This is a genomic window from Bacillus sp. FSL W8-0223, from assembly GCF_038006805.1.
Classification (GTDB): Bacteria; Bacillota; Bacilli; order Bacillales; family DSM-4216; genus Bacillus_O; species Bacillus_O smithii.
In genome coordinates, this window is record NZ_JBBOVX010000001.1 from 1,350,801 (window position 1) to 1,408,471 (window position 57,671).

A 57,671-nucleotide genomic window follows, 5' to 3' on the forward strand; every position below is an offset into this window, starting at 1 on the left:
TTTCACCCTTTTCCAACACATCTTCTTCCGAAAGATCATTTTGCACCATAAATAAAGCCATATCTCCCACTACTTTCGAAGAAGGAGTCACTTTCACAATATCGCCAAACATCATATTAACCCGATGGTACATTTCTTTCACTTCATCCCAGCGATCTCCAAGACCAACTGCTTTTGCTTGTTGTTGAAGGTTGCTGTACTGGCCTCCGGGCATTTCGTGCTGGTAAACTTCTGTATGCGGCGCCACCATGCCGCTTTCGAAGTCTTTGTAATATTTGCGTACGTCTTCCCAATATCGGGAAAGTTGTTCAAGCCCTTCCACATTCACAACGGGTTCTCTTTCCGTCCCTTTTAGCGCATAGTATAAGGTATTCGCGCTTGGCTGTGATGTCAAACCAGCCATAGAACTGAGCGCTACATCCACAATATCGACTCCTGCTTCTGTTGCCTTGGCGTACATATAAATGCCGTTTCCGCTCGTATCATGCGTATGCAAATGAATGGGAATATCCACCGTTTCCTTCAATTCAGAAATTAATCTGTAAGCGGATTGCGGTTTTAATAAGCCGGCCATATCTTTAATGCCGAGAATGTGAGCGCCTTGATTTTCAAGCTCTTTAGCAAGATGTTTGTAATATTGAATATCGTACTTCGTTCGAGTCGGATCATCTATATCCCCCGTATAACATATGGCTGCTTCCGCAATTTTCCCGGATTGTCGAACTGCATCAATGGCTACTTCCATCCCTTTAACCCAGTTGAGGCTATCAAAAATTCGGAAAACATCAATTCCTGCATCTGCAGATTTTGCTACAAATTCACGGATGACATTGTCAGGATAATTTTTATAACCGACTGCATTCGATGCTCTTAACAGCATTTGAAATAAAATATTGGGAATTTCTTTCCTCAATTGCAGCAATCGATCCCACGGGTCTTCTTTCAAAAACCGATAGGCGACATCAAAGGTAGCTCCTCCCCACATTTCCAATGAAAACAAATTAGGGAGCAGTCGTGCTGTTGGTTCGGCAATGCGAACAAGGTCATTCGTTCTTACCCGAGTTGCCAAAAGCGATTGATGAGCATCGCGGAAAGTGGTATCTGTCAACAACAAATTCTTTTGATTTTTTACCCATTTGACAAGTCCGTCCGGCCCTTCTTTGTCCAGAATTTGTTTTGTCCCTGACTGTATTTCCTCGTAATGCTTAATTTTAGGGATCCGAGGTTTGTCAAATACCGGTTTTTTCTTTTTTTCAATGCCCGGGAATCCGTTGACGGTGATCGTTCCGATGTAGTTTAACATTTTGGTGCCGCGGTCTTTTCTTTTTGGAAAAATAAATAATTCAGGTGTTGTATCTAAAAAAGACGTGTCGTAATTTCCCGACAGAAACTTTTCGTGTTTCATGACATTTTCCAAAAATGGAATATTTGTTTTGATTCCGCGAATTCTGAATTCTTGAAGGTTTCGAACCATTTTTGCAGCCGCTTGCTCAAATGTTAGAGCCCAAGTAGACACTTTCACTAATAGCGAGTCGTAATAAGGTGTAATGACTGCTCCTTGAAACCCATTTCCTGCATCTAATCGTACTCCAAACCCTCCACCGGATCGATAAGCCATGATTTTTCCTGTATCCGGCATAAAATTGTTCGTTGGATCTTCTGTTGTCACACGTGATTGAATGGCATATCCATTAAGATGAATGTTTTCTTGTTTTGGAATCCCTATTTTTTCACTATGTAACGAGTACCCTTTCGCAATCATAATTTGGGTTTGTACAATATCGATGCCCGTGATCAGTTCAGTGATGGTATGTTCTACTTGAATGCGCGGGTTTACTTCAATAAAGTAAAAATTTTCGCCCGAAACTAAAAATTCGACCGTACCTGCATTTTCGTATTGAACGTTTTTCATTAACTGCACAGCTGCTTCACAAATTTTTTCGCGAAGTTCATCCGATAAAGAAACGCAAGGAGCCACTTCGACTACTTTCTGATGCCGGCGCTGTACGGAGCAATCGCGTTCATACAGATGAATGATATTTCCTTCTTTATCTCCAAGAATTTGGACTTCGATATGTTTCGGATTTTGGACAAATTTTTCAACATAGACTTCACTGCTGCCAAATGCGGCTTTCGCTTCCGACGCAGCTCGTTCGTAAGCTTCTTTCACTTCTTCACTGCTATGAACAATTCGCATACCGCGTCCGCCGCCGCCTAATGCTGCTTTAATGATGATCGGGTAACCATATTTTTCCCCAAACGCTTCAATCTCTTCATAGCCGGAAACAGGTCCATCGCTTCCTGGAATAACAGGAATTCCTGCTCGCTGCGCTTGTTTTCTGGCTTTTACTTTGTCGCCAAACATATCCAAATGTTCGGTCCGCGGACCTATGAAAATAATTCCTTCTTCTTCGCATCTTCTTGCAAATTCAATATTTTCAGATAAAAAACCGTAGCCTGGATGAATGGCATCCACTTCTGCGTTCTTCGCAATTTCCAGTATCCCTTCTATATCTAAATAAGCGTCTATCGGCTTTTTTCCTTCACCGACTAAATAAGCTTCATCCGCTTTATAACGATGGTAAGAACCGGAGTCTTCTTTTGAATAGATGGCCACCGTTCGAATATTTAATTCTGTGCATGCCCGAAAGACGCGAATGGCAATTTCACCCCTATTGGCGACAAGCACTTTCTCAATCTTTTTCATCATTTCTCTCCCCCAATGCAATCAAAATATTTATATATATCGTCTTATGAAACCTGTAACAAAATGGCTGATCGGTTTTGACAAGAATCTCCATGGTCAGAACCATGCAACCATTTTGCTGAATTTGGCTTATTATTGCCCTGCACTAATGAAAGGACCGATCACCCCCTATTCTTTTGTGCAGGACAACCTTTTCTATGTAACAAAAGGCGCGTGAACCGCTTTCACGCGTAATAAGCCACATTATTCTAGCCTTATTTCTTAAAGTGTTTCTCATAATAGTTAAACATGGAAATATTGGCCAATATACCCATCGATAGGGCCAGCAAAATGAGGGAGGAGCCTCCATAGCTGATAAAAGGAAGGGGTACCCCAGTAATAGGAATCAATCCTAAAATACCACCGAGATTAATAAAAGATTGAATGGCAATCATGCTGGAAATGCCAACTGCCAACATGGATCCAAAAGGGTCGCGGCACTGTATGCCAGTATAAATTCCTCTCAATACCAGAAAGGCAATCCCTCCCAATACAATCACTACTCCGGCAAGCCCTAATTCTTCAGCGATAACCGCCATTATAAAATCGGTATGGGGCTCCGGCAAATAACCTAATTTTTGAACGCTTTGTCCCAAACCAAGCCCCTTAATTCCTCCCGATCCGATAGCCAAATAAGAGTTAACTAATTGGTACCCTTGGTCACTTTTCTGTTTAAACGGATCTAGAAAACCTTCCACACGCCCCATTTTTTCAGGAGTAAAAATCTTGTCTTTTTTCAACAAAACAACAGGTGATAAAAGAAGGCTAATCACCAGACCCAGAAGGATCAATTTACCGATATTCTTAAATTTCATTCCTGACGTCAAAATGACCGTTGCGCCGATCATAAAGATAATGAATGCCGTTCCAAAGTCAGGCTGTAAAGCAATCAACAAGCAAATAAAGATCAATAATATAATTGGTGGTATGACACCCTTGTCAAAAGAGTTGATGTATTTCTGCTTTTTGGCATATACAGCTGACATATAGATAATGACAGCAAGCTTGGCAAACTCAGCGGGCTGAAGGCTGTTTGACCCCACTCGAAACCAGCTTTGCGCGTTATTGGAAACATGCCCGAAAAAAAATATAAGGATAAGCCCCGCTGTAATGGTGGCAATCATAGAGAATAAAAACTTGCTATTTTTTAAGGCTTTATAAGGAAAAAAAGCCATAATAGCAAACAGCAGAAAAGCAACCATAATATGCAATTTTTGTTTGGAATAAAAATAGTCGCTTGGAACGCCATACCGTTGGACTGCAGTGACAGAACTAGCGCTGTAAACCATCACCAATCCAAACAGGCTGAGTATGATATAAACTATTATTAAGCTGTAATCAAAAGATTTCAAGATTTTCTTAAACATACTACTCTTCCATTCTATTATGTATTGTTCACAAATTCGACATGATATTGAAATTTCCTGCTTGTATCTACAAAAAAACTCAAACAAATACACTTCGTAATGTTTGAGTTCTTACTCATGTTTATTCCTTTGAGATCGCTTCATGAATGGCAGACAGCTCTTTTTCCAAAGAATCAAGCAGCTTTTTGCCGTCTGCTTCATTCACCAATCCTAATCGAACTGCAAAATCTATTTCACGGGATAAGCCAAACATTTGAGTATCCAACACTTCCTCATAAAGAGGGCATTGGGGCATCGTTAAGTTATCCATTTGTACTTTTATTAAACGCAAAATTTTCTCTGCGTCTGCTTTCAAAAGTGAGTAGGCCTTTTCCCGGTGATCCAAAGTCGTTTCCGACGCCATTACAATCCCCCCGTTTCCGAGCGATTCATCACTTATTATGAAATTTTATCGTTAAAATTCGTTTTTTGCAAGGGAAAGGAAGGAGGATGCTCTTTTCCGGGATGTTCAATGCTCCTATTTCTCTTTTCCCCTACTCTATAATAGGAGCTTTAAAAGAATGTGACAAGACTTCTTTGAAAGGATATACTTAAGTTGAAAAAGAAAAGGAGGAACATGGTATGAACACGATCATTCCATTTAAAGGAAAAGTGAAATATCCGGTTACGATGGATGCCGGTGTATGGATTTTCGATGATCGACGCATTGATTTAAATACATATTTTGATCAAGAAGATCAGCAAACAGAAGAAACGGAAGAAGATTATACGAAAAAAATGTCGAAATATTGGGAACGGGAAATTCGTGAAGGCGCCGTCTCTCCGCCTACTATTAAAACCGAAAAAAAATTTGAAAAGGAAAAATTATTAACGGGAACATTCGGTATCAAGCTGGCCCCATTTTTAAAAAATGCCGAACCGGAAAAAGATGCAACCACTTTGGTCATCGAAACAGCTGAAGGCGAAGAAGCTGTTCCATTGGAAAAAGCTTATGACTTAATCCTTTGTTTTTCCAAAAACGGCAAGCCATTACGTGAAGACGGTCCTGTGCACATCTATTTTGGAGACGGTTCCAATAAGAAAAACCCGATCAAACATGTCAGAGCACTTCGCGTAGAATAAACGGCTGTTCTTTTTCTCTAACAAACATTTTTTCAGTACAATCCGGCTGGACAGCAAAAGGGAACGATACACGCCGATCCGCGCAGTACTCCGTTGCATGCCCATACACCTTTACAACGGCTGAAATTCTAGTATTTTTACAACAAATGAGCAGCGGCCTATGATAGCCGTCCTTTTCTAACATATGCCGCTGCTAAGCTTTTCCAACCGAAAGATGTTATTTTTTTCAAAACGTTTGGAGCTCGAAAGACAAAAGTCGCGGACGAAGAATGGATGGCGAACGCTTTTTATAAAATATCCGCCGCTAATTGTGCAAGGTCAGAGCGCTCTCCTTTCATTAATTTAATATGTCCGGCCACTTTTTGATCTTTAAATTTTTCAACAACATAGGTTAAACCATTGTTATATTCGTCTAAATAGGGGTGATCAATCTGGGCGGTATCCCCCATTAGAACTATTTTGCTTCGTTCTCCAACTCTCGTTAATATGGTTTTGGCTTCATGTTTGGTTAAATTTTGCGCTTCATCGATAATAATAAACTGTTCTGGAATACTTCTGCCTCTTATATACGTCAGTGCTTCTACTTCAATGGAGTTCATTCCTGCCAGAATATTGTCAATTTCCCCCGGTTTTTTGGTATTGAATAAAAATTCTAAATTATCGAATATCGACTGTGTCCACGGTCTTAGTTTTTCCTGTTTCTCGCCAGGCAAATAGCCGATATCTTTCCCCATAGGGACAATCGGTCTTGCAACGAGCATCTTTTTATACAAATCCATATCTTCTGTCTGCAATAATCCGGCAGCCAGCGCCAGCAACGTTTTCCCTGTTCCTGCTTTTCCCACCAGCGTGACGAGCGGAATATCTTGCCTTAGCAAAAGTTCCAATCCCATTATTTGCTGTACATTTCTAGGCCGAATTCCCCAAACCGGCTCTTGATTGTATTTAAGTTTCCTTACATGTTTTCCGTCTTCAGCCACTATGCCAATAGCCGATTGGGAACTTCCCAACGCATCTTTTAAGATGAGAAATTGATGTGGATAAAATGGATGCTGGGTTAATTCTGAAAGAGAAAGTTCGCCTTTTACATAAAATTGGTTTAAAGCTTCGTTGGAGATATAACACTCTAAAAACCCCGTATAAAGATCATTGAACTCAATCACTCTGTCATTCAGAAAATCTTCTGCCTGCAACCCGATCACATCAGCTTTTACACGGACTAAAATATCTTTGCTGACTAATATAACCGGGCGCCCATTTTCTTTTGCTGCCTCTTCAAGTGATAAATTTTTGGCTACGGCCAAAATTCGATTATCATTCGTTTTTTCCACAAAGATTTCTTGAAGTTGCTGAAATGAACGATGATTTAATTCAATTCTGAGCGTTCCGCGGTTTGGAAGGCGAATTTTTTCATGGAGCTTTCCAGATTGTCGTAACCCATCAATTAATTTCGATACTTGTCTTGCGTTTCTTCCAATTTCATCCATATTCCTTTTTTTCGAATCCAGTTCTTCGAGGACAACAGCCGGTATCACCACTTCATTGTCTTCAAATGAAAAAATGGCGTATGGATCTTGCAACAAGACATTGGTATCTAAAACATAAATTTTCCCCAAATCCATGCCTCCTGCTCCATTTTCTTGATACAGCTTTGATTGCCGCAAATTTCGCAACTGCAGTTTTCTGGCGGCTGCAGCTACAGAGTCGCAACATCCTCCTCTTTGACTTCAAACGACTGCAACAACGCGATTCATGAAGCATCAACTCAAAACCTGATGTAGGCTTTAGCCGATTTTAAGATCGACATTCATATCCCTAATACGTAAAAAATTCAAGAATGTCGAGATAAACCCCCGCTAATTCAGTCGTTTTAGTTTGTTACTATTATATGAAGAATTTCTTGCTTCAGTTCAGAAAATTGGACTTCCTTTTCAAAAAATCACAGTCTTTTGAATAAAGTTGGAAGATCCCTGCAAAATAAAAACAGAACGAAAAAGATCAGAAAGATTTGAGGTGAAATCCATTGAAAACTTGGCTATTCCTTTTAGCCGTTCTATTATTGGCCTCTTGTTCCGGAAACAGAAATATAGCCGAAAACGCAAATCGTCCAAATCCAAATCCAAATCAAAACGCGCCACTCACGCAAGTGAAAAACAGCAATCCCCGTCCGCTGGACAGAGAAAGTGGGCAAAGAAAAGCGAATCACTTAGCTAATTTAGCGGACAGCGTACCAAATGTTGAAAACGCCCGAGCGGTTGTTCTCGGCCCCTATGCTGTTGTAGGAATAGATGTCAATCCTAATATTGACAGATCACAGGTTGGTTCCATCAAATATTCGGTAGCTGAAAGTTTAAAACACGATCCATACGGATCCAGAGCGGTTGTAGTAGCGGATCCCGACATGAACGCTCGTCTAAAAGAAATCCAAACGGATATTCGAAACGGTCGACCGGTTCAAGGGATTATGGAGGAATTATCCGATATTGTCGGCAGAGTCATGCCTGAAATTCCGAATCAAATTGTGGAACAAAAAAACCCCGACCGGGCAACCGAACATCCAAAAAGGAATTTACCTGATCGACAGGACCACAAGTTGGAAAAAGAACAGCAAGATCAATCGAATCAAATGAAAAACCGCTGACACAAAGGAGAATGTTTTCATCCAAACGAATTCACATGATGACAGTCCATTTTTCCAAACATAGTTTAAACAAAGTTGAAAAGGGTCTCTATTCCAAACGAACACCGACCAAAGTGTCTTACTTTCCAAAAGAGACCTTCTCATCCATAACGAATATACTTTCTTTCATCAAATGAGATCACCGCATTCAAAGATGTAGATCTTTTTTTTGACACATCATCAAACTAAATATAAACTAAAAATCGGCTCCTTCTTTTCTTCTTCCAAGGAGTTGATTTTTTTGCTGAAAAAAAACACATAAACATCGTTGAAGTGAAGTAAAGTCATACTCAAAATGGCTTTTTAATTGAATAAAACGTTCGTTGACTCTATCTATTTAATTCCCTTTTCTTTTTAAAAATCCTCTTGAAAAAATAAGATTTCATTTTGAATACCATAACCCTCACGGACTTATTGTTCCATGACGTGGGCACCATTTTTCCTCGTGATGATCATGAATTTATATTGATCATAAAGAGATGCGACTCTATTTTTATTTATATAAAACTCGCAGCCATAAAATATTTGAACACTTTTAAATAAACATTCTTGACTTCTTGATAATTAGATTTATAATCGAAACAGATTAAATGAATTTCCTCGTTAGGCGAGGCTCCTATACAAACAAAAGCCACTGCCCAGAAACATCGAAAGATGCCATTGGGTAGAACAGGTTTGGTCGGATTAAGGCTTAACCCAATGTGGCTGAGAGCATGACTCTCTACGTTGTATAGTGCTAAAGCTAAACTAGGGGGAAAAAGGTTCTTGAACGTTCCCCCCTCATCTATTCGTGAGGGGGGTTCAATTATTTAAAAAGGAGTTGAGCTTTTATGGGTAGTCAAAATTCCAATGAACCGGACCCACCGAAAACCGAGGAAGCCATAAACCAGCCCCTCTATGTACGATTGATTACTCATAAAAGTTATCAATCCTTAAATTGGGATGGTTTCTGACTTCCTCAATCAAACTGAGGGAGGAAGAAAGCATTATGATGAATATTTATTACACAAGCGAACATGGAAACCTTATTGAAATAAACGAAATAAAAAATGGCTGTTGGATAAAATTAGTCTCTCCAACAGAGGAAGAAATTCAAAATGTCGTCCAAAGACTTGAAATTCCTTTGGATTTTATTAAGGATGCTTTGGATGAAGAAGAGAGATCCAGAATTGAAAAGCATCGCAATCAATTGCTGATGATCATTGATATTCCGCTGAAGAGTTTCAATCATTCTAAACAGAAACCTTTTTATGAAACGATCCCAATGGGAATCATCGTCACGGAAAAATGTTTTGTAACGGTTTGTTTAAAAGAAAATTCCGTTTTCGATGATTTTATTCAAAACAAAGTAAAAGAATTTTATACTTACAAAAAGACAAGATTTTGTCTCCAAATGCTATATAAAATTTCCACTTATTATTTATTGTATTTAAAACCATTAGCATTGCATAAATATAGTTAGAATTTTCTGTTAATTATTTTTTGTGAATTTGTGCCAAAAAGACAAAACCTAAAGAAAGGTGGCACTGCCCATTTGGTAAATATATACAGTTAAACCAGAGCGACAACGACAAAAGGGAGATTATGGACTGGCTCGCCCATCAAATTTTCGCAACCAAACATAAGCTGGTTTCCACAGAGCTCTCTTTAACCAACGAGTAATTCGAAGTAGGGATTTCTTACTTTTCATCTCCAATTGAATGAGAACATGTAAGCAATACGTGATCAGGGCTAAGAAAATTTGATTTTGAATAGCTGTTTCACTCATTCCATAAAAGTGCTTAATTTCTACGTGTTGCTTGAGCCATTTGAAAAAGAGTTCAATAGCCCAGCGAGATCGGTAAATATCACTTATCTCTTCTGGTTTTAAATCAAATCGGTTGGTGATGAAACGAAGTAAGTTCCCTTTTGTGTCCATAACTTCTAGTAGACGAAAGACATTTTCAGTACGATTTTGTGTGGTACCAATGTAGACCATTTTATCGGATAGAACGTGACAATCATCAGGAAGTGAAAATGTATAGACTTCACGAATGACTGCGTTTTTCTTCAGTCTTGAAACGAAGAAATAGCCATCATCTGTCATCCGATCAAAACGTTCATAGTCCACATAACCGCGGTCAAACACATACATGGCTTCTTGATCATCCACTAGGACTTCGAGTTGATTTCGGTCATGTTCTTTTGCTGTCGTAATCACTGCTTTTTCAGGATAGACGGTGTCTTTATCCATGAAAACGAGCCGTAAGTGTAGCTTTACACCAGCTTTTGTTTTCCGGAATTTTGCCCATTTATAATGGGTCAAGTTCAACGGGAGTGTACTTGAATCAATGATTTTCAGTGGCATATTCTTTCCGTTTTTATAATGGTACCGTTGAATTTTCCAAACAAGATCCAAGAACAAATTTGCAAGAATTAGTGGGTGGATCTGATTGTTTTTTCGGGATAGCTGAGAGGCACTTATCGATTCAAATCCGAGTGCTTTTTGAAGATCTTCGTCTACAAGTGCATCACTCATTTCCTCTAAGCTCTTAAATTCGAGCAGCTGGGCTACCAATAAAAGTTTAATATAGGCTTCTGTTGTCAGCTTTTTTGTGTAATAGTCCTGTTTCAATTCTTTGACTTGTTCGCTAAGTTTTTGAATATTTATGGGTGAAACCCATTTACCAAATGATGAAATTAGTGTATTCTTGTCCATAATGGTTATCCTTTACGATTGGATTTGGGCAGGAACCACCTGTACTTCCATTGTAAAGGATTTTTTTGTTTCGAAATCAATAAAAAATTGAACATTCTTAGTATTTTGAATCATCAGATTTAATTACTGCAATGCTAGTGATTTAAAACAAATTAATAAAAAAACGGATTCAGTTGAAGCCGAATTGCATCAATCGATGAAAAACCAAGAATTATATACGTTGTTGGATTTGCAAAAAAGCCTAGTTTATTTCACCACTTCGTTAAAGTCCAATAATCTTGTTATGCAAAAATTGTTAAATGGGAATTTTTTAAAAATGTATGAGGACGACCAAGAACTTCTCGAAGATGTGATCATCGAGAATAAACAAGCGATTGAAATGGCGGAAACATACACTTCTATCCTTAGCGGAATGATGGACGCTTTCGCCTCTGTCATTTCGAACAATCTCAATATTGTGATGAAGTTTTTAACCTCCATCACCATTATCTTATCGTTGCCTACAATGGTAGCCAGCTTTTTTGGAATGAACGTCTCCATACCATTCCAGCATTATCCACATGCCTTTACAATTGCCATTATGATTTCCGCTTTTCTTTCTTGCTTTACGGCGATCATTTTTTGGAAAAAGCGATTCTTCTGAGGCGATCATAAGCAAGCATGTAAACTTTTTCGGAATTGAAAGTGTCGATCACGACAGGCCTTTTATAAAAATTTTGGTTTATTTTAAAAGATCGGTATGAACGGATGTAGATTCAAAACAACGGTTTATTTATTTAAAGTGTTGGAAAAAGGGCTAAGTCTTCATTACAGCATGATCATAAGATAAAGCATCAGTGTCGACGTAAACATGATGAGAAAAAGTGGTCGCAGACATCCACTCTTGGCCCTTACCTTTTACTTAAAAAAAATGTATACTTAAGAACAGTTGATTTGGTAATGAGGTGTTGAATTTGAGGGTAAAATGCATTTTATGCGACCGCGTTGACCATTTGGATGACGATTCTGTGTTAGCAAAACGGCTAAGGAACCGTCCGATCCACACCTATATGTGCCAAGAGTGTCATGATCGGATTACAGAACGAACAAAAGCAAGAATCGCCACCGGGAAATTCCGTTTATACCGATCAGGAAAAATGAGCAACCATTCATAGTCTATGAATGGCACAAAATAAAAAAGAAGTTCCGAATACAGGAACTTCTCAGACTGTCGACAAATCCGAAAAAACCGGATTTGCCGACAGTCTTTTTTTGTATAATTAAGATACCGTAATGAATTGAGGTGGATGAAGTGCTAACAAAAAATACACAGATGAATCGTGATCAAATAGAAATGATAGCTTTAGACCAACTTGTACCTGCAGATCATTTGGTTCGTAAAATCGACGCTGCTATTGATTTTTCATTTATCTATTCGCTTGTTCAAGACATGTATTCATCGGAAAGAGGTCGACCAAGTATTGATCCAGTTGTATTGATTAAAATGGCTTTCATCCAATATACCTTCGGTATTCGTTCCATGCGAAAAACTATAGAGGAAATCGAAACGAATCTGGCTTACCGTTGGTTTCTTGGATTTGGTTTTTATGATAAGGTACCTCACTTTTCAACGTTTGGGAAAAACTACGAGCGACGCTTTAAGGATACAGACTTATTTGAACAGATATTCTATCGCATTTTGAAAGAAGCTGCAGATAAGAAGCTGATAAGCAGTGAGCATGTCTTTATTGATTCTACTCATGTCAAAGCGAGTGCGAATAAGCATAAATTTGTGAAGAAAGTGGTTCGAAAAGAAACGAAAGCCTATCAAGCACGTCTACAAGATGAGATAAATGCTGATCGAGAAGCACATGGAAAAAAGCCATTTCCTCCAGATAAATTTGGGAAAGAAGAATATAAAGAAATAAAAGAAAGTACCACTGATCCGGAAAGTGGTTACTACGTAAAAGACGAGCGAACAAAACAGTTTGCTTACTCATTCCATGCTGCTGCGGATCGAAATGGCTTTGTTTTGGGGGCTATTGTAACGCCAGGGAATATTCATGACAGTTCCGTATTGGAGCCACTTCTTGAAAAAGTCATCGAAAAACATGGAAAACCGGCTGTGGTTGCTGCTGACGCTGGATATAAAACTCCCGCCGTTGCCCAATACATATTTGAAAATGATATGACCCCTGCTTTACCTTATACTCGCCCTCGTACAAAGGATGGTTATTTCAAAAAACATGAGTATGTTTACGATGAATACTACGATTGTTATCTTTGTCCGCAAGGACAAGTGTTAAAATATGCAACTACGACGAAGGAAGGCTATCGTCAATATTTTTCTGATCCAGTCCAGTGTAAAGATTGTCCATTCCTCTCGAAGTGCACCCAAAGTAAGGAGCATAAAAAACTGATTCAGCGACATGTATGGGAATTTTATTTAGAGGAAGCTGATCATCTTCGGCATACACAAGAGAATAAGAGCATTTATGCAAGACGGAAAGAAACCATTGAACGTGTTTTTGCTGATGCAAAGGAAAAGCATGGTATGCGTTGGACAACCTTAAGAGGTCTAAAAAAATTGTCCATGCAGGCGATGCTAACTTTTGCTGCAATGAATTTGAAAAAGATGGCTTGCTGGACATGGAAAAGTCCAGCAATAACATAAAATAGACCCCTGGAGGGGTCTATTCCAAACATTTGAAAGCATAAAAGTGACAAAAGGCATCCGAAAGCGCACATTCGGATGCCTTTTGTCTACACTCTGATAGACCCCTCTAGGGGTCTATTCCAAACATTTGAAAGCATAAAAGTGACAAAAGGCATCCGTATACACACATTCGGATGCCTTTTGTCTACACTCTGAGGCGGCAAACGAAATGGTTTGCCGCCTTTTTTATGTCGTTTCATTATGAAATAGTTGTTGGACGAGTAGTGGACATTTTTTCTTTTGCCGGTGATATACCTGGTTCTTTCACGTTGCTTCTTAATACTAACAATACTAAGTAACATAAAAGAGCAAATAAACAAGAAATAAATAAGGCATGCAAGAGCGCAATATAGAGATTTAAACGGGTATAAATACTTAAAGCGCCAGTAAACACTTGTAAGATCATCAAACTTAACGCAATGATTGAACCCCAATAAATCACCCGCTGATTCTTATAATGTTTTACTGCGATATACGTAATATAAGCAATCCACACGAAGAAGGCAGCAGCAGCGAGACGGTGCCCCATTTGTATCCATTCGTGCATATTGGCAGGAAGTGCGGGCTGCGAATTCACGCATAAGGGCCAATCTTTGCAAATGAGACTGGCGTTTGTGTGCCGGACAAGCGCTCCAGTGTACACAACGATGTAGCTGTATATGGTCACTCCGATAATATTCCACTTCATTTTTTTGCTGATTGTCAAAGTAGCGGCATCAAACTTTTTATCTACTTCAAATATCAATAATGTCAGCAAAAATATGGCTGCAAAAGAGATTAATGAAATACCGAAATGGAGTGCGAGAACGAAAGAAGACTGTCCCCAAACGACGGCGGCGGCACCAATTAATGCCTGCAGCACTAAGAACAAAACGGACATTATAACTAAAAATTTTGTTTCTCGCACATGGCCGATGGCGATCCAAGACCAAATCGATAAAGCCACTACAAAGATTGAGACTCCACCAGTAACAAATCTATGAGCCAACTCTATCACTGTGGCAACCGTAATGTGATCAGGTATCACCTGTCCCTTACACAGTGGCCATGAATGTCCGCATCCCATCCCGGAATGTGTTTTGGTTACCAGAGCTCCTCCTATTAGCACGAAAAGCATACCGAGCGAAGAAAGAACAGCCAACCATTTTAATCCTCGATGCAATGTTATTCACCTTCTTAAATCAGTATTAAAATGTTGTTTTGATGTTTATCACTGTAACGATCATACAGAACAATGAAAGAAAAAACAATGATTAAGGAAACTATCAAACTTTTTTGACCAAAAATCATGTGAAAATTTTCGCATTTTCGCATCATGATGGATCAAGAGGTATAGCTATTATTTTGTTTGAAATCCACCATCCCCGATCTTTATTATCTATCATTGTAATCATTACTATTTTCTTATAAATTTTGAAAGATGAAAATGTTTTAGATGTAGTAGTAACAAATTAGCCATATTTAGTTCATAATTTGTTCACAAAAGATCGACCGTTGTGTTTTAATATTATATTGACGGCTTTTTATCATTTATTAGGGTGGGAGTCATAATGAGATCGACCTATTTTGAAAGAGAATTTCCAAAATTTTAGAAGAATGGCTAGAAATAACATCTATAATCATTTATATTAAAAAATAAGAACATTTTTGTTCTTTGACAAGGAGGAAAAATCGGTGTCTAATACTCGAGCCATTACCACGACAGAAAAAAATGCTCCTGAAACAACTGCCTTGAAGGATTTCATGGCGTTGATCAAAATCGGCATTGTAAATTCCAATTTAATTACAACGTTTACCGGAATGTGGCTGGCGTTCCACTTCAATAACATCCATTTTTTGACCCAGCTCGATACCATCTTTTTTACGATGTTAGGAACTTCCTTGGTCATTGCCGGGGCGGCAAGTTTGAACAATTATATTGATCGTGATATCGATCCGTTCATGGAAAGAACGAAATCACGTCCAACCGTCACGGGTAAAATCAGCAGTGGAAAAGTCTTGGTCATGAGCTTTGCTTTTATTATTTTGGGAACGATTAGCCTTTTTATGACAACGTTTACTGCTGGAGTGCTGGGAATCATCGGCGTATTTAGCTATGTTGTTTTATATACACTCTGGACGAAAAGACGTTTTGTCAGCAATACGGTTGTAGGCAGCATTTCAGGAGCGATTCCGCCGTTAATCGGATGGACCGCTGTTGATCCCCATATGAATTTGATTGCCTTTATGTTATTTGTCGTTATGTTCATTTGGCAGCCCCCTCATTTTTATGCTTTGGCTATGAAGCGCTGCGAAGAATACCGTGCTGCCGGTATACCGATGCTTCCTGTTGTAAAGGGATTTGACGTAACGAAGCGTCATATTGTTTTGTGGGTTGCGGCCTTGTTGCCTCTGCCATTCTTCATGACGTCATTAGGTCATTTTTTTGTAATTTTTGCCACTATATTAAACTTGGGATGGTTAATTCTTGGCATTTATGGATATAAAATGAAAGACAGTTTGAAATGGGCACGTATCATGTTCATCTATTCCTTGAATTATTTAACGATTTTGTTTGTAACGATGGTGATTGTGACTGTCGTGTAAGACGAACTAAGGGGTTGGGAGTTCTTTCTTTTCACGAAGAAATCCAAATAGAGGACTAGTCAACTTGACTAGAATCCAATGAAAGAGGGGTATGATGAGGCTATGAAAGCAAGGCTAAAAAAATGGCGTCTGTTTGCTGTTTTAGCTGTTTTGGGGCTGATACTTTCCGGCTGTGGGGAGCCGTTTCTATCAGCTCTGGATCCAGCTGGCGAAGTTGCTCAAACGCAATTTGATTTGATGATTTTGAGCACTGCCATTATGGTATTGGTTATTTTAGTTGTTGTAGTGGTTTATGTAGTGGCCATTTTTCGCTTTCGAAGAAAAAAAGGGGATGAAGACAAAATTCCGAAGCAGGTGGAGGGGAGCCATAAACTCGAACTGCTTTGGACGATTATTCCGATTATTCTTCTTTTGATTTTGGCCGTACCGACGGTTTCCGCTACTTTTAAATTGGCCGATAATAAAGGTTTAAATGATAAGGATGGAAAAGGGAACCCAAAAGCGGTGGTCGTCAATGTGCGAGCCAATCTATATTGGTGGGAATTTGAGTATCCTAATCAAAAGATTATTACAAGCCAAGACTTGGTCGTTCCTACTGATGAAAAAGTGTATTTTCGCGTGAAAGCCAGCGACGTAAAGCATTCATTTTGGGTGCCGGCTGCTGGTGGAAAAATGGATGCGAATGTCGACAATGTCAATACGTTCTGGCTGGAGTTTGATGGTAAGAAAGCAAAAGAAGCAGGAAACCTCTTTTACGGAAAGTGTGCTGAACTTTGCGGACCTTCCCATGCTTTAATGGATTTCAAAGTGAAGGCTATTCCTAAGGATGAATTTAATCAATGGGTCAAAGATATGCAGGCAGCTAAAGTGACAACCCCTTCTGATCCAGTCGCTGCACAAGGTCAAGAGATTTTTAAACAAAAATGCCTCAGCTGTCACGCGGTCACGCCACAGGACAATCGGCCTGAGCAAGCCCGAACTGCTCCGAATCTCGCCAATTTTGGAGAGCGCTCTCGTATTGCCGGAGTCCTTGATCACAACAAAGAAGAGTTGAAAAATTGGATACGTGATCCCGAAAAATACAAACCCGGAAATAAAATGACGGGTGCGTATGGACAATTAACAGAAGATCAAATTGACAAGCTGGCGACATACTTAATGACGCTTAAAGTGCAAGATTAAATGGGTTATCAAAAAAGGAGGGTTAATCTTTGAGTACAATAGCTGCCAAGAAAAAAGGTTTCGGCGCTACTCTTTGGGATTATTTAACGACTGTGGATCATAAGAAGATTGCCATTCTATACTTAATGGCCGGCGGACTGTTCTTTCTGATAGGCGGTGTAGAGGCCCTTCTCATCCGCATTCAACTTGCTGTGCCGAATAACGATTTCGTCAGTGCTGGAACATACAATGAATTATTTACTATGCACGGCACAACGATGATTTTCTTAGCCGCCATGCCGCTGTTGTTTGCTTTTATGAATGCAGTGGTTCCGCTTCAAATCGGAGCTCGTGACGTAGCTTTCCCGTTTTTAAATGCGTTGGGATTTTGGCTGTTCTTTTTTGGAGGACTTTTTTTAAACCTATCGTGGTTTTTAGGAGGAACGCCTGACGCCGGATGGACTTCTTATGCTTCGCTTTCTCTTGCGTCAAAAGGCCATGGCATTGATTTCTATGTTCTTGGTTTGCAAGTATCAGGATTTGGTACGTTGATTTCTGGAATTAACTTTCTTGCCACCATCATTAATATGCGGGCACCAGGAATGACCTACATGAGAATGCCGCTGTTTACATGGACTACGTTTGTTGCCTCTGCTCTGATATTATTCGCCTTTCCGCCTTTAACCGTAGGAATCTTTTTATTGATGTTTGACCGCTTGTTTGGAACTAATTTCTTTGATGTTGCAGGCGGTGGAAATACGATTATTTGGGAACATCTTTTTTGGATTTTCGGACATCCTGAAGTATATATTTTAATATTGCCGTCCTTTGGTATATTTTCAGAAATATTTGCCACTTTTTCGAGGAAACGGCTTTTTGGCTATTCGTCAATGGTATTTGCAGTCGTTTTAATCGGTTTCTTGGGGTTCATGGTGTGGGCTCACCACATGTTTACGGTTGGGCTAGGCCCGATCGCTAATGCGATTTTTGCCGTTGCCACTATGGCGATTGCTGTTCCGACAGGAATCAAAATATTTAACTGGCTTTTGACAATGTGGGGAGGAAATATCCGTTTTTCGACTCCTATGTTGTATGCGATTGCATTTATTCCTTCATTTGTCATTGGCGGGGTTACAGGTGTTATGCAAGCTGCTGCACCGGCTGATTATCAATATCACGATTCCTACTTTATTGTCGCGCATTTTCATTATGTCATTGTTGGTGGCGTTGTATTTGCCTTGTTGGCTGCTGTTCACTTTTACTGGCCTAAAATGTTTGGCAAAATGTTAAATGAGACTCTTGGGAAAATTACATTTGTTCTCTTTTTTATCGGTTTCCATCTTACTTTCTTTATTCAACATTTCCTTGGTTTAATGGGAATGCCGCGCCGAGTATGGACGTATTTGCCTAATCAGGGCTTTGATACTCCAAACTTGGTCAGCTCAATTGGGGCCGGTTTGATGGGAATTGCCGTTTTCATCTTACTGTTCAACATCATCGCTTCCACAGCCAAAGGAGAGAGAGTCGGCAATGATCCGTGGGGAGATGGACGGACAATTGAATGGGCCGTTTCTTCGCCGGCGCCATATTATAATTTTAAACAAACACCACTGATTCGTGGATTGGATGCTTATTGGCTGGAAAAAATGGAAGGGCGCAATGAACTGACGCCCGCTGAACCGATCGGTGATATTCATATGCCGAATTCATCCATACTTCCGTTCTTCATCGCTTTTGGTTTATTTGTTGCTTCTTTCGGCGTAATGTATCATGCTGATTCACCGTTGGGAATTCCAGTGTTGTTCGTTGGCTTGGCCATCACATTCGGTTCCATGTTGATCCGTTCCGTGAAGGACGATCATGGCTACCATATTCACAAAGAAGAATTGTTGGAAGATTCGGAAAAGGGGGTTAAGGCATAATGGAAGCGGAACAAAAGTTTACGCCGCAAACATGGCCCGAATTGCCTGAAAAAGCGACCATTGAAGGGAAAAATAAATTTCTTGGCTTTTGGTTGTTTCTTGGAGGCGAGACCGTCATGTTTGCCTCCCTTTTTGCAACATATATCGCTTTAAAAGATAAAGTTCCAAATCCTAATCAAGCGCATGCAAAAGAATTATTTGAATTGCCGCTCGTATTTACGATGACGATGCTTCTTTTAACAAGTTCCCTTACCAGCGTCTATGCCATTTACCATATGAGGAATTACAATTTTAAGCGCATGCAGGCTTGGCTGTTCATCACTGTACTTCTTGGAATAGGCTTCTTGGTAGCGGAAATTTATGAATTTAATCATTATGTTCATGAATTTCATCATACTTTTACCAGCAGTGCGTTCGGTTCGGCTTTTTATACATTGACCGGATTTCACGGAGCCCATGTTACTTTTGGATTGTTATGGATTTTGACATTAATGATTCGCAATGCGAAACGCGGCTTAACTCTTTACAATGCACCGAAATTTTATGTAGCCAGCTTGTATTGGCATTTTATTGACGTCGTGTGGGTGTTTATCTTTACTGTCGTATATTTGATGGGAAAGGTGGGATGAATGATGACGGATCAACCTGTCAATCAAGAAAATTCAAGAATCGACTATAAGTTTCGAAGAAGAAGAAATGCGGAAGAAATGAGAATGCAGATTGTGTCCTTCACGCTGATGCTCTTTTTAACGCTGATAGCGTTTGTGGCCGTTGGGGCGGGTTTATCGAAATGGTTTGTGCTGCCATTTGTCTTGCTGCTGGCCTGCATACAAGTGTTGTTTCAAATATATTATTTTATGCACATGAGTCATAAAGGCCATGAAGCTCCTTCACTATTTTTCTGGTCCGCAGTCTTCGTCGCATTTTTAACTGTATTGACGTTTGCGACGATTGTTTGGATCTAAAAAGTGAAAATGACGGATAAGAATGACTATTTTATCCTGATGGCAGGACTTTGTATTGGCCTACTGTTTCACTCATCTTTTGATGGATGCGGTGTGGGAAAGATTGAAGAAACGAAAAGCCAGCCATAACGGTTGGCTTTTCGGCTCATTCGATAAAACGGTAAAACCATAACGCAAAGGCAGCGAAAAATCATAAACTTGTCAATTGTTGCATTGTTCCTGTTTGGCAGAGAAAGTATAATGATATTATGGGCAATTGACGGGAATGAGGGGATGAAGCAATGCCAATCACAATATTTGGGTTTCAAGCGTTGTGGAGCCCGTATTTTTTGATGGCCATACTTTTGATGACAGTCTTTTACCTTTTGCTGATGATCAAATGGAGAAATGTTTTTCCGAACAGTAAACCTTTGACCAAAAAAGAATTATTGCATTTTATTCTGGCCATGGTGATTTTGTATGGTATTAAAGGCTCTCCCGTTGATTTAATGAGCCATATTATGTTTTCATATCACATGGTTCAAATGGCCATTCTTTGCTTGGTTCTGCCTCCGATCCTCATAAAAGGAATTCCGGTATGGTTTTGGAAATACATAATTGAATTGCCAATCATCAAGCCGATTTTTTCGTTATTGACAAAACCATTAATGGCAGCGATTGCTTTCAACGGGCTTTTTTCCTTCTACCATATTCCAGCTATTCTTGATAAGATTAACAAGAACGGGATCTTTCATGGGCTTTTCACGGTTGTCTTATTTGAATTTGCCCTTTTTATGTGGTGGCCGCTGATGAATCATTTGCCCGAACATTCGAATTTGAGCGGATTACGCAAGGTCGGATATTTAATCGCTGATGCCGTACTTTTGACCCCTGCTTGCGGATTGATTATTTTTTCCGGCCATCCTCTATATAACACGTACAGCGATCCGTCTTCTTGGCTGCAATCGATGCAATTGTGCGTTCCAACCAACACTCTAAATGGTTTGGAACTTTCCGGCCCCGAGCTGTTTTCCAATTTGCCGGTAATCGAAGATCAACAGCTTGGTGGAGTGTTGATGAAAATTATACAAGAAGTTGTTTATGGTATTGTGCTGGCCCGAATTTTCTTTGATTGGTACCGAAAAGAACAGCTTGAAGCCGATCAAATTACGGAAGCTTCTCTTCGTGAGCACCAAACGAAATGGTAGCTTAAATGAAATACGCTCAATCGGAAAGAAGATTCCCAAGAAGAGAGTCTGTTCCTTTTTAAAAGGAGCCTTTCTTATAGAACCATAAAGAATGCCCGGTTTAAAAAACATAACGGATGGAACGAAACATCATCCGGTTCATTCCCAGAGTTTTGTCATAGTCCTAAATAGAAATGCGAATGGTTATGTACATAGTAAAATGGTTAAGAAGAGAGGAGAAAGGAAATGACGCTTCCTATTTTACCTACCATTAGCACATCTTGCATTGTCATAAGTGCCGTACTAATCGGTATCGGTTGGATCAAAATTGTACAAGGAAAAAGAGATACTCATCAAAAATTGATGACGGCAGCCGCCATTTTTGCGTTGACCTTTTTTATCATTTACTTAAGCAGAACTTTGTTTATTGGCAACACAGCTTTCGGCGGTCCCGCTAATATGAAAGTTTACTATACGATTTTTTTGATTTTCCATATTTTCCTTGCGACAATCGGGGGGATTTTTGGAGCTGTTACCCTTTGGCTTGGCTACAAAAGCAAATTTGAAAAACATCGGAAAATAGGACCTGTTACGAGCATTATCTGGTTTTTCACAGCGATTACGGGGATCGCTGTGTATTTGCTGCTTTACGTATTTTACAAAGGCGGCGAAACAACTTCGATGCTAAAAGCGATCTTGGGGTATTGAGCATTATTTAGGTGCTGAAATCTAAAGAAGCGCAAAGCCGACTGAAGGTTGGCTTTGCGCTTTTTCTACACGGCGAAAGATTCAATCTCTTTTTTGACGGCGGAAAGAACGGATTCACATTCTTTCACCAAATATTCGGGATAATATTCGTCATCACCATATTCTATCCCGTGCGGATAATAATGTTTTCCAAGAATGGGTGTCATTAACTGAATGACGGCATCATGAGCCCCCACATCGCCTTCTACGGCATATCCTTGGACGCGAAGATAATATACGCCTTCTTTTAATTCAAATTTGCGATCGTATGTGACACGTTCATAATCCCACTGTCCCGCACGAATCAATCGATGTTCTTCCATAATTTCGTCCAAGCGGTTTAAATCTGCTTTGTATTTTTCTAAACCAACATTTTCAAATTTCATGGACAAATCCTCCCAAAAAAGAGTTTTAAAGAAAATTGCGAAAAGTCCATTATCTTATTTTTATAATAGTCGAAAAAAATTCTGCTTGCAAATATATCCAAGACATTTATTCAATCCATCTTTTTTATTTTCTATCGCATAAAATATTTTATGAATGATTTTCTCTGCATTGAATGTGGAACAATAGACGTAGATTTTTCGAATGCGATCATGTATGATTCTAGTGATTAAAAGAATATCCGTAAATGTTTGGAACAAGCGAAACGTCTCTTTAAAATGTTCTTTTCTGCACGACTGAGGACAACTAGTTCGGGATAATGATATTTGATTGTGACGAGTTTCAAAAGCAAAGTCTCACAAAAGCGAAAGTGGGATTTTCGATAGACGGCTTGGTTATGAAGGCTGGCATCCGAACGATTACTTGTTGCAAGCTTGAAAGAATTAGAAGGAGGGAAATGATTGCGAACGATTTTGAGAGTCCTTGTGGTTTTGAGCATCATTCTGGTGATGGGAGTTTACTTAAATCAATATGCTGAGAACCGGGGATTTTTACAGCCGCCGCTGCAAGACAACTCTCTTAAATGGAAAGGAAGCGAAGAGAAACGATCACAAGAAACACATGTGGCTGAAAAATTGCCGAAAGAAAGTTTAGCTTTTTTTATCGGAAAATCCGAACAGCAAGTCATTTCTAAATTTGGGAAACCGGTCCGCATCGATTCAACGCAATACGGGTATCATTGGTGGATTTATCAAAATCAAAATTCGTATATACAATTTGGCGTCGAACAAAATAAGGTGGTTGCTGTCTATGCCATTGGCCATGATGCAAACGTACAGCCGTTTAAAATTGGACAACGGATCGACGATATTTTTCGAACCTATTCCATGAATCCTGAAATCGTGATTAAAACTAGTGCGGGGAATTATCGATTTGAACTGTCGGAAGAGGATTTAAACCTTCAGCCGTTAGTAAAAATGGGGGGGATTTACGCTCAATTGTATTTGGATAAATTTTCAGGGACGCTATCCAGTGTACGATTTGTCAATGAAGAAATTTTGCTTCGCCAAAAACCGTATGAGCTGATATACCAAGGAGAACTTCCTGAATGGCCGAATCCGACGGCTGGTCAATGGAACATGATCGAAAAAGGTGAGCAACGACAGATTTTTGATATAACGAATATGATACGAAAAGAGTTTCATCTAGAGCCGCTGAAGTGGGATGAAAAAACGGCAAATGTCGCGTTCGGGCACAGTAAAGAAATGAGCGATAAAAATTATTTTTCGCATGATTCACCGTCACAAGGAGATCTAGCGACGCGTTTAAAAGCAGCAGGGATTCCTTATCAGATGGCGGGTGAAAATATTGCTGCCCATTACGTTGACGGTCCTGCAGCCGTACAAGGATGGCTGAATTCGGAAGGCCATCGGAAAGCACTTCTGGAGAAAAATTATTCGCACTTAGGAGTCGGGGTTTACAAAACTTACTATACACAGGATTTTATTCAAAAAGAAAAATGGTAGAGGAAGTATATTGCAAACTTCCTCTTTTTCTTTCCCATTCATGATTCCCCTAATTAAAACGCTTTCGTTTTATCGAATCTTGACGATAAAAAATGTCCCAGTAGCGTGGGCAATTTTTTTTCTATTGTCCAGATAGACTTCCCCTTCTACTACAATCGTTTTTGTGCCTTTATGTATGACGTTTGCAACGGCAGTAAGGCTATCTCCCTTACCTGGGGCGATATAATGAATGTTTAAGTTGGAAGTGACCGCTCCATGACCATCAGGGGCCACATGGCTTGCTATTGTTCCCATCACGCTGTCCAAAAGAGTTGCCGTAATCCCCCCGTGAACGATACCTAAATGGTTATGAATAATTTCAGTAATAGGTATCGTGATTTCGCAATTGGAATCGGTTACGTTTTTTTGCATTCCAAGCAATCTTCCTAAATAAGGTTCATCGGAACCGATATAATTCTCATATCTTTCCAACAGCTCTTTAAGAATGGTTTTTTCTTTTTCGTTTGTTTTCTCTATTACTTGTTGAAATAACTGGAACAATGGTTCTTTCATTTTGAGCGATCCCCCCTGAAAAAGTTTTACTGTTGTTTTTCTATCTTATCACGAGATAGAAATCTTGAGAATCACTCTTTTAAGTGAAAATCATACGATGTAGTAAATGGGAAAAACAGGAGGTGATGGTTCCTTGGGCCAAAAGCAGCTGCATCCTCAAGTATTGAAATTTAAAGAATTTGTCAAAGCACACCCGAAAATTATTCAGGAAGTCAACAATAAGGATAAAACCCTCCAAGAATTTTTTGAGGAATGGTATCTGCTTGGGGAAGAAGATCCTCTCTGGGACAAATATAAAGAGAAAGCTGCTGAGCGTTCGGAATCAGATAAGCCAAAAAGTTCCAAGTGGACGGAAACGATTTTTACATCGCTTAAAAAAATAGATCCCAATCAGCTTCAGGAGCATCTCTATCATATGAATCAGGCCATTGGTGCGCTTCAAAATTTGTTGGCGCAGTTTCAAACTAATTCTTCTGCAACCCCATCTCCAAAACAATCTCCCAACAGACCGGAACAATCTTTCTTCGGTTTTCGAAAAGACTAGAAGAAAAAGGAGGAACGTTTGTGAGAAAAGAAATAGTTGATTATATTTATTCCAGAAATGAATTGAGGCAATTCTTGAGGGAACAACCGCAATGGTACCGAATTTTAAGCCGCAGACCTGAGGATTTAGAAAAATTTGAGATTCAATCGCTTCATTATTTTAAAAGGACGATCCCTCATCAAATGGAAAAATTTTCAAACGGCATTCAAATAGCAAAGATGATGATGGGCATGCTGCCATCCATCCAGAATAATGGAAACCAAGAACCGGCGGAGTGATAACGGTTCTTTTTATTTGGATCGTTCAAATGTCTAGAAGTGAATGGAATTTCATTCTTTATTTTAATGATTTTGCTGGTTCCTGCCTTCTGTCGTCATACACCAAAATGAAAATGATGGAGTTTTAACTCAACGTTTACTTGGTAAGAGAAAACAACTGCGGAAAAGCTTTTCAACTTTTTTGTATAAATGAAGATCGCTGGTAAAAACTATAAAAAAAGCACTCATTATGATCATCGATGCCATTTTGATTGGAAAAGAAGGGGAGAGATTAGACGGTTAAAGCTTTGTCAGGGAAAATAAAGGGATCTTCTCTTGCACTGAATGATTGTTTTCCGTTGTCCGATAAAGAGAGTAAATTTGTTTGCATCTTGTCACTTTGAAGACAAACGAACAGCTCGACGGCTGAAGATACAGTTGTCATCTTGACTTGAATCAAACTTAAATTGGACCATTTCGTTTTTCGTGTTGAAAAAGCTCTTCAACGGTTTTCTTTATCGAACTTCCTCAATGCAACCAATGTCCAGGGGATGAAAAGTGCCATAAAATTGAGAGTCTATGTTAACGAATTCAATATCTAGAAGGGAGGAAGTACAGGAAGTGTTTTTGCGAATGCAAAATCCATATAGTTCCTCCACATATAGTGGATCACTGCAACCCCAAGGGAGGGATCCTGTACGATTCTTATGAAGAAAATTGTTTTTATCATTTTTTTCGTTTTCATTCTTGCTTCTTGCCAGCAAAATCCGGATGTTTCGAAAACACATTCGTTAGAACAGTCGGCAAAGGCCGCCGGACAAAAGAATCCTTCTCTGTTTGTTGTCCGCCATGTCGTACGATCAAATGATCTTTATGTGGAATGCTTTGTTCCTGATATTACTTTTATGACAAAATCTAATCAAAAAAAGCGGGGAAAAGCAGTTGTTTCCATCGATGGCGTTCGCTACGGAGAATACAGAACGGCTGCTTTTATCATCGAATCGCTTCCTAGCGGCACACATTTAATCAATATCGAAATAAAGGATACTAACAATCATCCTTTAGGATTAAGAAAGCAATTTTATGTGACCGTGCCTTGATTCTTTCCTTCCATCCAAAAAACGTGATAAAATGAAGGCACGGAGGTGAGCTGTATTGCTTGCTGCAACATTAGAAACGATTGAAATAATAGAAGAAGCCGAGAAATTGGCTGAGATGATTGTTCAATCTGATATCGCCGAACAATATCGAAAGTGTTACGATCGACTATATACAACTCCATCTACTAAAGAAAAAATCAACCGCTTTTCCAGGTTGAAAGAACGATATGAAGAAGTACAGCGCTTTGGACGCTATCATCCTGATTATGCGGATGTGATGAAAAATATCCGTGAAGCGAAAAGAGAAATGGATCTGGATGAAAATGTCGCAAATTTTCGGAAAGCGGAAAATGCATTGCAACAATTATTGGATGAGGTCAGCCTGTTGATTGCTCATTCCGTGTCACCGCATATTAAAGTACCGGTTGGTAACCCCTTTTTCGAGAAATCATCTGGTTGCGGGTGCGGTTCAGGAGGAGCTTGCAGCTGCTCTGCGTAAATTTCATACTTTCAAAAAAGCAAAGCAACAAACGCGTGCTTTGCTTTTTGAATCCCTTAAACAGGCGCCTAAGAACATTGATTGCAGTAAAAAAAAGTGATAGACTGAATGTGAATATTCTGAAAAAATGAGGAGATGCTATGTTTACAGCAAGACAAGCGATGATCGTTTGGCTCTATAGTTTAAAACAAGCCAAGACGTTAAGAAGATATGGAAATGTCCATTATGTCTCAAAAAAAATGAAGTATGCGGTTGTGTACTGCAACCAAGATGAAATAGAAGACTGCATGAAAAAAATATCCACATTACCCTTTGTCAAAAAAGTAGAGCCTTCCTTTAAACCTTTTTTAAAAACGGAATTCGAAAACTCAAAACCGGATAAAGCAAAAGAATATGATTATAAGATAGGCTTATAAAGGGAAAAAAGGGGAAGTCCTCCCCTTTTTAATTCATCGATCCGTTTTTTGCAGCATTCGCTGCAGAGAAAAAATTCCAAGATACATAGAAGCCTTTTGAACGAGGTCTTTCTTGGTTTCCTGTTTCCATTTTTTATTGAAGAGGCGGAATATAGCGATTCATCCGCAAAATGCCGATAAGATATTGATAAAACAGTTCTTTTTCGGCAAAAAATGTGGACGGTTTTACATCTAACTCAATGATTTCCTTCCCAAGCGAGGTCGCCGCACTTTTAAAATCATTCCATCGTTGAGAAGATTTATGACTAGGATGAGGAATGCCTTCTCTGCAAATATACAAAGGCTGAAACTCGCCTCGTTCTGTTGGATTCAATACGACGACAAGGGACGTTGCGGGACGGTCATCAATGGTCGTGTGAAAAGCCATTAAATGAGCTAAGCGGTGCTGATTGGATTTCGCAATTTCAATTAATTCATATAGATCGGAATAGCCTTCTCCTAGTTCAATAAATCGTTGAATCATCTTCATCCTCCGTTCTCGTTGTCATTCTCTTTCATTGTAGCGCGACTGCTTCTAGAGCTCAACATGACAATCTGAGGAGAAACGATGAATCCAAAAAAAGAGAAAAGGAGAAAAGCGCGGAGATTTCAAGAAAAGCGGACAATTTGCTAGTTTTAGGATCTTGAAAAATATTTGTCGAAAACGTCCATCAAGAATACTATGAGCGCTTATCGACGACAGAATGTTAACAAAAAAAACCTGCAGGATTTCCTGCAGGGCCCTTCTAATTCCTAGTAAAAGGATAGAAGGTAAAGGGAGAGGAGAAACCGGAGGAAGAACTTATGGGGAAACGTAAGTCTTCTCCGCGGTTGACAACAACACCTTCCTTTTTGGTGCTGTCACTTTTATTGTTCCCGTTTTCTTTCGATTTATACGTAAAGAATGGAAAGCATCTGCCATAAGAAACAATGAGAATGATGATGAAAACGCTTCCTAGTGGCGATGATGATCAAATTATGTTACCATGAGAAAGAATTTTTATAACAATGGTGAGTAAACATGCGAGTTATTTCTGGAATTTGTAAAGGAAAACAATTGAAAGCTGTTCCCGGAAAATCGACTCGACCGACTACCGATAAGGTAAAAGAAGCGATTTTTAATATGGTAGGACCATATTTTTCCGGAGGTATTGGTCTAGATTTGTTTGCAGGGAGCGGCGGGTTAGGCATAGAAGCCTTAAGTCGGGGATTCGAAAAAATGATTTTTGTCGATAAAGATTCAAAAGCGATTCAGACTATCCATGCCAATATCGACTTTTGTGGTTTCCGGGAACAAAGCGAAGTATATCGAAATGACTCTTTTCGAGCTTTGCAAGTTCTAAAGAAAAGGGGAATCCGATTTGATGGTGTGTTTTTGGATCCACCTTATAGAAAACAAAAATTGGAGGAGCTTTTGAGTATTTTTAATAATGGATACATAAAAGAAAATGGCTTTATCGTTTGTGAACACAGTAAAGAAGTCACGCTCCCTGCCCGATCAGGAAATCTTCGGCAATGGAAACATGAGACTTATGGAATCATTGGGGTCACCATTTATCGAATGACAGAGGACACAGAAGAAAAGGGGGATTAGAAATGACAAGGATTGCCGTATGTCCAGGGAGTTTTGATCCGATTACAAACGGTCATCTGGATATCATTCAAAGAGGAGCAAAAGTATTCGATAAGGTATATGTAGCGGTACTTCACAATTTTGCAAAAAAACCGTTGTTTACAGTGGAAGAGAGGATGGAATTGATCCGTAAAGTGACAAAACATATACCGAATGTGGAAATTGATTCTTTCCATGGTTTGCTTGTAGATTATGCCAAAAGCGTCAATGCCAATGTCATTCTAAGAGGCCTCCGAGCTGTTTCTGATTTTGAATATGAGATGCAAATCACCTCGATGAACAAATTTCTCGATGAAAATATTGAGACTTTTTTTATGATGACAAACAACCAATACTCCTTTTTGAGTTCCAGCATTATTAAAGAAGCAGCAGAATATAATGCTGAAATTTCGGCTCTTGTTCCAAAAGAGGTAGAGAAGGCGTTAAAGGAGAAATTCAAAAAATTGCACAACGGTCAAAAGTAGCGAACAAAACCAGCCATTGTGGAAGGGATATTCCTCCGTAATGGCTGGCTTTGCCTTAACGTATTCGTTCAGGAAAAGAACGGCGAGCGTAGAGAAATAAATAGACCACTAGTGCGCAAATGGTGATGAAGGGGCCGTTGTTTTCAAACCAGTGAAGCAAAGACATGGATTGACTTCCACTTCTGAAAACCGGAAGGGAATGAAGGGTTTCTCCATTTTTGAAAAAGTGCTCGTATAAAAGCGGCCAAAGCAAAAAAGCAATCGTCGAAGCATAAATGCCGTGAAGCAAACGAGCAAAGAAAAAGGGTTTAAAGCGTATATCCGTTTGCGCCAAGATGCTCGCCACTTGTGCTTGAACACTAAATCCGTTAAAGGCCAGAATAAAGCTGACAAGGACTGCTTGTTCAATCGTCGGTACGTGGGGGACTTGGCTGATCATTTGGCTGCCAAGCGTAATTTCAAACAATCCTGATATAAAAGGGATGCTTAAGCTTGCAGAAAGCCCGAACAGGGAAAAAATGGCTTGAACGATTTGACTGACAAAAGACGTAATATGTAGAAGGTACAATAGCTTATTGACGACGGAAAATAAAATAATAAATCCGCCGATCATCAAAAGAGTTTGAATGGATGACATAACGGAATCTCCCAATAGTTTTCCGATCGGTCTGTTTTCTTTTATTCTTGTTTCATGCAAGGCGTGAAACGCTGCTTTTAAGAGAGAGGTTTGCTTATTCTTTGTTCTTTTTTCTCTCCGGTCTTCTCCGTAAAATCTCATGGTTAAACCAACAAGAAAATTCCCGCAATAGTGAGAGAGAGCTAGAATGACGCCGAGATGGGGATTATAAAAAAATCCTACTGAAACGGCTCCAAAAATAAATAACGGGTTAGAAGAATTCGTGAAAGACACTAACCTTTCTGCTTCATTTCGAGTCAGCTGTCCTTCCTGGCGCAACCTGGCTGTCAGTTTTGCCCCTGCCGGAAATCCGGATGCAATTCCCATCGCCCAGACAAATCCACCGGCACCTGGTACGCGGAACAAAGGGCGCATTAATGGCTCTAGCAAGACACCGATAAATTTGACCACTCCAAAGCCGATCAACATTTCACATATGATAAAAAATGGAAGCAGGGAAGGAAATACTACCTCCCACCACATATTTAATCCTCTAATGGATGCTTCAAACGCCTCTTCTGGAAACATAATCAAAGAAAACGTAAAGATGGTCGCCATTAGCGCTAAAACAGCCGTTTTTAATTTGGAAGGGGTCAAGTTCTGTACCTCCTATCTGAAGTTTCGCTCTTAAATGGCAGGGAAAGGTAAAAAGATAGGGAAAAAGATGACTGCCGTGAAATTCTTGTCCTGATAATTCAATATACTCATACGTTTTTGAAATAGACCATATGATAACAAATGAGTTGAGCCGAAAAAGAAATACCGGAAATGTGGAAGCTGATAGAAAAGGAGGTCGGAGAAGTTTTGGCAAAACCTAAGATCGGTCTTGCTCTCGGATCCGGGGGAGCAAAGGGATTTGCCCACGTGGGGGTATTAAAAGCATTTCAAGAGGCTTCCGTTCCAATAGATATGATTGCAGGCAGCAGTATGGGTGCTCTTGTCGCGAGTTTTTATGGTGCGGGCCACAGTATGGAGCAATTAAGCAAGTTTTCCTTAGCGTTTCGGAAAAAGTTCTTTTTAGATTTTACTGTCCCTAAAATGGGATTGATTGCGGGCAATCGAATCAAAGACATGATTCGTTTATTGACTCATGGCAAAAATATTGAAGACTTAATGTTGCCCGTTGCGATTGTCGCCACGGATCTGAAGCAAGCAGAAAAAGTGGTATTCACGAAAGGTCCTGTAGCGGATGCCGTAAGGGCGAGCATTTCCATTCCCGGAATCTTTGTCCCAGAAAAATGGAACGGTAAACTATTGGTGGACGGTGGGGTGGTCGATCGTGTCCCTGTTTCGGTAGTAAAGGAAATGGGGGCGGATATTATCATCGGGGTTGATGTGTCGGGAGTGAAAAAAGGGACGGATATTTCGACGATTTATGACGTCATCATTCAGAGCATCGACATTTTACAGCTAGAAGCGATGGAAAATCGTACGGTAGAATCACATCTCATGATCAAACCACCAGTAGAAAAATTCAATTCGCGAAGTTTTACCAATATCCAAGAAATTATTCAAGCAGGTGAAAATGAAGCCCGCAAAAAGATTCCTGAAATTTTAACTATTATAGACGACTGGAAGGAGAACCATGAGGGTGAAACGAACTAAAAAGTCATACTTTTTTTTATTTATAACAGGATTATGTTTAGCTGCAGTGCTATTTTTCCCTCTTCCTTTTTATATTACGGAGCCGGGAATCGCCCATGAACTGGATTCGGTCATCAAGGTCGAAGGCGGGACAAAGGAAAAAGGAGAACTGATGCTGACTACAGTGAAGATTGTAAAAGCCACTCTTCCGACTTATTTGTTGGCTTCTATTCGCAAGTATGAAGACATTATCCCGGAAAAAGAATTGTTTGGCGATGAGGAAACAGATGAAGAATACAATGTCCGCCAACTATATGATATGAACAGCTCAAAAAATAATGCGATCATGGCCGCTTTCCATAAAATCAAACGGCCGTATCGTACTGACTTTAAAGGAGTGTATGTGTTGGATGTTTTTCCTGATATGCCCGCAGAAAAGGTATTAAAGCCAGGAGATAGGATTATTGCGGTAGACGGCAGGAATTTAGTTTCATCCTCGCAATTTATGAAATATGTCCAATCTAAACCACCGGGTACACAGTTGAAAGTCACTTTTGTTCGCAAAGAAAAACAAATCACAAAACCGATCAGTACAATGAAATTCCCTATGCAGAAACATAAAACTGGCATTGGAATAGGATTAATGGACGATATAAAAGTAACCACTCATCCTAAAGTGACGATCAACACGAAAAACATTGGCGGACCTTCTGCAGGACTCATGTTCAGTTTGGAAATCTATAATCAGTTAGTGAAACAAGATATTACAAAAGGATATAAAATTGCTGGTACAGGGACCATTTCTCCGGATGGAACCGTTGGTCGAATTGGAGGAATTGCTTATAAAGTAGTGGCCGCTGATAAAGCTGGAGCGGATATCTTTTTCGCTCCTAATGATCCAATCCCGAAAGAATGGAAGAAGAAGCACCCGGAAATACAAACGAATTATCAAGAAGCGGTAAAGGCGGCAAAAGATACGAAAACGAATATGAAAATTGTTCCCGTCAAAACGTTGGATGATGCCCTTGATTATTTGCAGAAACTAAAACCAAAGGAATGATGAGATACAAAAAAATGGAACGAGAACCGGGATGCCTCATCGTTTTGGATCAGGGCCAAAAACAAACCCTCCAAACGAAAGGAAACCTGTTTTTCATTCCATCTTCCGTTTGTCTCTTCATTTCTGGTGAAGATATAACCAATTAAGGGATGATGACCGGGGAAAAGAGAAGATCGCTGTTAAGCAGCGCTGAACGTTTGTTTGAAGGCAATCCTATTGCGAAAATATTAGTCGCTTTTATATCAGCTGTAAGCAGATTCCGATAAGCGGACGCCTTGGCGATCAATGGAATCTGTAATGTTTTTTTTACATTTCTTAAATATTCCCGCCCTTTTGATGTCATCCCTAGCACTCTGATATAGGAAGGATAGTCTGATTCAGCCGCCATCTGTTCTTTTGAAGCATGAGTTAAAATATGTACGCACATTCGTTGCAGGCGTGTCCATGTATATCGCTTTGTCTTAACGGATTCCATAAACTGTTGGAAAGAAGTGGATTGATGGGCCGCCTCGATCAGCCGATATTCAATTCCTTCTTCCACTTCGTAGATCGACTGCAGTTCTTCCGGCTTGGCAGAAAGCAATTGATATTGCAAATAGGACCAATACAATTCCCAATGATGGAGAACTCCGAAAGTGGAAAGATATTTTTTTAATTCGGTAAAGGTCGTGTTCGGAACATAGGGTTTTACACCGTCTAACCGAACACCATTTGGATGAAAAATAGAATGGCGAATCCCGGTAGCGCTTGCTATCGACTTGTTCGGTTGTTTATCGTGGTATCCTGCTCCTTGGCGAGAGATCGTATACGCTTTCATGTCCGGTGACAGTCGATTCTTTGCTTTGATGTATTGAAGGCCCAAAATATTATTGGGCTTGGACGTATCTAAAAGAGAAACGTCTTTTAAAACATTTTTCATGGCCAGTGATTGAGCCTTTGGGTAGCTTATGCCCGTTTTGATCCATTTTTGTACTTCGTTTTGAATCTGTTCATTTTGTTCTTCCAACAAGTTGGCCGTTTTTTCAAACGTTTTGATATCCCCTGATTCGCTTCCAAAACAAAAACTGTCCACACCGAGCTCGTGTAAAAGAGCAATGGCTCCGAAAGCAAAGGTTTCGGCCTTCTGAGTGGCAAAATAATAAGGGAGCTCCACGACAAGGTCAACTCCGGAATGCAGGGCCATTTTTGCCCTCGCCCATTTGGAAAGGAGTGCCGGTTCCCCTCTTTGCAAAAAATGGCCGCTCATCACGGCGATCAGCACTTCAGCGCCTGTTATTCGTTTCGTTTGCAAAATATGATGCAGGTGGCCGTTATGAAAAGGATTATATTCAACCACAATTCCAGCACTTTTCATGTTTTCTCATCCTTTGAAAGCAAATTGTTATTTTCATTCTAGCGGGGAAGGATGGATGGATCAACAAAAAGAAGATAATAGATGAAAAAGTGGTATACTAAGAATAGTTTTCTTTATCCTGTAAAGAAAAAAAGTTGACAATCATATAAGGGGAATATATAATTATTTCTGTTGCCTTGAGGTGATTTTTTTGAAGTGGTCCGTTGCACAATTACGAAAAAATCGTGATGACTTTATCATTGACGAGACGGTAGAGATACCGGAATTAAAACAAATGGATGAACAAATCCGCGATCTTTCCCCCGTACATATTACGGGAAGAGCTGATATAAGTTCTGAAAAAGTGACGTTTCATCTTCATGTCACGGGTCAATTTATTCTTCCGTGCGCTCGGACGTTGGTCGATGTACCGTACCCGTTTGCGATCGATTCAACCGAGATATACGTCTTGAAAGAATGGCCCGGACAGGATTGGGAAGATGAAGATGTCCATAAGGTTCAAGGGGATACGCTGGATTTGTTGCCTGTCATAAAGGAAATGTTATTGGCAGAAGTGCCATTGCAAGTGATTAGTGAAGATGCGAAGAAGAAAGAACTTCCATCAGGAAAAGATTGGAAGCTGTTGACGGAGGATCAACTTCTTCAAGAAGAAAGCGAAAAAATAGATCCACGTTTGGCAAAGCTGGCTGATCTTTTTGCTGATGACAAATAAACCGAGAAGAACCAGCTTATTCTGGCCTTCATAGATTATAGCTCTCTGTAAGGAGGTGGGAAAAATGGCAGTACCTTTTAGAAGAACATCTAAAACAAGAAAAAACAAACGTCGTACTCATTATAAATTGCAAGTACCAGGAATGGTAGAATGCCCAAACTGCGGTGAAATGAAACTTGCTCACCGTGTATGTCCATCATGCGGAACTTACAAAGGAAAAGAAGTTGTGAATAAATAATCTTCAAAAAACGCGAAGGAAGTTTATCCTTCGCGTTTTTTGCATGGCTGCAAAGAGAGCTCTATAATCCGTGTAATGACTGGTTCGCTTTCAACCAAAATGTTCTCAGTGATAAAGGTTTTGGAAGGATGTGGAATAAAACTCCTGACATCCTTTACTCTTTGACGTGTTCAGGGGGTGACTTAGCTTTTGAAATCATGCTAAATTACTTCCCGGTTGTTTAAACGAAAAACAAATTAAAAATGTGCAGGTCTTATCTTTTCAAAATAAAAAAGAAATTTGAACGTGAAACAGTCTATCACTTCTACTACCAACATATGTATTACTATAAAGCGGAACTACTACCGGCTTTTTACGAAGGAAAAACTTTTAGAGCCGGTTTTGCGGTTTTTAAGGCTCTATAAACTGATAGTGGGGGGATAGACTTGTCTGCAATGCGTCAAGATGCATGGACTCAAGATGAAGATGTTTTGTTGGCGGAGGTGGTATTGCGGCATATTCGTGACGGAAGCACGCAATTAAAGGCTTTTGAAGAAGTTGGAAAAAAGCTTTCCAGAACAGCCGCTGCTTGTGGCTTTCGGTGGAACTCTTATGTAAGGAAACAATATCAATCGGGAATCGAACTGGCCAAAAAACAACGAAAACAAGTAAAAAAAGAATTTTTGCATGAAAATGAGGCAGGCACCGATTCTTTAGAAAATTCTAATTTAAAAAGCAATGATACACAAACGGCTGACGAAATCATTGTTTATTTGACCGAAAAGCTAAAGAAGGCTGACCAATATGATCAGGTTGTAAAAGAAAAACAATTGCTAGGAAGGGAAATAGAGGCATTGACGGCGCAATTGAATGAAGAAAAAAAACAATTCGAACAGCTGAAAACAAAATATGATCAATTGGAAGAGGATTATCGTTCGCTTCTGTATATTATGGAAAGAGCAAGGAAATTAGCGGTAGATGAAAGAAATTAAACGTCGAAATGAAAAAAGGACGGATCAACCGGGAAACACTTGATCCGTCTTTCTTTTCATCAGCTTATTTTTTTTGTGCTGATGGAATCGGGTATCCAGACAAGGCGGGAAGAGTCTTCAGATAATGATTGGAACCCCATTTTGACCCAAAAATCTTGTGATTTTACACGAGGTCTTGTCACAATCGGCAAATTGAAATGTTTGGCATAGTCCACAAGCATTCGTCCATACCCTTTAAATTGGTATTGTGGAAGCACTTCTAATTTCCAAATTTCCAAATGCTTATCATATTCTTGAATGGCGCCATCCAAGTGGCCGTCTTTCACATATAAGCACATGCGTGCAACCAATTTGTCTCCAAAGTAGATTCCGTAAAAAGGAGAAGCCGCTGCGTCTTCTACTAAGGAATATTCCAATTCTTCCAGCATGGAAAGTTCTTGAAGCCCGTATTCTTTAAATTGAGTGAATTCCTCTAATGTTTTGAAATTTACTTTTAAGTTTTCCACTTTTATTGTCATAGGCGAAAACCCCCTTGTTTATTGAAGGATGATCCATCTATACAGGTGAAAAAAGCGATATGGGATATTTTGAGTTTATTTTCTTAATTTTATTATATATGATTCGATTGAAATATGTAAACGTTTTCTCATCTGCGATCCGGGATGGCCATCTCGCCAAGGAAAATGGTTATCAAAGAGTTGGCATTCTGATAAAATGTGTATGAAGTGAAGAAAAGATGATATTGGTTGATGAAATCAGACTTTGGAAAAGTTTTAAATGAACGAAATAAAAGAGCATGAAAGCAGAGAGGACTGCAGACAAGGGGAATGGATGATGAGCATAAAAAGTGAAATGAAAATTGGTGTCATCGGCGGCGGTTCTATCGGGTTATATTATGCTGCCAATCTATCAAAATGGTTTCCGGTAACCCTTTATACAAGAACATCCAGACAAAGCAAAGCCATTCAAGAAAATGGAATCACCTTAAGAGAAAATGGTCGTGAGAAAAGAGCGATCGTACGGGTCAAACAATTGACCGAGGCGGATTCGATTGACGAGGATCTCTTATTAGTTGCTGTGAAACAATATCATTTACAAGGGATGGTCCCGTTTTTCCAACAATTGTCCCCGGATGTCTCGTTATTGTTTTTGCAAAATGGGATGGGCCATCTTTTTCTTTTGGAACAGCTTCCTCAAAAAAATGTCTTTTTAGGAACCGTCGAACACGGTGTTTTGAAAGAAAAAGATACTATCGTCCAAGTAAGGGGAAGGGGAATAACCAATGTGTCGGTTTATCGGGGATCCCGGCAATTTCTTGAGCATTTCGTGTCGCAGACAAATGGGTCGTTCCCTTTCCAATTTCATCAAAATTATCAAAACATGATGATGGCAAAACTATTGGCTAATGCCATGATTAACCCGCTAACAGCTGTTTTGAAAGTTCCGAATGGAGAATTGATCAAAAATCCGTATTATCATCAGCTGTTAACGGCCATGTTTACGGAACTGGTGTCCGTGTTTCCAAAATATGAATCCGATGCCACATTCAACAAAGTGTTGGAAATTATTCAAAAGACGGCGGAAAACCGTTCATCTATGTTGACGGATTTAGAGAATGGGAGAAAAACAGAAATCGATGCCATTTTAGGATATGTGTTGAAGATAGCTGAACAAGAACAAATCAGCACTCCTATGATTCAAACCGTTTATTGGATGATAAAAGGGCTTGAGAATCATTTGGACCTCGATTAATGATTAAGGATCCTTTCCAAATTTGTCATAAACGTGGTATTTGAAAACGACATGCCTGAAGAAGGAGAGTACATATATATGAAACTGGAAAACATTCAAATTCCAGCGATCAACTTATTTGCTTCATCTTACTTAAAACAAGAAAAACCGGTTGTGGATTTTTTTCATTATCGTTTATCTGATCCTTATGTTTTTGAAAAAAGACTAAGAGAACTTGAAAACCGGACTTTTTTGCGATATGAATTAGCCGGTTGTCTGGAAAAATATATGGAAGATTTTTTACATATTCCCGCTGTTCAGCGATCCATTCACAAGTTGAAGCTCCCACATTCGGCGGTGGTTTTGGGCGGACAGCAAGCGGGGCTAATGACAGGCCCTCTTTATACCATTCATAAAATCATTTCGGTTATTCGCTTTGCCGGTCTGCAGGAGGAAAAGCTAGGCGTACCTATAGTGCCTGTTTTTTGGATTGCTGGAGAAGATCACGATTTCTTGGAAGTGAACCATCTTTATGTTCAAAAAGGAACGAAAATGGAAAAGTTCTCTTATACGGAAAGCGTTTTAGGAAAAAAGATGGTCTCTGATATCTCCTTTAATAAAGCATTGATGCAAAAGTGGGTCGAAGAGATTATACGGCAGTTCGGAGAGACAGAGCATACTAACGGTCTGCTTGACTTGCTTCGGGAAGCCATTGAATGTTCAGAAACCATTACTGATTTTTTTCGCTACCTGATCGCCCGATTATTTTGCCATTACGGTCTTTTACTGATCGATTCAGCGTTTGAGCCGTTGCGCAAACTGGAAATCCCTTATTTTCGAAATATGATCCTCGAAAATGAGAGTATTACGGAAAAAGTGTTAGAGCAGCAATCGATAATTCGTCAAGCTGGATTTTCCAATATGATCGAATTGAGTGAGGAAGCGGCAAACCTTTTTCTATACGAATGTGGAGAACGAATTTTGCTTGAATACAATAAAGAGAAAGAACGTTTTACAGGTAAAAATGGCGAAATCGAATTGGAAATTGAACATTTGCTTGATCGACTGAAAACAGCTCCGCAATGTTTTAGCAATAATGTGGTCACGAGACCGATCATGCAAGAACAGTTGTTTCCAACGCTGGCATTTATAGCGGGGCCTGGTGAAATCGCTTATTGGGCTGAATTAAAACAAGCTTTTGAGTTTCTGGATATGAAAGTGCCGCCAATCCTTCCGCGTCTGAATATCACTCTTTTGGAAAGAAGTGTGGCAAGAGATCTTGAAGTGCTGGGAATAGATGTCAAAACAGCTATAGAATCGGGCATTTCCAGCGAAAAGAATCAATATTGGGATACTGTTCGAGACGATACTTTCCACGATTTGATCGAGACGACGAAAGAGGATTTAATGAAGCATTATGAAAAAATAAAAGACAGAGCCCGCAAAATGAATTTAGGCCCCCTTTCTCTTATAGAAAAAAATCTTGAATTTCATTTTCGACAGCTGGATTATCTTAAGAAAAAAACCGACCAAAACCTTATGGTCAAACATCAAGCCATTCTCCAAAAGTACGATCGCATCGAAAACAGCCTTCATCCGAACGGCGGTCCTCAAGAAAGAGTGTGGAACCTCTTTTATTTTATGAACCAATACGGTGTTTCCTTTATTCACGATCTAATGGAATTGCCGTTCACGTTTGACGGCACCCATCAACTAGTCAAAATTTAGATGCTTACAACGACCGGCTTTGGCCGGTTTTTTCTATTTTAATGGATTGTATGGAGCGGCCAAAACTGTCGATTCTTCGGAATAAAGAAGCGCCGCGCTTTTGGTTGAAAAGCAAGCGAAACTTATTTAGAATGTCATTCCGTTTTCTTCATGAAGCGGAGAAGATAAGTGTGAAGTGAGTATAGTGAAACGAGTGAACGAGTTATTTTCATAGACAAGAATATAAAAAATCAAATTGGAGATTAAAATTTTTTTCAAAAAGAGGAAATCTTTAATGTTTAAAGAAATAATTAGATGTGGAGAAAAGTGGGGGAATGTGGTACAGTTAGGTTAGAAAGTGGGGGCTCAGTGATGTTCATGGGGGAATACCGGCATAGCATTGATGCAAAAGGAAGATTGATCATCCCCGCTAAATTCAGGGAAGACCTTGGTGAAACGTTTGTTTTGACCAGAGGATTGGATCAATGTTTGTTTGGCTATCCCCTTCAGGAATGGAAAATATTAGAAGAAAAATTAAAAGCATTGCCCCTTACAAAAAAAGACGCACGAAGCTTCACGAGATTTTTCTTTTCGGGAGCAACGGAATGCGAACTGGACAAACAAGGAAGAATCAATATTCCCTCGACTCTTCTGCAATACGCTCAATTGGAAAAGGAATGTGTAGTTTTGGGAGTTTCCAATCGAATTGAGATTTGGAGTAAACCGATTTGGGAAGACTATTTTGCAAAGTCGGAAGAGTCTTTTACAGAGATTGCTGAGAATATGATTGATTTTGATATTTAGATTCGATTGGATGGATGTAAATGAATTTTGTGCATGAAACAGTTTTATTAAAAGAGGCAGTGGACGGACTGAATGTACGGCCCGACGGTATTTATGTGGACTGCACACTTGGTGGTGGAGGACACAGCCAATATTTGGCATCGAAATTATCGAAACGAGGACGATTAATTGCATTCGATCAAGATGTCACGGCACTGCAATTTGCTAAAGAAAAATTGGCTGATTATCGAGATCAAATCACTTTTGTCAAAAGCAATTTCCGATTCATCAAACAAGAATTGGAATCGATTGGATGCTATAAAGTAGACGGAATTTTATATGATCTCGGGGTATCTTCTCCCCAGCTGGACACGCCGGAGCGGGGGTTCAGCTATCATCATGATGCTCCTCTTGATATGCGGATGGATCTCGATGGGGAACGAACGGCATATGAAATCGTCAATGAATGGCCATACGAAGATCTAGTCCGAATCTTTTTCCGATACGGGGAAGAAAAATTTTCCAAGCCAATCGCCCGAAAAATTGAAGAAGCACGAAAAAAAGCACCAATTGAGACGACTGGCCAGCTTGTGGAGCTAATTAAGGAAGCCATTCCGGCTCCTGCTCGAAGAAAAGGCGGACATCCTGCCAAACGGGTATTTCAAGCGATCAGAATTGCCGTCAATGATGAGCTATCCGCATTTGAACAGTCGTTGAATGATGCAATTGAATTATTGAATCCCGGAGGACGAATTAGTGTCATCACGTTTCATTCATTGGAGGACCGCATTTGCAAGCAAATATTTAAATCGCTAAGTTCAGCTCCGGATTTACCTCCGGGTTTGCCGATACTTCCGGAAGAATACAGACCAAAATTAAAAGTGATAACGAAAAAGCCTATTGTACCGAATGAAGCAGAAATCATGAACAACAACCGTGCCCGTTCGGCTAAGCTAAGAATCGCAGAAAAAATCTAAAATGAGTGGGGGAAAACGATGGCGAATGTAGCGCGAAAAGTACAAGTGTTCGAGGAACCGGAATTACGGAAACCGATAGCACCCAAGAAAGTACGCCGCCACAAAAGGTGGCTTACTCCGGGTGAAAAAGTGATGATCGTTGTTTTTGCATTGTTTTTTTGTGTGCTGTCCGTGAAAATTATTTCAACTGAAACAGCCATTTATCAAACGAATAAGGAAATCCAACAGATCGAAGCAAAAGTAAAAAATCAACAAAAAGTGAACAAGGATTTACAAATGCAAATCAGCGAAGACAGTACATATAAAAAAATTTGGGAAAAGGCAAGACAACAAGGGCTAAACTTGAATCAACAAAACATTAAGGTTGTGCAGTAACATGAATGGTAATCAAATAAACATCCGAAAAGGAGCAGCGATTTTATTTGTTTTTTTCGCTTTGCTCTTTTTTGTCTTATTTGTACGTTTTTTATACATAGAAATCACAGGAAAAGTAGACGGCCATGTATTGGCAAACGAAGCGTTAAGAAAGTATATGAAAACTGATACTTTGATCGCTCATCGCGGAAACATTTATGACCGAAATGGAGACGTGATTGCCGAGGATATGACCACTTATAAGCTTGCGGCTATTCTGGATAAAAGAGCGACAAGCGATCCGAAATATCCACATCATGTCACGAATCCCAAAAAAACCGCCCGAATTCTCGCCAAATATATTGATATGGATGAAAAAGAAATTTACAAGCGATTAACGAAAAAAGGAGTATTTCAAGTTGAATTTGGCAATGCAGGCCGTAACCTTTCCTACGATGTAAAAGAAAAAATCGAAAAGGAAAAATTGCCCGGGATCGTTTTTCTGCGAGATTCAACTCGATTCTATCCGAACGGCAAATTCGCTTCGCATTTAATCGGGTTTGCCAGAAAAGACGAAAATTCCGATCAAAGTATTGGACAATTAGGGATTGAAAAAGCTTATGACCGATTTTTGCGCGGCAGAAATGGAAAAATTCAATATGAGAGTGATTTATGGGGATATTTATTGCCGAATAAAAAAGAAATGGTGAAAGAACCGAAGAACGGAGATGATATTTATTTAACGATCGATTCTAAAATACAAGTATTTTTGGAAGATGCATTGAACACGGTAGAAAAAGAATACAAACCTTCTAAAATCCTAGCTGTTGTTGCAGATCCGAAAACCGGAAAAATATTAGCGATGGGTCAAAGACCTTCTTTCGATCCCGGTTCGCGGGAAGGTTTGTCCGATAACTGGCGCAATGAAATCGTGGAATCTGCTTATGAGCCAGGGTCGGTGATGAAAATTTTTACGCTTGCGGCCGCAGTAGAAGAAGGAGTATTTTCACCAAATGCCACCTATAAATCCGGAAGCTATAAAGTGGGAACAAGCGTCATACGTGATCATAACGGTGGCGTAGGTTGGGGAACCATTACTTATTTGGAAGGGGTTCAGCGATCTTCCAACGTGGCCTTTGTGCATTTGCTGGATATGATGGGATCGGATACGTTCCGAGAGTATTTGGATCGCTTCCGATTTGGAAAGAAAACAGGAATTGAACTCCCTGATGAAGCTTCCGGAAATATCTTATACCGGTATCCTGTGGAAAAGGCGACGACGGCCTTCGGTCAGGGGACGACCGTAACGGCATTACAGCTCGTTCAAGGAGCTACGGCTATCGCGAATAATGGGAAGATGATGAAACCATATGTGATTGATAAAATCGTGGATCCTAATACGAATAAAATCGTTATGCAAACAAAACCGAAAGAGGTAGGAAGACCAATCTCCTCCAACACGGCAAAAGAAGTTCGGGATATTTTGCGTACGGTTCTCACAGCGAAAAATGGAACTGGAAAAATTTATAATATCGATGGCTATGATGTGATAGGAAAAACTGGAACAGCTCAACTGCCCAACCCTAACGGCGGCGGCTATTTAAGCGGTGCCGAAAACTATCTTTTTTCTTTCTTAGGCATGGCACCAAAAAATGATCCGCAGCTGATCGTATATGTGGCGGTACAGCAGCCTCATCTCAAAAATGAGACGGGAGGAGTCCCGGTGGCCAAAATCTTTAATCCTGTCATGAAAAACAGTTTGCAGTATTTAAATATTAAACCGCAACGAAAGATTACAGCCAAAACGATAACCGTCGACGATTATACGGGAATGAAGGCGGAAGACGCGGTTCAAAAAGTGAAAGAGGCAGGATTGGAACCTGTATTGTTAGGGAAGGGGGACACTGTTCAAAGTCAGGATCCAGAAAAGTCCACAGACCTTCTCGAAGGAGAAAAAGTCATTTTGCGAATAGATGGGCCGCTGACGATTCCTGATTTGAAGGGGTGGTCATTGCGTGACGTGGCGAAAGTAGCGAAGCTGGCGGGCTTGAAGCTGAGTGTGAGCGGAAAAGGCTATGTGATCAAACAAAACATAAAGCCGAATGAAACCATTAAAAAAGGAACGGAGCTTGTCATCCATTTAACACGACCGGAAAATTACGTTAAACAGCAATAAAAAAGAGAGCAAACCAAGGAGACGGATACGAAAAAACGTTCTGCAGAAATATTTAGTCCATGCAGCCGGATCTAAGGCATCTAAACAACAGGGCCTGGGATCCGGCTTTTTCTATTTCAAAAAACTTCATTAGAACCCATTGCAAGATTGTTTATCATCGTTGTAAAAATGAAAGATGCACGTGCATAGTAAACGTCTCCTATTCGCTTTGTTTCAGCGTTAGCAAGTAGACTTCTCTTTCGGGTTTGTCCGTTCTATTAAAAAAAAACAAGCATATATTGGGAACGAGCCTGGAAAGGAGGGGATTTCTTGAAGCGTGTATCTCAAGTTACGGTTCGAAAACGTCTGACCTTTTTGCTGCTTGCAGGGATAGTTATATTCGCCGTTATTGATGTTAGACTTGGCTATGTTCAATTTGCCATGGGAGACATGCTCACGGATAAAGCGAAAGACTCATGGAGCCGAAATATACCATTTGAGCCTGAGCGCGGAAAAATTCTCGACCGAAATGGCGTTGCGCTAGCCACAAACAAGAGTGCTCCGACCATCTATGTCATGCCGCGGCAAATTGAAAATCCTGCAGAAGCTGCCGAAAAGTTGGCGGCTGTTCTGAATGCGAATGAAGAAAAATTGTATAAGCATTTGACGAAAAAAACTTCTATTGAACGCTTACCCGAAGGCAGAAAAATTTCTTATGAAAAAGCAAACGAAATTCGAGCGTTAGGAATCAAAGGAGTTTTTATTGCTGAGGATTCAAAGCGCTATTACCCATTTGGAAGCTATTTGTCGCATGTGCTGGGGTTCACGGGAATCGATAATCAAGGGTTAGCCGGGCTGGAATTGACATATGATAAAGAGTTGAGAGGACAGAAAGGCTCGATGAAATATTATTCTGATGCTAAGGGCAAAAAAATGCCCAATATGTCCGACGACTACCAACCTCCAATGGACGGGGAAGATTTAGTGCTGACCATTGATACAAAAGTGCAAACGATTATTGAAAGGGAATTGGACAATGCAGAAGCCAAGTATAATCCGGACGGAATCATAGCTATTGCGATGAATCCCAATACAGGAGAAATTTTGGCGATGTCTTCTAGGCCTACTTTTAACCCTGCAAACTATAAAGAGGTCCCTCCGGAAATTTACAACCGAAATTTGCCGATTTGGAGCACGTATGAACCTGGTTCGACATTCAAAATTATCACTCTTGCTGCGGCGCTTCAAGAAAAAAAGGTAGATTTGGAGCATGAAAAATTTCATGATCCCGGTTATATTGAGGTGTCGGGTGCCACACTACATTGCTGGAAGCGGGGAGGACACGGGACGGAAACATTTTTGGAAGTGGTCCAAAACTCCTGCAACCCTGGTTTTGTCGAATTGGGAGAACGTTTGGGAAAAGAAAAATTGTTCAAGTATATTCATGATTTCGGCTTTGGCGAAAAAACCGGGATCGACTTGCAAGGAGAAGGAAAAGGGTTATTATTCCCTATGAATAAAGTAGGGCCAGTTGAATTGGCTACTACCGCTTTCGGTCAAGGTGTTTCCGTTACTCCCATTCAGCAGGTAGCAGCTGTTTCCGCTGCTATCAATGGCGGAATTTTGTACCAGCCGTATGTAGCAAAAGAATTAATTGATCCAAACACTCATGAGGTTCTGATGAGAAAAACTCCCGTTAAAAAGAGAAGAGTGATTTCGGAAGAGACATCTAAAAAAGTTCGCTATGCATTGGAAAGTGTCGTTGCGAAAGGGTCGGGAAAAAACGCCTATGTTGATTCTTACCGGGTGGGCGGAAAAACCGGAACGGCTCAGAAAGCACAAAACGGGCGTTATTTAGAAAATAATCATATCGTTTCTTTTATCGGGTTTGCACCTGCGGATGACCCTCAAATCGTCGTCTATGTGGCAGTCGACAATCCTAAAGGCACGATTCAATTCGGAGGAACCGTCGCGGCCCCGATTGTAGGCAAAATCATGGATGACAGTTTGCAAGCGATGAATGTCAAACCAAGAAAAAATCAAATCGAGAAAAAACGACAATGGAACGACCCGAAAGAAATCAAGATTCCCAATTTGGAAGGAATGACAAAAAAAGAATTATTGGAACAACGATATCCATTACAATTCGATGTAAGCGGAAATGGAAATAAAGTGGTCAATCAATCTCCAAAACCGGGAACGAAAGTAGAAGAGGGGGCTACTGTCCGCATTTTTATGAATTAGCTGCAGGCGGCAATATGCCGCCTACCCATCTTTCTTCTTCAAAAAGTTAAGCAGAACCTACCATTCTGTGTTAATATGATTAAGTGACTGCCACAGCTCGACATTTTTTTCAATCTGTCTTTCCGTTTTAAAGTCATTTTTCTTCGATATTGGTTCGCATTCTCGCAGGAATTTCGTTAAAATGAGAAAAGAGTGGCTGTCATGGCCAAGTATCCATCATCATAGTAAAGATTGAATAAGCAAAACAGCCATACAGCCAAATACATAGGATGGATGCGACTGTTAGAAAGGATTGGACATAATGAAACTGCAAAGTTTGATAAAATCATTGCCTTTTTATCAGCTTACTTCCGAGCAAAACCCAGACATCACTTCGATTGAAAACGATCATCGCCAAGTGAAAAAGGGTTCCCTTTTTATTTGTATTAAAGGGTATACGGTAAATGGTCATCAGTTTGCGAAGGCAGCAGCGGAACGACAGGCTGCAGCGATCGTGGCAGAGGAGCCTGTTGACGTTGATGTCCCGGTCGTATATGTAAAAGATACAAAAAGAGCGATGGCCGTATTGGCCGATGCCTTTTATCAATCGCCGACAAAATCGTTAAAATTAATCGGAATCACGGGAACGAACGGTAAAACGACGACCAGTCATTTGCTGTACGAAATATTTCAGAAAGCGGGCGAAAAGGCTGGTTTGATCGGCACCATGTACATAAAAATAGGGGATAAAACGCTGGAAACCAAAAATACGACACCCGACAGCTTAACGTTGCAAAAAGTATTTCATCAAATGCAGGAAGAACAGGTCACGGCGGCGGCAATGGAAGTTTCCTCGCATGCCCTTGTCGAGGGGCGGGTGCATGGCTGTGACTATGATATTGCCGTTTTTACGAATTTAACTCAAGATCATTTGGATTATCACAAAACGATGGATGAGTATCGGAGAGCCAAAGGGCTGTTATTTGCCCAGCTGGGAAATACCTTTGACAGAGAAAAGCAAAAATTTGCCGTGCTGAACATCGACGACCCGGCTTCCGAGTACTTTATCCGCGAAACAGCTGCCCATATTGTCACGTACGGCATCGAACGGGAGGCTATATTTCGAGCCAAAAATATTGAACTCCACCCTTCGGGAACAACGTTTGATTTAGTGTATCCGGACGGGGAATGTCAGATAAAAACGAAACTTGCCGGAAAATTTAATGTGTATAATGTTTTAGCGAGCATTGCTGCCGCATATGTTGCGAAAGTGGACTTCGATACGATCGTTTCAGCGGTAGGAGACATCGAAGGAGTGGCCGGCCGTTTTCAATTAATTCATGAAGGCCAAGATTTTTCTGTTATCGTGGATTATGCTCATACTCCAGACGGACTTGAAAATGTACTGAAAACGGTGCGCCAGTTGACAGACAAACGGATTTTCGTCGTCGTAGGCTGTGGCGGAGACAGGGACCGAACGAAGAGGCCTTTAATGGCGAAAGTAGCTTGTCAATATGCGACAGATCCGATTTTTACTTCGGATAACCCCCGTAGTGAAAATCCTTTAGCTATTTTGAAGGACATGGAAAAAGGGGTTGAAGGAGAGAAATACGAAATCATTCCGGATCGCCGTGAGGCCATTTTCAAAGCGATTAAAAAAGCATCCGCCGGCGATGTCGTTGTCATTGCGGGAAAAGGCCATGAAACGTACCAAATTATCGGCGATCGAGTGCTTCATTTTGATGATCGGGAAGTAGCTATTGAAGCTTTGAAGGAGAGATAAATCCATGCTATTCATGAAAGAAATAGCCGGATGGTTCAAGCAAGTCGCGGGAGCCAAAATGGAGGAAATTCGAATTGAAACGGTTTCGATCACTTCCTCATTATCGATGCCAAAAGGGCTTTATTTGCCTGTTGAAGAAAATCCGAATTTTTTAGCGGCGATAAAACAAGGAGCGATTGCGGCATTGTGGAACACGGACAGCCCTTTGCCGAGATCGGTGCCTAACGATTTTCCAGTTTTTCAAACACAAGATTTATTTGATGCCTTTAACACGATTGCTGAGAATTACAAGAAAAAAATAGAACAAGAAGAGTGGAAAGAAATGACAACTTTTATTTTTTATCAAAACGATCCATCATTCAATCAATATTTACCATTCCACCTAGATGATGAAAGGGAAATGGAACAGCTGTTTTCATCTATTAATCAATATGGGAAGAGGAGGGGATAACGATGATGGAACAAGTGATTTTCTATACGATCTTGATGGGGTTTTTAATCACTGTGCTTCTTTCGCCCATTTTTATCCCCTTTTTGAGAAGATTAAAATTTGGGCAAAGCATTCGCAAAGAAGGGCCAAAATCCCACCAGAAAAAATCAGGCACACCAACAATGGGCGGAATCGTTATTTTACTGTCTATCATCATTACGACTCTAGTGATGACCGGAAAGTTTTCCAAACCGAATGTGGAAACCTATCTATTGCTTTTTGTGACAGTTGGATTTGGTCTGCTTGGATTTTTAGATGATTTTATTAAAGTGGTGATGAAGCGGAATTTAGGGTTGACATCCAAGCAAAAATTGTTGGGTCAAATCATTATTTCCGTTATTTTTTATTTTTTCTATAAGCAGCATCATTATTCAACGGAGTTGTCCATTCCATTTACGGATATATCGGTCGATTTGGGCTGGTTGTATGTATTGTTTGTTATTTTTTGGCTTGTTGGTTTTTCCAATGCTGTCAACTTGACAGACGGTCTTGACGGGCTTGTTTCGGGAACGAGCGCGATTGCATTCGGGGCGTTCGGAGTGTTGGCTTGGAATCAATCGCAATATGAGACAGCTGTGTTTGCGATGGCAGTGGTGGGAGCTGTGTTAGGATTTCTCGTCTTTAATGCCCACCCGGCCAAAGTGTTTATGGGAGATACCGGTTCGTTGGCGCTTGGAGGTGCGATTGCCACCATTTCTTTGCTAACGAAGCTTGAGCTCGTCCTTCTGGTCATCGGTGCGGTGTTTGTCGCAGAGACGCTGTCTGTTATATTGCAAGTGATTTCTTTTAAAACGACCGGCAAGCGTATTTTCCGGATGAGTCCGCTGCATCATCATTTTGAGCTCGGCGGTTGGTCAGAATGGCGTGTCGTCGTGACTTTTTGGACGGCCTCTCTTATTTGTGCAGGACTAGGAATCTATATCGGAGTGTGGGACTAATTGAAAACGATCACTAAATTTCAGCATAAAAAAGTATTAGTATTGGGCCTCGCCAAAAGCGGAGCAAGCGCGGCTTCACTTCTACATAAGCTTGGCGCATTTGTCACAGTAAACGATAAAAAACCTTTGCAGGAAAATCCTCAAGCCCAAGATTTACTGGAACAGGGCATAAAGGTGATCACGGGTTCCCATCCCATCGAATTGTTGGATGAGGGATATGAGTATATCGTCAAAAATCCCGGCATTCCTTATTCGAACCCTCTTGTTCGGGGGGCTTTGGAACGTGGGATTCCGATTTTGACGGAAATAGAATTGGCTTATTTAATTTCGGAAGCTCCTATCATCGGCATTACCGGCACGAACGGCAAGACAACGACAACGACGTTAATTTTCGAGATGTTAGAAAAGGATGGGAAGCGGCCGCTTATCGCCGGAAATATTGGAAAAGTAGCTTCTAAAGTTGCCCAAAAGGCAACGGAAGAGAATATAGTGGTCATGGAATTGTCTTCTTTTCAGCTGATGGGGATTGATACGTTCAGGCCTCATATTTCCATTATTACGAATTTGTATGAGGCTCATCTTGATTACCATGGAACAAAAGAAGAATATGCAAAAGCGAAAGCGAATATTACGAGAAATCAAACAGAAGACGATTATCTGATTATCAATGGCGATCAAGAAGAACTAATTGAACTGACGAAATTTTCCAAAGCGAAAAAAGTTCTATTTTCCACTAAACGGGTGATTGAGGACGGAGCTTATATCCAAGACGGCATCGTCTATTTCCGTGGTGAAAAATTGATCGATACAGAGGAAATTGCTCTCCCGGGATCCCATAATTTAGAAAATATACTGGCTGCAGTTGCAGCCGTTAAATTGGCCGGCGGGGGAAATGAAGCGATTCGAAACGTGTTAAAAGTTTTCGCTGGAGTAAAACATCGCACTCAATATGTCGGTGAAGTGAATGGCCGAAAATTTTACAACGATTCGAAGGCAACGAATACGTTGGCGACTAAAGCCGCTTTAAGCGCCTTTCAAAGCCCGATTATTCTCCTTGCAGGCGGTCTGGACCGCGGAAACGGTTTTGACGATCTTATTCCTTATTTAAAAAATGTGAAAGCTGTCATTACATTTGGACAAACAGCAGAAAAAATTTCCGAAACGGCGCGCAAAGCGGGCATTAAAACGATTGTTCATGCGGAGAATGTGAGCGATGCAGTGCCAAAAGCATATCAGTTATCAGAGAAAGGGGACATTATTCTGTTATCGCCGGCATGCGCCAGCTGGGATCAGTATAAAACTTTCGAACAACGCGGTGATATTTTTATTGAGGCTGTGCATAGACTGAAGTAAGAGCTTGTCTAGTGGATGCACGGACCCAACAAAGAATTAACACCTACGATCGGCTAATTTCGTGCTGATTAGCTCAAATCTATGTCTATCGAGGTGTTGGCTTTGTCTTACAAAAAGTCTTCCCCGGACTTTGTTTTAATTGTACTGACACTTAGTCTTTTGGCCATTGGGCTCATCATGGTTTACAGCGCCAGCGCCGTTTGGGCGGAATATAAGTTTGGTGATTCATTTTATTTTGCAAAAAGGCAGCTGCTTTTTGCCGGCGCTGGCGTCATGGCGATGTTCTTTCTCATGAACGTGGAGTATTGGATATGGCGTTCATGGTCAAAAGTCATTCTGCTTGTTTGTTTTGCATTGCTCATTCTTGTGCTAGTGCCGGGAGTGGGAACAGTCAGAAACGGTTCGCGAAGCTGGATCGGGGTCGGTGCGTTTTCCATCCAGCCATCCGAGTTTATGAAACTGGCTATGATCGTTTTTTTGGCAAAATATTTATCAGAACGGCAAAAGTACATTACCTCTTTTAAAAAAGGGCTGGTACCTACATTGTCTTTAGTGTTTTTGGCCTTTGGACTCATTATGCTCCAGCCGGATCTTGGAACAGGAACTGTCATGGTGGGCACATGCATTGTGATGATCTTTATCTCCGGTGCTCAAATCAAACATTTCGCTGGCTTTGCTTTTGTCGGGCTGATTGGTTTTGCGGGTCTTATTCTTTCGGCACCTTATCGGATGAACCGCATTACCTCTTATCTGGATCCGTGGTCTGATCCACTGGGAACCGGTTTTCAGATCATACAATCGATGTATGCTATTGGACCAGGAGGATTATTTGGGCTGGGCTTGGGAGAAAGCCGGCAAAAATTTTTCTATTTGCCGGAGCCGCAAAACGATTTTATTTTTGCCATCTTAGCGGAAGAATTGGGGTTTATCGGCGGCAGCATTGTGCTCCTTTTATTTACGCTTTTATTATGGAGGGGCATACGCGTTGCATTGGGGGCTCCAGATTTGTATGGAAGTTTTTTGGCAGTGGGCATTATTTCCATGGTGGCCATCCAAGTCATGATCAATGTGGGCGTGGTGACCGGATTGATGCCGGTCACCGGCATCACCCTTCCTTTCTTGAGTTATGGCGGTTCTTCCTTGACGCTTGTATTAGCAGCCATTGGGATTCTTTTAAATGTAAGTCGTTATTCCCGATATTAAAAAACTGGAGACCTTATCTTTTAAGGTTTCCAGTTTTTTGTATGTGCGCCCGGCATGTACATGAACTATAGGGTGTAAGTCCCGAACCCCGAAGACAGAAGTAGAGGTTAGCCAAGAGCAAGGGTGTCCGTGGTGACGCGGAATCTGAAGGAAGCTGGAGGCAAAACACCGGTCCGAGGAACACGAACCTCATATAAGGCTAGGTATGATTGAGTGAGTTTGCATAACAAAACAAAGCTCTTTCTGTCGAAGGTCATATCGAGTAAATGAGGCGGATAGATGGTGTGAAAGTGCATGTACTTACCCGGGGAGGTCTGGCGGATATGTGAAGTACTCTTCATAACCTACTTAGTGATAAGTAGCTGAACCGTCAGAAGTCAGCAGAGGTCATAGTATTAGTTGGTCTAGAACAACTAAGAAGGACCGAACAATTAAGAGAGAATAGCCCTTGGTATTCAGTGAGTCATGATGAACACAGAAAACGTAGTACCTCACTTGAGGGAGGAAGCGGTGAATCCCGTGGGAGACCTCTTGGAGGGTGGAGTGACCACTGGCATAAAGAGAACAGCTATTCACGGAAGTTATAAAGACTTGCGTCAATTATCTTAATTGAACCGCCGTATACGGAACCGTACGTACGGTGGTGTGAGAGGACGGGAGTTAATCGCTCCCTCCTACTCGATTTTTGTTACAATGTTGCAATTTCTATTAAATTGTATTTGCGCATGGACATTCATTCGCTAAAATATAGTATGATAATGTAGTCGACCTTTGTGAACGTGTTTTCCGAAAAAGAAACAGGATGTGGATTGACTATCATGAATACGTACATAACAGTGAAAGAAGAATTTGAGGTGAAAAGAATATGAAAATCGTCGTCAGTGGCGGCGGTACTGGAGGGCATATTTACCCGGCTTTGGCTCTCATCAGGACCATAAAAGAAAAACATGCCGAAACTTCTTTTTTGTATATCGGAACAGAGAAGGGATTAGAATCAAAGCTTGTTCCGAGAGAAGGAATTGAGTTTCGCTCTATTCATATTACGGGTTTTAAACGTTCTCTTTCTTTTGAAAACGTGAAAACGGTGGCTCGTTTTCTAAAGGGTGTAAGAGAATGCAAGAAGTGGCTGAAAGAGTATAAGCCGGATATTGTCATCGGTACCGGCGGCTATGTGTGCGGACCGGTCGTATACGCCGCGTCGAAATTACATATTCCCACCATCATACACGAACAAAACAGCGTTCCTGGTTTAACCAATAAATTTTTAAGCAAATATGTTGATAAAATAGCGGTTTGTTTTGAGGCAGCCGAGGAATTTTTCCCACGGGAAAAAGTCATTTTGACTGGAAATCCCCGGGCTTCCGAAGTGGTTTCTGCGGAGAAAAATGGGGCTTTGCGTGCATTTGGATTAAAAGAAAATGTTCCTACTGTGCTTATTTTTGGCGGAAGCAGGGGAGCAAGACCTTTAAATGAAGCAGTCGTCAAATCGCTGCCTGTGTTAGGAAACAAACCGTATCAAATTTTGTATATAACAGGAGAAATCCATTTTGAGAATGTCAAAAAGGAAGTCTCTTTAGCAGGAAAGCCGTCCAATGTCGCTATTGCTCCGTTTGTCCATAATATGCCGGAGATATTAAAAGAAGTAGATTTGGTTGTTTCTCGTGCCGGAGCAACTACTTTAGCAGAACTAACGGCGCTTGGAGTACCGAGCATCTTAATTCCGAGCCCTTATGTGACGAACAACCATCAAGAAAAAAATGCTCGGACTTTAGCCGATAAAGGAGCGGCAGTATTGCTTTTAGAAAAAGAATTGTCACCGGAGCGGCTGGTCAAGGAGCTGGATGCCGTTTTAACAAACGAGAATCGACTGAAAAAAATGAAGCAAGCTTCTTCCAAATTGGGAATTCCAGATGCATCTGATCGATTATACCAAGTAATGGTTGAACTGGCGAACTCATCGGATCCCCAATAAGGCCGATTAATCCTAGCTGCGTGTCCGTACAAGAAAATAGGATGAATCAACTGTACTATGCGCCGTGTGTTTCCTGGCCTTGGACAAGGTGAGCAGAGGGAACATGCTCCTAGTATCTGTTCAGCAACATCAGGGAGGGAATGGAGTGGAAAATGGGAAAATCGTCTCGTTGGAGGATCGGATTCCTAGATTAAAAGAATATCGCAAAAGGAAGGCGAATCGCCGGCTGATTTTACTTCTTTTTCTTTTTTTCTTATTAGTGTTGTCAGTGGTCTATTTTTTGTCGCCTATCAGCCATGTAAAAGAAGTGACTGTTTCTGGAAACCATGTGCTGAAAACGAAAGATATTATCAAATGGAGCAATATTGAAAATGGAATGAGCATTTGGAAATTGAACAAGGACGATGTGGAAAAACGGCTAAAAAAAATACCCGAAATTAAATCATCAGACATATCCGTCCGGTTCCCGAACCGTATCCATATTAAAATCAAGGAAATGAAGCAAATCGGCTATCTCGCGAATGGCGACACATATGAACCGGTTCTGGAAAACGGACGTGTGATAAAAGAAAAAACTGTAAAGATTCCAAAACAATTACCCATTCTATTTGATTTTAAAAAAGATGATGTTTTAAAAGAAATGGTGAAATCGTTAAACGAATTGCCGGTTGAAATCGTCAATTCCATTTCAGAGATACACTACACACCGAAAAAAACGGATCGCTATCATATAACGCTTTATATGAATGATGGTTATGAAGTAAGAGCAACACTTGAGACGTTTTCGAAAAAAATGGTGTATTATCCTTCCATTGTTAGTCAATTGGATCCGAAAGTAAAAGGAGTTATCGATTTAGAAGTAGGTACTTTTTTTCAATCCTATAAAGGAGAAAAGAAACAAAACAATAGATAAAGGAAAGAAAGGTCGTTAGGTCATAAGAACTATTTTTGTTCATGAAAGAAATTTTTTTTTGCTATGGTTTCCGTAAAAAATACAATATTTATGTACCGTTGAAATTCGGAAAAAGCGATTAATGAATGGAAACGTATGGCAAAAACTATTTTTAACTGTCCTATTGCGTTCTGGGTGGATAACTGACATAAAGTTTAAGGATGGGCGGGAGTGAAAGAAAAAAGAAAAACGACGTAGGAGAAAATCCTTTAGCTAAATTTCGCTTTTCTCCCTTTGAATCTTAGTGTAGACTTGTATTTAGCATACTTTTGCCATTGCATCGCAATAAACTTTTTTAAAAAAATTTTCATGAAGATGCAAAGCTATGAGCGATGAAAAAAATTCATATTTTTTAAAGGGAAATAAGTAAAAAATGACGAATAACTTAACAAGGTATTTACAAGAATTGGTCAATTGTTGTTCACAATCGGATTACGCTGGATGTAAGATAAAGGAGGTGCCAGAGAATGAACAGCAATGAGATTTATGTCAGTCTTGACATCGGTACATCCACAGTTAAAGTCATTATCGGCGAAATGGTTAATGATTCATTAAATATCATCGGTGTCGGAAATGTAAAATCGAAAGGAATTAAGAAAGGATCCATTATTGATATAGATGAAACCGTTCATTCTATAAAAAAAGCAGTCGAACAAGCTGAAAGAATGGTTGGAATGGAGATCAAGCAAGTGATCGTTGGCATTCCGGCCAATCAAGTGCAGCTGCAGCCGTGCAGCGGAGTAGTCGCTGTATCTAGCGAGAATCGTGAAATTACAGATGAAGATGTTGCTAGAGTGATAGACGCCTGCCAAGTGATGCCGATTCCGCAGGATCGGGAAATAATCAATGTTTTGCCTAAACAATTTATCGTGGACGGATTGGATGAAATCAACGATCCAAGAGGAATGATAGGGGTCCGCTTGGAAATGGAAGGAATCTTAATAACCGGATCCAAAACTTTATTACATAATACATTACGTTGCGTAGAAAGAGCTGGACTGGAGATTCTGGAAATCGTCCTGCAGCCGTTGGCAGCCGGAACGGTGGCGTTATCACGGGACGAACAAATATTAGGCACTGCGTTGATTGATATTGGCGGAGGTTCAACCACCTTAACGGTATTTGAACAAGGACATATAAAAGCCACAACGGTTTTTCCTGTGGGCGGCGATCATATTACGAAAGATTTATCCGTTGGACTTCGGACCAATACGGAAGATGCCGAAAAAATAAAAATAAAATTCGGCCATGCGTTTTATGATCTTGCCTCGGAGGACGAAGTTTTCAGTGTGCCAATCATAGGAAGCGACCAACATCAGCAATTCAATCAATTAGAAATTTCTGATATTATTGAAGCTAGATTGGAAGAGATTTTTGAATTGGCACGGCAAGAAATGAAACGGATGGGTGTCCATGATTTGCCGGGCGGCATTGTTCTTACTGGCGGAGTTGCCAATATGCCAGGTGTGATGGAATTAGCTCAAAGCATTTTTGAAAATCGAGTACGCATTGCAGTTCCTGATTACATTGGTGTTCGAAATCCACAGTTTATCACATCTATTGGATTGATACAGTACGCTTACAAGACTGCAAGAATGCAAGGAAGAACGGTAAGTGCGAATCCGGAACCGGTCATGGTGCCGGACGCGAGAATTCAAAAAGAAATAGAACCGCAACCTTCGAAAGAAAAAGTGAAGCCTGACAAACATAAAGAAGAAAAATTTACTGCTAAAATGAAAAGAATTTTTGGTTACTTTTTTGATGAGTAGTCATCTTGAGGGAATAACGACGAATTAGGAGGATTTGTCATGTTGGAGTTTGATATGAGTGTAGATTCATTTGCGTCGATAAAAGTAATCGGTGTTGGCGGCGGAGGAAACAATGCGGTCAACCGTATGATTGAACATGGTGTACAAGGGGTAGAATTTATTGCCGTCAACACAGATGCACAAGCGTTGAATTTATCCAAAGCGGAAATCAAAATGCAAATTGGGGCCAAGCTGACCCGAGGATTGGGAGCCGGTGCCAACCCGGAAGTAGGAAAAAAAGCAGCTGAAGAAAGCAAAGAACAGATTGAAGAAGCGCTCAAAGGAGCGGATATGGTATTCGTAACAGCCGGTATGGGCGGCGGTACAGGAACCGGGGCCGCTCCGGTCATCGCTCAAATTTCAAAAGACTTAGGAGCTTTGACTGTTGGAGTCGTAACGCGCCCATTTACATTTGAAGGAAAAAAACGGGCAAACCAAGCAGCCGGGGGAATTGCGGCAATGAAAGAAGCGGTGGACACGTTAATTGTGATTCCGAATGACCGCCTTCTGGAAATTGTCGATAAGAGCACCCCGATGCTCGAAGCCTTCAGGGAAGCCGATAATGTATTGCGTCAAGGAGTTCAAGGCATTTCTGATTTGATTGCCGTTCCTGGATTGATTAACCTCGATTTTGCTGACGTCAAAACGATCATGTCTAATAAAGGATCAGCTTTGATGGGAATCGGAGTGGCTTCCGGTGAAAATCGGGCAGCAGAAGCTGCGAAAAAGGCTATTTCCAGTCCGCTTCTTGAAACGTCCATTGATGGCGCACAAGGTGTTCTCATGAATATTACGGGCGGAACAAACTTAAGCCTATATGAAGTACAAGAAGCAGCAGACATTGTAGCTTCTGCATCAGATCAAGAAGTCAATATGATTTTTGGATCTGTCATCAATGAGAATTTAAAAGACGAAATTGTCGTCACTGTCATTGCGACTGGATTTAAGCAAGATACATCACAAAACAGTAAACCGATTCGTACCGGATTGGGACAAGCCAAAGCGAGTGCTGCTCCTTCCAGTCATATCAAGCGTGAAGGAAAAAAAGAAGAAGCCTCTCACTTTGAAACACCTTCTCGTTCCAATGTTCAACCGCTGGAAGATACGCTTGATATTCCAACATTTTTACGCAATCGCAATCGCCGCAGATAAGTGAAAAAACGATATGAACATAAATGAAGAAAATGACTGTCTCCATTCCGTAATCTATGGTTTTTGGAGGCAGTCATTTTTTGTGCTAAGTATCAAACGATAGAGATCGTATTTTTAGCCGCTCTTGGAGAATGAAAGTTAGCCACATGCTGCAATGGGATGGAATGTGCGATCCATGAATAAAGATTCATTTAAATTTCGAATCTTGCCGGCTATTGTGACAAAT

General features: G+C 40.4%; 53 protein-coding genes, 1 pseudogene and 1 riboswitch (1 of these 55 only partly in view). Of the genes and pseudogenes, 42 read left to right on the forward strand and 12 right to left on the reverse strand.

The window, feature by feature from the left end; genetic code table 11:
• From pyc to NST81_RS06695, 3 genes are all read right to left on the reverse strand, one after another.
• Nucleotides 1–2,707, reverse strand: partial view of a pyruvate carboxylase gene (pyc, locus tag NST81_RS06685; protein ID WP_174521025.1) — the 5' portion only. It extends 731 nt beyond the left edge of the window; the window shows 2,707 of its 3,438 coding nt (coding positions 1–2,707); its start codon is at nucleotides 2,705–2,707; its stop codon lies beyond the left edge, outside the window.
• Between the two features lie 254 nt (nucleotides 2,708–2,961).
• Nucleotides 2,962–4,113 carry an FtsW/RodA/SpoVE family cell cycle protein gene (locus tag NST81_RS06690; protein WP_048623074.1) on the reverse strand — a complete coding sequence of 384 codons (1,152 nt, stop codon included), beginning with the start codon at nucleotides 4,111–4,113 and terminating at the stop codon, nucleotides 2,962–2,964.
• A gap of 121 nt (nucleotides 4,114–4,234) precedes the next feature.
• Entirely contained in the window at nucleotides 4,235–4,516 is a 282-nt protein-coding gene (locus tag NST81_RS06695; protein ID WP_048623073.1) for a YlaN family protein, read from the reverse strand.
• Nucleotides 4,517–4,734: 218 nt separating this feature from the next.
• Here NST81_RS06695 and NST81_RS06700 point away from each other — a divergent pair, with 218 nt between their 5' ends.
• Nucleotides 4,735–5,235, forward strand: a complete 501-nt coding sequence (locus NST81_RS06700) for a peptidyl-prolyl cis-trans isomerase (protein ID WP_341029018.1) — start codon at nucleotides 4,735–4,737, stop codon at nucleotides 5,233–5,235.
• Between the two features lie 287 nt (nucleotides 5,236–5,522).
• Here NST81_RS06700 and NST81_RS06705 read toward each other — a convergent pair whose 3' ends face one another.
• On the reverse strand, nucleotides 5,523–6,851 hold the full coding sequence (locus NST81_RS06705; protein WP_040341485.1) for a PhoH family protein: 1,329 nt from the start codon (nucleotides 6,849–6,851) through the stop codon (nucleotides 5,523–5,525).
• A gap of 407 nt (nucleotides 6,852–7,258) precedes the next feature.
• On the opposite strand from NST81_RS06705, the gene NST81_RS06710 reads away from it, so the two are divergent.
• Both NST81_RS06710 and NST81_RS06715 read left to right on the forward strand, forming a co-directional pair.
• Nucleotides 7,259–7,876, forward strand: a complete 618-nt coding sequence (locus tag NST81_RS06710; RefSeq protein ID WP_048623071.1) for a YhcN/YlaJ family sporulation lipoprotein — start codon at nucleotides 7,259–7,261, stop codon at nucleotides 7,874–7,876.
• A 631-nt stretch (nucleotides 7,877–8,507) separates the two neighbouring features.
• Nucleotides 8,508–8,676: riboswitch (M-box (ykoK) riboswitch) on the forward strand.
• A gap of 227 nt (nucleotides 8,677–8,903) precedes the next feature.
• Complete coding sequence (locus tag NST81_RS06715; RefSeq protein ID WP_341029025.1) at nucleotides 8,904–9,377, forward strand: CorA family divalent cation transporter; 474 nt, start codon at nucleotides 8,904–8,906, stop codon at nucleotides 9,375–9,377.
• Between the two features lie 120 nt (nucleotides 9,378–9,497).
• Here the strand turns inward: NST81_RS06715 and NST81_RS06720 are convergent, their stop codons facing one another.
• The gene (locus tag NST81_RS06720) at nucleotides 9,498–10,613 is read right to left on the reverse strand and encodes an IS4 family transposase (protein ID WP_003352762.1); all 1,116 of its coding nucleotides are present in this window, start codon (nucleotides 10,611–10,613) and stop codon (nucleotides 9,498–9,500) included.
• A 142-nt stretch (nucleotides 10,614–10,755) separates the two neighbouring features.
• On the opposite strand from NST81_RS06720, the pseudogene NST81_RS06725 reads away from it, so the two are divergent.
• From NST81_RS06725 to NST81_RS06735, 3 genes and pseudogenes are all read left to right on the forward strand, one after another.
• Nucleotides 10,756–11,256: pseudogene (locus NST81_RS06725) on the forward strand (magnesium transporter CorA family protein); the annotation flags it as partial.
• Between the two features lie 310 nt (nucleotides 11,257–11,566).
• Nucleotides 11,567–11,767: a YlaI family protein gene (locus tag NST81_RS06730; protein WP_081473078.1), complete on the forward strand. Its 201-nt coding sequence runs from the start codon at nucleotides 11,567–11,569 to the stop codon at nucleotides 11,765–11,767.
• 137 nt (nucleotides 11,768–11,904) lie between these two features.
• Nucleotides 11,905–13,266: an IS1182 family transposase gene (locus tag NST81_RS06735; protein WP_341027798.1), complete on the forward strand. Its 1,362-nt coding sequence runs from the start codon at nucleotides 11,905–11,907 to the stop codon at nucleotides 13,264–13,266.
• Between the two features lie 241 nt (nucleotides 13,267–13,507).
• Here NST81_RS06735 and NST81_RS06740 read toward each other — a convergent pair whose 3' ends face one another.
• Complete coding sequence (locus NST81_RS06740; protein WP_048623076.1) at nucleotides 13,508–14,470, reverse strand: COX15/CtaA family protein; 963 nt, start codon at nucleotides 14,468–14,470, stop codon at nucleotides 13,508–13,510.
• 512 nt (nucleotides 14,471–14,982) lie between these two features.
• Between NST81_RS06740 and cyoE the strand changes: the two genes are divergently transcribed.
• The 7 genes from cyoE to NST81_RS06775 all read left to right on the forward strand — a co-directional run bounded on the left by cyoE (nucleotide 14,983) and on the right by NST81_RS06775 (nucleotide 21,816).
• On the forward strand, nucleotides 14,983–15,894 hold the full coding sequence (gene cyoE, locus NST81_RS06745; RefSeq protein ID WP_048623077.1) for a heme o synthase: 912 nt from the start codon (nucleotides 14,983–14,985) through the stop codon (nucleotides 15,892–15,894).
• 102 nt (nucleotides 15,895–15,996) lie between these two features.
• Nucleotides 15,997–17,076, forward strand: a complete 1,080-nt coding sequence (coxB, locus tag NST81_RS06750) for a cytochrome c oxidase subunit II (protein WP_003354442.1) — start codon at nucleotides 15,997–15,999, stop codon at nucleotides 17,074–17,076.
• A 29-nt stretch (nucleotides 17,077–17,105) separates the two neighbouring features.
• Complete coding sequence (gene ctaD / locus NST81_RS06755) at nucleotides 17,106–18,977, forward strand: cytochrome c oxidase subunit I (RefSeq protein WP_328201500.1); 1,872 nt, start codon at nucleotides 17,106–17,108, stop codon at nucleotides 18,975–18,977.
• Nucleotides 18,977–19,606 (forward strand): cytochrome (ubi)quinol oxidase subunit III, encoded by a 630-nt coding sequence (locus NST81_RS06760; protein ID WP_003354444.1) that lies wholly within the window; start codon nucleotides 18,977–18,979, stop codon nucleotides 19,604–19,606. The genes ctaD and NST81_RS06760 overlap by 1 nt, the downstream gene beginning before the upstream one ends.
• Nucleotides 19,607–19,609: 3 nt before the next feature.
• Nucleotides 19,610–19,942, forward strand: a complete 333-nt coding sequence (gene ctaF / locus NST81_RS06765) for a cytochrome c oxidase subunit IVB (RefSeq protein WP_048624417.1) — start codon at nucleotides 19,610–19,612, stop codon at nucleotides 19,940–19,942.
• A gap of 281 nt (nucleotides 19,943–20,223) precedes the next feature.
• Nucleotides 20,224–21,129, forward strand: a complete 906-nt coding sequence (gene ctaG, locus NST81_RS06770; protein ID WP_341029032.1) for a cytochrome c oxidase assembly factor CtaG — start codon at nucleotides 20,224–20,226, stop codon at nucleotides 21,127–21,129.
• Between the two features lie 225 nt (nucleotides 21,130–21,354).
• Nucleotides 21,355–21,816 (forward strand): DUF420 domain-containing protein, encoded by a 462-nt coding sequence (locus NST81_RS06775; RefSeq protein WP_048623080.1) that lies wholly within the window; start codon nucleotides 21,355–21,357, stop codon nucleotides 21,814–21,816.
• A 65-nt stretch (nucleotides 21,817–21,881) separates the two neighbouring features.
• On the opposite strand, the gene NST81_RS06780 is transcribed toward NST81_RS06775, so the two are convergent.
• Complete coding sequence (locus NST81_RS06780) at nucleotides 21,882–22,241, reverse strand: YugN family protein (RefSeq protein WP_048623081.1); 360 nt, start codon at nucleotides 22,239–22,241, stop codon at nucleotides 21,882–21,884.
• Nucleotides 22,242–22,700: 459 nt separating this feature from the next.
• Here NST81_RS06780 and NST81_RS06785 point away from each other — a divergent pair, with 459 nt between their 5' ends.
• Nucleotides 22,701–23,765 (forward strand): CAP domain-containing protein, encoded by a 1,065-nt coding sequence (locus NST81_RS06785; protein WP_341029035.1) that lies wholly within the window; start codon nucleotides 22,701–22,703, stop codon nucleotides 23,763–23,765.
• 69 nt (nucleotides 23,766–23,834) lie between these two features.
• Here the strand turns inward: NST81_RS06785 and NST81_RS06790 are convergent, their stop codons facing one another.
• A complete protein-coding gene (locus NST81_RS06790; RefSeq protein WP_048623084.1) occupies nucleotides 23,835–24,317 on the reverse strand; it encodes a PaaI family thioesterase in 483 nt (160 codons plus the stop codon).
• 133 nt (nucleotides 24,318–24,450) lie between these two features.
• Between NST81_RS06790 and ylbD the strand changes: the two genes are divergently transcribed.
• The 5 genes from ylbD (at nucleotide 24,451) to NST81_RS06815 (ending at nucleotide 27,133) form a co-directional block, all read left to right on the forward strand.
• Nucleotides 24,451–24,861 (forward strand): YlbD family protein, encoded by a 411-nt coding sequence (gene ylbD / locus NST81_RS06795; RefSeq protein ID WP_053083227.1) that lies wholly within the window; start codon nucleotides 24,451–24,453, stop codon nucleotides 24,859–24,861.
• Between the two features lie 20 nt (nucleotides 24,862–24,881).
• Nucleotides 24,882–25,139, forward strand: a complete 258-nt coding sequence (locus NST81_RS06800; protein ID WP_048623085.1) for a YlbE-like family protein — start codon at nucleotides 24,882–24,884, stop codon at nucleotides 25,137–25,139.
• Between the two features lie 686 nt (nucleotides 25,140–25,825).
• Nucleotides 25,826–26,218 carry a lipoprotein gene (locus NST81_RS06805; RefSeq protein ID WP_048623086.1) on the forward strand — a complete coding sequence of 131 codons (393 nt, stop codon included), beginning with the start codon at nucleotides 25,826–25,828 and terminating at the stop codon, nucleotides 26,216–26,218.
• 55 nt (nucleotides 26,219–26,273) lie between these two features.
• Nucleotides 26,274–26,717, forward strand: a complete 444-nt coding sequence (locus tag NST81_RS06810; protein ID WP_003354456.1) for a YlbF family regulator — start codon at nucleotides 26,274–26,276, stop codon at nucleotides 26,715–26,717.
• A gap of 140 nt (nucleotides 26,718–26,857) precedes the next feature.
• Entirely contained in the window at nucleotides 26,858–27,133 is a 276-nt protein-coding gene (locus NST81_RS06815; RefSeq protein ID WP_048623087.1) for a YlbG family protein, read from the forward strand.
• 133 nt (nucleotides 27,134–27,266) lie between these two features.
• Here the strand turns inward: NST81_RS06815 and NST81_RS06820 are convergent, their stop codons facing one another.
• Nucleotides 27,267–27,656: a DUF7147 family protein gene (locus NST81_RS06820; protein ID WP_048623088.1), complete on the reverse strand. Its 390-nt coding sequence runs from the start codon at nucleotides 27,654–27,656 to the stop codon at nucleotides 27,267–27,269.
• 537 nt (nucleotides 27,657–28,193) lie between these two features.
• Here NST81_RS06820 and rsmD point away from each other — a divergent pair.
• On the forward strand, nucleotides 28,194–28,766 hold the full coding sequence (rsmD, locus tag NST81_RS06825; protein WP_048623089.1) for a 16S rRNA (guanine(966)-N(2))-methyltransferase RsmD: 573 nt from the start codon (nucleotides 28,194–28,196) through the stop codon (nucleotides 28,764–28,766).
• Between the two features lie 2 nt (nucleotides 28,767–28,768).
• On the forward strand, nucleotides 28,769–29,269 hold the full coding sequence (coaD, locus tag NST81_RS06830) for a pantetheine-phosphate adenylyltransferase (protein ID WP_003354460.1): 501 nt from the start codon (nucleotides 28,769–28,771) through the stop codon (nucleotides 29,267–29,269).
• A gap of 55 nt (nucleotides 29,270–29,324) precedes the next feature.
• On the opposite strand, the gene ylbJ is transcribed toward coaD, so the two are convergent.
• On the reverse strand, nucleotides 29,325–30,542 hold the full coding sequence (gene ylbJ / locus NST81_RS06835) for a sporulation integral membrane protein YlbJ (protein ID WP_328201479.1): 1,218 nt from the start codon (nucleotides 30,540–30,542) through the stop codon (nucleotides 29,325–29,327).
• A 171-nt stretch (nucleotides 30,543–30,713) separates the two neighbouring features.
• Here ylbJ and NST81_RS06840 point away from each other — a divergent pair, with 171 nt between their 5' ends.
• Nucleotides 30,714–31,550: a patatin-like phospholipase family protein gene (locus NST81_RS06840; RefSeq protein ID WP_187118558.1), complete on the forward strand. Its 837-nt coding sequence runs from the start codon at nucleotides 30,714–30,716 to the stop codon at nucleotides 31,548–31,550.
• Nucleotides 31,531–32,589 (forward strand): SepM family pheromone-processing serine protease, encoded by a 1,059-nt coding sequence (locus NST81_RS06845; protein ID WP_003354463.1) that lies wholly within the window; start codon nucleotides 31,531–31,533, stop codon nucleotides 32,587–32,589. Before NST81_RS06840 ends, NST81_RS06845 begins: the two co-directional genes overlap by 20 nt.
• A 142-nt stretch (nucleotides 32,590–32,731) precedes the next feature.
• On the opposite strand, the gene NST81_RS06850 is transcribed toward NST81_RS06845, so the two are convergent.
• Nucleotides 32,732–33,943, reverse strand: a complete 1,212-nt coding sequence (locus tag NST81_RS06850) for a nucleotidyltransferase (RefSeq protein WP_341029045.1) — start codon at nucleotides 33,941–33,943, stop codon at nucleotides 32,732–32,734.
• 181 nt (nucleotides 33,944–34,124) lie between these two features.
• On the opposite strand from NST81_RS06850, the gene NST81_RS06855 reads away from it, so the two are divergent.
• The 3 genes from NST81_RS06855 (at nucleotide 34,125) to NST81_RS06865 (ending at nucleotide 35,864) form a co-directional block, all read left to right on the forward strand.
• Nucleotides 34,125–34,655: a YceD family protein gene (locus NST81_RS06855; protein WP_327832439.1), complete on the forward strand. Its 531-nt coding sequence runs from the start codon at nucleotides 34,125–34,127 to the stop codon at nucleotides 34,653–34,655.
• 64 nt (nucleotides 34,656–34,719) lie between these two features.
• Nucleotides 34,720–34,893, forward strand: a complete 174-nt coding sequence (rpmF, locus tag NST81_RS06860; RefSeq protein WP_003354468.1) for a 50S ribosomal protein L32 — start codon at nucleotides 34,720–34,722, stop codon at nucleotides 34,891–34,893.
• Between the two features lie 425 nt (nucleotides 34,894–35,318).
• On the forward strand, nucleotides 35,319–35,864 hold the full coding sequence (locus tag NST81_RS06865) for an RsfA family transcriptional regulator (protein ID WP_048623092.1): 546 nt from the start codon (nucleotides 35,319–35,321) through the stop codon (nucleotides 35,862–35,864).
• Between the two features lie 59 nt (nucleotides 35,865–35,923).
• Here the strand turns inward: NST81_RS06865 and NST81_RS06870 are convergent, their stop codons facing one another.
• On the reverse strand, nucleotides 35,924–36,382 hold the full coding sequence (locus NST81_RS06870; protein ID WP_048623093.1) for an N-acetyltransferase: 459 nt from the start codon (nucleotides 36,380–36,382) through the stop codon (nucleotides 35,924–35,926).
• A 316-nt stretch (nucleotides 36,383–36,698) separates the two neighbouring features.
• Between NST81_RS06870 and NST81_RS06875 the strand changes: the two genes are divergently transcribed.
• From NST81_RS06875 to ftsZ, 16 genes are all read left to right on the forward strand, one after another.
• The gene (locus NST81_RS06875) at nucleotides 36,699–37,616 is read left to right on the forward strand and encodes a 2-dehydropantoate 2-reductase (protein ID WP_169799152.1); all 918 of its coding nucleotides are present in this window, start codon (nucleotides 36,699–36,701) and stop codon (nucleotides 37,614–37,616) included.
• A 78-nt stretch (nucleotides 37,617–37,694) separates the two neighbouring features.
• Complete coding sequence (gene bshC, locus NST81_RS06880) at nucleotides 37,695–39,323, forward strand: bacillithiol biosynthesis cysteine-adding enzyme BshC (RefSeq protein WP_048623095.1); 1,629 nt, start codon at nucleotides 37,695–37,697, stop codon at nucleotides 39,321–39,323.
• Nucleotides 39,324–39,674: 351 nt separating this feature from the next.
• Nucleotides 39,675–40,106: a division/cell wall cluster transcriptional repressor MraZ gene (mraZ, locus tag NST81_RS06885; RefSeq protein WP_003354473.1), complete on the forward strand. Its 432-nt coding sequence runs from the start codon at nucleotides 39,675–39,677 to the stop codon at nucleotides 40,104–40,106.
• A gap of 20 nt (nucleotides 40,107–40,126) precedes the next feature.
• Nucleotides 40,127–41,062 (forward strand): 16S rRNA (cytosine(1402)-N(4))-methyltransferase RsmH, encoded by a 936-nt coding sequence (rsmH, locus tag NST81_RS06890; protein ID WP_048623096.1) that lies wholly within the window; start codon nucleotides 40,127–40,129, stop codon nucleotides 41,060–41,062.
• Nucleotides 41,063–41,080: 18 nt separating this feature from the next.
• Nucleotides 41,081–41,437: a cell division protein FtsL gene (gene ftsL / locus NST81_RS06895; RefSeq protein WP_048623097.1), complete on the forward strand. Its 357-nt coding sequence runs from the start codon at nucleotides 41,081–41,083 to the stop codon at nucleotides 41,435–41,437.
• Nucleotide 41,438: 1 nt separating this feature from the next.
• On the forward strand, nucleotides 41,439–43,592 hold the full coding sequence (locus tag NST81_RS06900; protein WP_048623098.1) for a penicillin-binding protein: 2,154 nt from the start codon (nucleotides 41,439–41,441) through the stop codon (nucleotides 43,590–43,592).
• A gap of 309 nt (nucleotides 43,593–43,901) precedes the next feature.
• Nucleotides 43,902–45,815, forward strand: a complete 1,914-nt coding sequence (locus NST81_RS06905; RefSeq protein ID WP_048623099.1) for a stage V sporulation protein D — start codon at nucleotides 43,902–43,904, stop codon at nucleotides 45,813–45,815.
• A gap of 301 nt (nucleotides 45,816–46,116) precedes the next feature.
• Nucleotides 46,117–47,577, forward strand: a complete 1,461-nt coding sequence (locus NST81_RS06910) for a UDP-N-acetylmuramoyl-L-alanyl-D-glutamate--2,6-diaminopimelate ligase (protein ID WP_048623100.1) — start codon at nucleotides 46,117–46,119, stop codon at nucleotides 47,575–47,577.
• A gap of 4 nt (nucleotides 47,578–47,581) precedes the next feature.
• Complete coding sequence (locus tag NST81_RS06915) at nucleotides 47,582–48,028, forward strand: hypothetical protein (protein WP_048623101.1); 447 nt, start codon at nucleotides 47,582–47,584, stop codon at nucleotides 48,026–48,028.
• A gap of 2 nt (nucleotides 48,029–48,030) precedes the next feature.
• Nucleotides 48,031–49,005 carry a phospho-N-acetylmuramoyl-pentapeptide-transferase gene (gene mraY / locus NST81_RS06920; protein ID WP_048623102.1) on the forward strand — a complete coding sequence of 325 codons (975 nt, stop codon included), beginning with the start codon at nucleotides 48,031–48,033 and terminating at the stop codon, nucleotides 49,003–49,005.
• Nucleotides 49,006–50,358 (forward strand): UDP-N-acetylmuramoyl-L-alanine--D-glutamate ligase, encoded by a 1,353-nt coding sequence (gene murD / locus NST81_RS06925; protein ID WP_048623103.1) that lies wholly within the window; start codon nucleotides 49,006–49,008, stop codon nucleotides 50,356–50,358.
• Between the two features lie 102 nt (nucleotides 50,359–50,460).
• Nucleotides 50,461–51,561, forward strand: coding sequence for a stage V sporulation protein E (spoVE, locus tag NST81_RS06930; protein WP_003354483.1), 1,101 nt, complete (start codon nucleotides 50,461–50,463; stop codon nucleotides 51,559–51,561).
• An 865-nt stretch (nucleotides 51,562–52,426) separates the two neighbouring features.
• Nucleotides 52,427–53,533: an undecaprenyldiphospho-muramoylpentapeptide beta-N-acetylglucosaminyltransferase gene (gene murG, locus NST81_RS06935; RefSeq protein ID WP_048623104.1), complete on the forward strand. Its 1,107-nt coding sequence runs from the start codon at nucleotides 52,427–52,429 to the stop codon at nucleotides 53,531–53,533.
• Between the two features lie 145 nt (nucleotides 53,534–53,678).
• Nucleotides 53,679–54,446, forward strand: coding sequence for a cell division protein FtsQ/DivIB (locus NST81_RS06940; protein WP_048623105.1), 768 nt, complete (start codon nucleotides 53,679–53,681; stop codon nucleotides 54,444–54,446).
• A gap of 506 nt (nucleotides 54,447–54,952) precedes the next feature.
• Nucleotides 54,953–56,254, forward strand: a complete 1,302-nt coding sequence (ftsA, locus tag NST81_RS06945) for a cell division protein FtsA (protein ID WP_048623106.1) — start codon at nucleotides 54,953–54,955, stop codon at nucleotides 56,252–56,254.
• A 39-nt stretch (nucleotides 56,255–56,293) separates the two neighbouring features.
• Nucleotides 56,294–57,445 carry a cell division protein FtsZ gene (gene ftsZ / locus NST81_RS06950; RefSeq protein ID WP_048623107.1) on the forward strand — a complete coding sequence of 384 codons (1,152 nt, stop codon included), beginning with the start codon at nucleotides 56,294–56,296 and terminating at the stop codon, nucleotides 57,443–57,445.
• Nucleotides 57,446–57,671 lie beyond the last annotated feature (226 nt).

Excerpts from the sequence above, each read along its gene's own strand:
- NST81_RS06690 (WP_048623074.1), bottom strand. The coding sequence starts at position 4,113 with ATGTTTAAGAAAATCTTGAAATCTTTTGATTACAGCTTAATAATAGTT.
- NST81_RS06695 (WP_048623073.1), bottom strand. The coding sequence starts at position 4,516 with ATGGCGTCGGAAACGACTTTGGATCACCGGGAAAAGGCCTACTCACTT.
- NST81_RS06700 (WP_341029018.1), top strand. The coding sequence starts at position 4,735 with ATGAACACGATCATTCCATTTAAAGGAAAAGTGAAATATCCGGTTACG.
- NST81_RS06715 (WP_341029025.1), top strand. The coding sequence starts at position 8,904 with ATGATGAATATTTATTACACAAGCGAACATGGAAACCTTATTGAAATA.
- NST81_RS06720 (WP_003352762.1), bottom strand. The coding sequence starts at position 10,613 with ATGGACAAGAATACACTAATTTCATCATTTGGTAAATGGGTTTCACCC.
- coxB (WP_003354442.1), top strand. The coding sequence starts at position 15,997 with ATGAAAGCAAGGCTAAAAAAATGGCGTCTGTTTGCTGTTTTAGCTGTT.
- NST81_RS06760 (WP_003354444.1), top strand. The coding sequence starts at position 18,977 with ATGGAAGCGGAACAAAAGTTTACGCCGCAAACATGGCCCGAATTGCCT.
- ctaF (WP_048624417.1), top strand. The coding sequence starts at position 19,610 with ATGACGGATCAACCTGTCAATCAAGAAAATTCAAGAATCGACTATAAG.
- ctaG (WP_341029032.1), top strand. The coding sequence starts at position 20,224 with ATGCCAATCACAATATTTGGGTTTCAAGCGTTGTGGAGCCCGTATTTT.
- NST81_RS06775 (WP_048623080.1), top strand. The coding sequence starts at position 21,355 with ATGACGCTTCCTATTTTACCTACCATTAGCACATCTTGCATTGTCATA.
- NST81_RS06780 (WP_048623081.1), bottom strand. The coding sequence starts at position 22,241 with ATGAAATTTGAAAATGTTGGTTTAGAAAAATACAAAGCAGATTTAAAC.
- NST81_RS06790 (WP_048623084.1), bottom strand. The coding sequence starts at position 24,317 with ATGAAAGAACCATTGTTCCAGTTATTTCAACAAGTAATAGAGAAAACA.
- NST81_RS06805 (WP_048623086.1), top strand. The coding sequence starts at position 25,826 with ATGAAGAAAATTGTTTTTATCATTTTTTTCGTTTTCATTCTTGCTTCT.
- NST81_RS06815 (WP_048623087.1), top strand. The coding sequence starts at position 26,858 with ATGTTTACAGCAAGACAAGCGATGATCGTTTGGCTCTATAGTTTAAAA.
- NST81_RS06820 (WP_048623088.1), bottom strand. The coding sequence starts at position 27,656 with ATGATTCAACGATTTATTGAACTAGGAGAAGGCTATTCCGATCTATAT.
- rsmD (WP_048623089.1), top strand. The coding sequence starts at position 28,194 with ATGCGAGTTATTTCTGGAATTTGTAAAGGAAAACAATTGAAAGCTGTT.
- coaD (WP_003354460.1), top strand. The coding sequence starts at position 28,769 with ATGACAAGGATTGCCGTATGTCCAGGGAGTTTTGATCCGATTACAAAC.
- NST81_RS06840 (WP_187118558.1), top strand. The coding sequence starts at position 30,714 with ATGTGGAAGCTGATAGAAAAGGAGGTCGGAGAAGTTTTGGCAAAACCT.
- NST81_RS06845 (WP_003354463.1), top strand. The coding sequence starts at position 31,531 with ATGAGGGTGAAACGAACTAAAAAGTCATACTTTTTTTTATTTATAACA.
- NST81_RS06850 (WP_341029045.1), bottom strand. The coding sequence starts at position 33,943 with ATGAAAAGTGCTGGAATTGTGGTTGAATATAATCCTTTTCATAACGGC.
- rpmF (WP_003354468.1), top strand. The coding sequence starts at position 34,720 with ATGGCAGTACCTTTTAGAAGAACATCTAAAACAAGAAAAAACAAACGT.
- NST81_RS06870 (WP_048623093.1), bottom strand. The coding sequence starts at position 36,382 with ATGACAATAAAAGTGGAAAACTTAAAAGTAAATTTCAAAACATTAGAG.
- NST81_RS06875 (WP_169799152.1), top strand. The coding sequence starts at position 36,699 with ATGAGCATAAAAAGTGAAATGAAAATTGGTGTCATCGGCGGCGGTTCT.
- bshC (WP_048623095.1), top strand. The coding sequence starts at position 37,695 with ATGAAACTGGAAAACATTCAAATTCCAGCGATCAACTTATTTGCTTCA.
- mraZ (WP_003354473.1), top strand. The coding sequence starts at position 39,675 with ATGTTCATGGGGGAATACCGGCATAGCATTGATGCAAAAGGAAGATTG.
- rsmH (WP_048623096.1), top strand. The coding sequence starts at position 40,127 with ATGAATTTTGTGCATGAAACAGTTTTATTAAAAGAGGCAGTGGACGGA.
- ftsL (WP_048623097.1), top strand. The coding sequence starts at position 41,081 with ATGGCGAATGTAGCGCGAAAAGTACAAGTGTTCGAGGAACCGGAATTA.
- NST81_RS06900 (WP_048623098.1), top strand. The coding sequence starts at position 41,439 with ATGAATGGTAATCAAATAAACATCCGAAAAGGAGCAGCGATTTTATTT.
- NST81_RS06910 (WP_048623100.1), top strand. The coding sequence starts at position 46,117 with ATGAAACTGCAAAGTTTGATAAAATCATTGCCTTTTTATCAGCTTACT.
- NST81_RS06915 (WP_048623101.1), top strand. The coding sequence starts at position 47,582 with ATGCTATTCATGAAAGAAATAGCCGGATGGTTCAAGCAAGTCGCGGGA.
- mraY (WP_048623102.1), top strand. The coding sequence starts at position 48,031 with ATGATGGAACAAGTGATTTTCTATACGATCTTGATGGGGTTTTTAATC.
- murG (WP_048623104.1), top strand. The coding sequence starts at position 52,427 with ATGAAAATCGTCGTCAGTGGCGGCGGTACTGGAGGGCATATTTACCCG.
- ftsA (WP_048623106.1), top strand. The coding sequence starts at position 54,953 with ATGAACAGCAATGAGATTTATGTCAGTCTTGACATCGGTACATCCACA.
- ftsZ (WP_048623107.1), top strand. The coding sequence starts at position 56,294 with ATGTTGGAGTTTGATATGAGTGTAGATTCATTTGCGTCGATAAAAGTA.